The following is a 49,778-nucleotide window of genomic DNA, read 5'->3' as shown; positions in this document are numbered from 1 at the left end:
CCAGACCATGATTGTTCCTTGGACGTATAGACGGCCGTAAGGTGGTGGCGGCGTGGTAACGTGGTCACGGAATCAGGATAGTGTTAATCTAAATTATTCTACCAATAATCAGCAGAGCGTAACGAAGAGTTTTGATAAAACTGTCTACTCAATAAATAGCTACCCGGCGGACCGGGTTTGTCAATACTATTTCGGACAAAAAAATGGCACGGGAGCGGGTCCGGTATTTATTGGCGCGACCAAGGATGGGTTGGGAAATTGGGCATCTGGCGAATGCAAATTTTCATACGCTTCAAATGTGACATTCAATTATTTTCAATATTCGACTGGCGGAGCTGCGGGGCCCTATACGGTCTACTACGTGGCGCCGGCGGCTCAAGGGTGTGGGACGCAACCCAATTGCTATCTCGATACGGATACTAGTGGTGTGGCGGCCCCTCAGGGAGTTGCAGTTGGTAAAAATATTGCGAATTGGTTTGCCTATTATCACACGCGCATCCTGATGGCCAAGAGCGGTCTGATGACCGCATTTTCGAAGCTTGATTCAAAGTTTCGCGTGGGTTTTGGTTCGATTGATGGTGGTCAGCAAGAAGTGTGTGGAAGCGGTCAGTCTGCTTATTATTGTGGTAATAATAATTATCTCAACCTTCCATCGAATAGATATTCCTATACTGATGCTTATAATGGTGGCGGGCTGAATTACATTGCTAAAGTGGCGCCCTTCGGCGATGGTTCAAGTGGAGCCGATCAGAAAAGTGCTTTCTGGACGTGGGTCAGTGCTGTAACTCCCAGCGGTGGTACCCCCTTGCGTCAGGCTTTGGATGCAGTAGGTACCTATTACAAACAGAGTCAGCCTTGGCAAACCATGTCCAGCGACCCGGTGGCGGATCCCACGACGAATACACCCGAGTTGGCTTGCCGTCAGTCGTACACCATTTTGACCACGGACGGTTTCTGGAACGGAAGCTATTCCTCTTCGACCACTTCTAAAGCCAGCGATACCAGTGGCCCGACCAATAGCGGCTCCAACGACCAGTCTTACACCTATAGCGCAGTGCCCCCCTATTCGGGTGGTGATACGTCGGACGGCAGCCCTTCGCTTGCCGACGTGGCAATGTATTACTGGAAGAACGACCTGCGCAGCACGTCCAACGAGGTTCCGCCCAGCACCGAAGATCCGGCCTCCTGGCAACACATGACGACCTTCACGATGGGCCTGGGCTTCACGCCGAATGACAGCAGCGGCAATGCGATCGACATGACCGGCGTGTTCAAGTGGGCACAAGGCGGCGCCAAACCCAGTGGTTTCGCTGGATGGCCGCAGCCCGCTTCGAACAGCATCAACAACATTGCGGATCTCGCCCATGCAGGGGTCAACGGCCACGGTGGTTTCTATTCCGCAACCAGCCCGGACTCCTTTACAAGCGGCCTGCAGGATGCGTTGAAGCGCGCCACCGAGCGCGTGGGTACCGGCGCCAGCCTGGCGGCGAACTCCACCCAGTTGAAAACCGGCACCATGGCCTATCAGGCCAACTATTACACGGCCAAGTGGAAGGGCGACCTCAAGGCTTCGACGGTGGATCCCAATACGGGCGTCATTACCCCCACGGCCAAGTGGACGGCGTCCAGCATGTTGCCCGCAGCGAGTGGGCGCAACATCCAGACTTACGATCCCGACGCCACGGGAAGCCCAACGCTGGTGGCATTCAAGAACGGTACCGACTCCAGTGGCGCGGCCGCTCCGCCGGCTCTGTCGAGCGATGAGTTGACAGCGCTTGGGAGTACGGCTACCGATCAGATGAATATCGTGAACTATTTGCGCGGCGACGGCTCGCTGGAACAGAGCCACTCCAGCGGCATCTACCGTACTCGCGATACGCCATTGGGCGACATCGTGGATTCGCAGCCGGTTTATTCCGGAGCGCCCGATCCCAATGAATTCGCGAACCAGTCGTTTACCGGGACCGATACTTTCAACGCTTTCGCCGTTGGTTCAGTCGACGCCACCACCGGCGTTGCCACGGCGAGCAAGGCCTCGACGCGTACGCCGTTGGTCTATGTGGCGGCCAACGACGGCATGCTGCATGCTTTCGACGCCAGCACGGGCGCGGAGACTTTCGCGTACCTGCCGGCGGCGGTGATTCTGGCTGGAGTGAAGAACCTTTCCGATCCTAACTACGGCACCACCACTGAACAACCGCACCAGTATTACAACGATGGCGAACTGACCGTTGCGGATGCCTATCTTCCGTCACTCACGCAGATCAACGGCTCATCGTGGCATACCATTCTGGTGGGCACCACTGGCCGGGGCACGGCCAAATCGGTCTATGCACTGGATGTAACCGATCCCGCCAATATCGCCTTGCTGTGGGAACGTTACGCCACGGATGGCAAGACGGGCAGCGGCTACATTGGCCAGATGGTGGGCAAGCCGGTGATTGCGCAGACGACGGATGGCAGCTGGTCGGTGCTGATCGGCAATGGTTACAACAGTGCTGAGGGCGTGTCGGCCCTGCTGCAGTTCGACCTCGCCACGGGCAGCCTGTCCGTGCACACGACCGGCGACACCTCGACTGGGAACGGGTTGGCTGCTCCGGTCGCCTGGATGGACGATGCCAGTGCCGGCGTCAGTACGGAGGCTTATGCAGGCGACTTGCACGGGAATGTCTGGTCATTTCCGCTCAACTATCTTTCCGGCAAGGGCAAGAATGCCTCCATCACGGCTTGTGGAAACCTCGACACGAATTGTGCGGGCACCAAGATATTCACGGCTACTGATGGCACCAACACCCAGCCTATTACGGGGGGCATGCTGGCAGGCAAGGATCCCGCGACCGGTAACGTATGGTTGTTCTTCGGTACGGGGCAATACCTGAGCAGCACCGATCTCGCCAATATGCAAGTACAGACCTGGTATGGCGTGGTTGCACAAGCGGGGACGAACGCATCCAGCTTGCCTGCGTTGCCTGCGACCCGCAGTGACCTTGTGCAGCGCTCGATCATTGCGGAGCAGGCAGGCGACGCCACCACCAATCCGCCGACCCTGCCGGCGCGAGCGGTGTCCGCGGCTGGGACCAATGCCGATGGCACGCCGGATCTCTCCGGCAAGCGCGGCTGGTATCTCGACCTGGAATCGCCGACTGGAGCGAGCGGAGCCATGGTTGCCCAAGGTGAGCGGATGGTCACTCCCAACCAGTTCCAGGGTAATTTGCTGTTGGGGACTACACGTATCCCCGAGGTGACAGACGTTTGCAATCCTTCCGGCCGCGGTTGGGTCATGGCGATCAATCCGTTCACCGGCGGCAATCCACCGAGCAACTTCTTCGACGTGAATGGCGACGGTAGTATCAACAGCAGCGATACGATCACGTTGCCGGGGTCGGGGCCGGGCGGTTCAGGCGGGAAAGTGGTTGCGGCGGCAGGTGTGGGCTTCAATTCGCTGCCGAACAATCCAATCTTTGTCGGCGGTTCGATGCTGGTGAGCTTCGACAACGGCACTACTGCGAGCCTGAAAACGTCGGGTTCGACCGGGGCCATGACACGTGTGTCGTGGCAGGAACTGATCAGTCAGTAAGGGGCGGACGATGTGTTATCCAGCATGCAAGCGAGATGCAATATCTGTCGTCCCCGGTGACGGCCCGTTTCCTGTCCATCGTGGCAGCGGCTTCAGCCTGATCGAGCTGATGATCGTGGTGGCGATCATCGCGATCCTGGCGGCGATTGCCTATCCATCGTACACGTCGCATATCACCAAGACGCATCGGGTGGCGGCGGAAGCCTGCTTGTCGGAGGTGGCCAACTACATGGAGCGCTACTACACCACCACCCTCAGCTACAAGGGGGCCACGATGCCCGCGCTGGATTGCCGCAGCGCGCAGCAAACCGGAGCGAATTACAGCTATGCCTTCTCGCCGGCTGCGCCGTCGAGTTCGGCGTACACCGCTCAGGCGACGCCCATCAATGCACAGCTGACGCGCGACACCAAGTGCGGCACGCTGTCGCTGGACCAGTCGGGGACGCGTAGTGCATCGACCGGTGACGTCACCTGTTGGTGAATTGTGGGGCGGACTTGAACATGGCCATCGCCCTTGCAGGGTCTGGCTTTGTGGTAGGAGCGCACTTGTGCGCGATGCCTTCCCTTAGTGCGTCGAAGACATCGCCCAGAAGAGCATCGCCCACTAGTGGGCTCCTACAGGGTGTCTGCAGGCTTCCGAAGGTTCTGCAGCCGCTCGGCCAGGCCTGAATGCCGCTGCGTGCGCTGGCTTGTGGCCAGGTCGATGCTGGCTTGCGGGGCGATCAGGCTGAAATGCCGGCGTGCACGGGTGATGCCGGTGTAGAGCAGTTCGCGGGTGAGCACGCCGGTGGCCTTGTCGGGTAGCAGCAGGGCGGTGTGTTCGAATTCCGAGCCTTGCGACTTGTGTACGGTCATGGCGTAGACGGTGTCGGTTTCTTCCAGCCTCGAGGGCAGGATGAAGCGCACGGTGTTGTCGCCAGGCGTGGCGCCATTGCTTGGGAAAGCCACGTATAGGCGCATGACGCCATCGCGGTCGGGGCGGCGCAGCGCAATGCCGACGTCGCCGTTCATCAGGCCCAGCATGTAGTCGTTGCGCAGCACCATCACCGGACGGCCTTCGTACCAGCCACGGTCCGTGTCGATCAGGCCGTTGGCATGCAGTGCTTCGGCGATACGCTGGTTGAGTGCATGAGTGCCGAAGGGGCCGTTGCGCAGGGCACACAGCAACTGGAAGTGGCTGTGTGCCTCCAGCACACGGCTTGCCCACTTGGCGAAGGCATCGTCGCCGGCCTCGGCATCCGGGCGTTCGCGATGCAGCAGTTCAAGGTAATGGCGATAGCCGTGTGGTGTGCCGTCGGACCCATCGTCAATGGGCAATGTTCCGGGCTTCGGTGGCATGTCGGATGGTGTGTCATTCCGGTGTTCGCCGGCATGCCGCTGGTCCGGCACCACCAGCTCTGAGTCATGGGCGGGTTGGCGTTGGCCTTCGACGATCAGCGTGACGAGGTGGGCGTATTCGGCGGTCCAGCTCACGTCGCGGTGGGGCGCTGCCAGCACGGTCTGCACGGCTTCGGTATCGCCGGCATTCACCGCACGCGCCAGCTCGCCGATGCCGCTGGTGTCGGCGAAGCGGTGGCTGTGGCGCAGCATGGCGATGTGCTGGTCCAGCGGTTGCGCGTCATCGCGGGTAAAGGCATCGATATCGCCGCAACCGGCCTGGCGCAGCCAGTTGGCGGTGGCGGCGCTGTAGTGGCCGGCTTCGGCGTGACGACACAAGTCACCGAGTACGGCGCCGGCTTCCACCGAGGAAAGCTGGTCCTTGTCGCCCAGCAGCACCAGGCGGGCCGGCGGTGGCAGCGCCTCCAGCACGGCGGCAATCATTTCCAGGTCGATCATCGAGGCTTCGTCCACCACCAGGACGTCCAGCGCCAGCGGATGGCCCGCGTGGTGGCGAAAGCGGCGGGTGTCGGGGCGTGCGCCCAGCAGCCGATGCAACGTGGTGACTTCGGACGGGATGCTGGCACGCACGGCTTCGTCCACGTCGAGCCGGGCTCGTTGCGCGCTGATCGAGGCATTCAGTCGTGCAGCGGCCTTGCCGGTGGGCGCGGCCAGGCCAATGCGCAGTGCGTGGCCCTGCTCACGCAGCGCCAGTGTCTGCAGCAAGCCCAGCAGGCGCACCACGGTGGTGGTCTTGCCGGTGCCGGGGCCGCCGGTGATCACACCGAACGCGCCGCGCGCGGACAGCGCGCAGGCGATGCGCGGCCAGTCGGGGTTGGTGTCGGTGCCATCCATCGCCGCACCATCAGGAAACAGGCGTGCCAGTTCGGCGGCCAGGTGCGGCGAGGCGGGCAGCTGCTGGGCCACGCGCTGCGCAATGCCGTGGGCCACCGCGCGCTCGTGGTTCCAGTAGCGACGCAGGTACAGCCGCGTGCCATCGTGGACCAGCGGCGCATCGGCGGGCATGCCGTCGGCGCCGGCCAGCAGGGGCGAGGCCGGCAGGCCACCGTGCAGGTCGCGGGCCAATGCGCGCCAGTGGGCGGGCCAGTCTTGCGTGTCGGCTTGTGCGTCAAGTTGGTCCAGGTCCAGGCACAGATGGCCATCGGCCAGCTGACGGCTGAGCACAGCGGCCAGCCATGCCAGTTCGGTGGGCAGGCTGGGGTCGCACTCGACCAGAAAGCGGGCGAATGCCACATCCAGCGGGCGCAGACGCTGGGCGGCAAGCGCCTCGTCGAGCAGGGCGTAGAGGGATGGCGTGTTTTCAGTCGCGGTCATCGGCCAGCTCTCCATCGGCAAACATCGCGTCCATCGCTTCGACCAGGGCGCGCGGCAGGCGCGCGGCGTGCACGCCGTGGCCGGTACCATCCACACCACGCAAGTACAGGTAGAGCACGCCACCCATGTGGTGCTCGTAGTCGTAGCCGGGCAGGCGCGCCCTCAGCTGGCGGTGCAGCGCCAGGGTGTAGATGGCGTATTGCAGCTCGTAGCGGCTGTGCAGCACCGAGTCACGCATGGCCTGCGCGGTGTAGGCCCTTGCGTCTGCGCCCAGGTAATTGGATTTGTAGTCGGCCACGTACCAGCGCCCTTCGTGCTCGAACACCAGGTCGATAAAGCCCTTGAGCATGCCGTTGACCAGGTTCGCCGCCAGTGGTGGGCGCGGTGCGCCGTCCAGGGTATGCGCGCTGACCAGGCGGTCCAGCGCCTGCGCCTGCACGTGGTTGGCCTCGAACCAGAACTCCAGCTCGGCGCGGTAGCGCTGCGGATCGGTGAGCGCCGTCAGCGACATCGTGCCGCCCCCGGGCAGCGCCAGCGGCGTGCGCAGCAGGACGGGCAGCCATTCGGTGAGCGGCCTTATCCAGCCCTGCCAGCCGCGTGCCTGGCAGCGGCGTGCAATGGTGTCGCACAGTGCCGGCGAGGGGACGGCAGCGTGGGCAAAGCCTTCCTCGGCGCAGTGCTCCAGCAGCTCGTGCAGGAAGGTGCCCGGTGCGGCGCCACGGTGAAAGTCGTGGATGCCGCCGGTCCGAGCGGTATTCGGCATATCGCCATCTTCCCGTGCTGTCTCAGCGAGCGTGGACTGCGCGGGGGTCTCTGGCGCGGGCGGCGGTGCAGCGTCGTCATGCCGGGCCAAGGCGCTGTAGCTGGCGATCCACCACGGCGCGCGTGGCGGCAACCTGCAGATGCGGGCGGGGCGCGGTTTGCGGGTGTCGTGCGTGGGGCGATAGCGCTGCGCATCGGCCTGATCGTCCAGTGTTTGCACCGTGATGGCGGCGCAACCCGCGGCCAGTGTTTCCAGCGCGGCGTGCAGGTCGGCCGGGGCGATCACCGCGCCGTCGCCCAGCACGTAACCGAAGGCGGACTTGTGCAGGCCGGGATCCTTCTTTCCGCCATCCTTGAGGCAGGCCACGCCCAGCCAGCACAGGTGGCGGGCGCGGGTGAGTGCCACGTAGAGCAGGCGCAGGTCTTCCTGCAGGCGTTCGTCCTCGGCGCGACGCCATGCGGCGGCATCGGGGCGCAGGTCGAAGCGCGCCATGCCCTCGGCGTCGTGCCACAGCAGCGGGCGATCCGTGCGGGTTTCGCGGTAGCCGCAGACGAAGGGCAGCAGCACCACCGGGTACTCCAGCCCCTTGGACTTGTGGATGGTGACCAGCTTGACCAGGTCGGCCTCGCTTTCCAGCCGCACGATCTGTTCCTCGGCGGTCTCGCCGGTGGCGGGGCTGTCGATCTGCGCGGCCAGGTGGCGGATCAGCGCGTGTTCTCCATCCAGCGCGGTGGCGGCCTGCTGCAGCAGCTCGGCCAGTTGCAGGATATTGGTGAGCGCACGCTCGCCATCGCCGCGCGCCAGCAGCCGCGCCGGTACCTCGAAGCGGTGCAGCAGTTCGTGCAGCATCGCCAGCACGCCGTGGCGTTGCCACAGCGCGTGCAACTGGCGGAAGTGCTCGCCGCAGACCTCCCAGTAGGCCTCGTCGGTGTTCAGACGATCCAGCTCGGCCAGGCTGCGGCCCATCGCCGGCGTGGCCAGCGCGGTGCGCATGGCGCGGTCGTTGCCCGGCCTGGCGCAGGCGGTGAGCCAGGCCAGCAGCTCGCCGGCCTCGGCGCTTTCGTACACCGATTGTTTGTCCGACAGGTACACGTGGGCGATGCCGCGTGCGTGCAGGGCGGCGCGCATCGCGGCGGCGTCGGTCCTGTCGCGCACCAGGATGGCGATATCGCCGGGGGCCAACGCGGTGAATACGCAATGGTCGTTGCTGAAGCCGCAACGACCGTCGCGTGCGGCATTGAGCCAGTCCACCAGCTGCGCGGCGGCGTGGGCGGCCAGGGTTTCGCGGTAGTCGCCCGCGCCGATGGTTTCGGTGGACGTCCGGACGGCCATGGTCATGGCCGGCAGCGTGGCGCCGTCCAGCTGCAAATGGTCCGTGCGCCCCTTCGCCTCCACTTCGAGGAAGGGCAACGCGTCACCGAAACCGAACGCGCCCTTGGCATGCCGGTCCGCGAAGGCGAACACATGGTTGACGGCCCTCACCAGCGCACCGGTGGAGCGGTGGTTGGTGCCCAGCGTCCAGTGCGGTGTGGCGGCGTCGTCGCGCGCCGCGAGGTAGGTGTGGATGTCGGCGCCGCGAAAGCCATAGATCGCCTGCTTGGGATCGCCGATCAAGAGCAGCGCGGTGCCCGGCACGCCGTGGTAAAGGCGGCGGAAGATGCGCCACTGCAGCGGATCGGTGTCCTGGAACTCGTCGACCAGGGCTACCGGATACTGGCTGGCCACCAATTGCGCCAACGCCTCGCCGGTGGGGCCGCGCAAGGCGCCATCCAGCCGCGCCAGCATGTCGTCGTAGCCCAGCAGGGCCTGGCGGCGACGGGCTTCGTCGGCGCGCTGCGCCACCCATGGCGCGGCATGGGCCAGCAGCAGCGGCGGCAGCGTGTCAGTCTCGGCGCGTCGCGCCTGCAGTTGTTCCAGTGCGGCGAAGGCCGGATGGGTGGGGGTGGGCTTGTCCTTGGCCGTGCATTCGACCAGTCGCGCCTGGGTGAAGCGCGCCAGCGTGTCGTCGTCCAGCACCTCGCCGCAGGTCCAGGCGCGCATGCTGGCCAGATGGTCGGGCAGGTTGGCGGCGCGCACCTTGTTGCCGTTGAGCTGTTTGGTCTGCGACGCGGTGAGCAGCAGGCTCTCGATGGCATCGATCGCATCGCGCCAGCTGTCGCGCGCAGTGGCTTCGGCGTCGTGCAGGGCGTTGGCGGGCGCGGCCAGCAGCTCGCGCGGCGCGCGCGGTGCCGGTAGTGGTTGGCCGTCCAGTTGCAGCGCTCCGGCATGGGGCAGCAGGTCTTTCAGCGCTTTTTGCAGCGCCTCGGGACTGGCCCACCACTGTGCGTACAGCGCGGCGGCGTCGGGGTCCAGAGTGAAGACGTGGCCGCGCCAGTAGTCGCGTACGGCTTCGGCCAGCAGTGCGGCCTCGTCGGCCACGGTGTCGCTGATGGCGCCCTCGCCACTGGCAAAGGCGTGTTGGGTCAGCATGCGCTGGCACCAGCCGTGAATGGTGAATACCGCGGCTTCGTCCATCCACTGCGCGGCCAGCTCCAGTTGGCGCGCCGCGCGGGCGCGCGCGTCGGCATCGGGGTAGTCGGCGATCAGCGTGGCGAGGAAATCGTCGGGCGCATGCTGGCCGCGGAAGGTCGCGGCGGCATCGGCCAGGCGCGTGCGGATGCGCTCGCGCAGCTCGGCAGTAGCGGCGCGGGTGAAAGTCATCACCAGGATCTGCGCGGGCAGCAGCGGCGTGCCGCCACCGTGACCCAGCACCAGGCGCAGGTACAGCGCGGCGATGGTCCAGGTCTTGCCGGTGCCGGCGCTGGCCTCGATCAGCTGGATGCCGGCCAGTGGCAGGCGCAGGGGATTCAGGGCGTGGGCGGCGTTCATGCGGCATCGTCCATGACGCGCGCGGCGTCCAGCAGCGGGCGGTACAGGTGCAGCCAATGCTCGAAGCCGGCGGCGTGCAGGGCGGCAAAGTCGCTCCAGCTGCGGGCCAGCGCGGGCTCGCTGTCCACCTCGCCACGGGAATGCTCGCCATCACCGCGCGGTGCGTAGCATTGGCGGGCGGCGGCAAAGGCAGCAGCAGCCAGCGCGTCGTCGGACTTTTGTTTTTCCGGCGCGGCCTTCGCGTTGGCGGCCTCGACCTGCAGCCATGCGCAGGCGGTCTTGCGCGCGATGGGCAGCGGCGTGCACATGCCGGTGGCGAAGGCGGCCAGCAGCGCGTGCAGATGCTGTCGTGCTTCGGCGGTTGCCAGCGGGGGCAACTGCACGATGGCGTCGGGCGCCACCACGTGGGTGGTGATGGCCAGCGCGCTGGCGTTGGCCAGAAGGTGCGCCACCCAGGGTGCCACCAGCTTGTCGTGGCGCAGCTTCTTCTTGTCCATGAGCTTGCTGGCGGTGGCCAGCAGGCGCACGCGCTCGCCATCCTCGCTCTGACGCAGGTCGTCCACGCTGTCTTCCACGCTCAGGCCGTGCGCGGTGGCATGCAGGGCGTGGCGCGTTCCAGTCAGCGGATAGTGCAGGTCCAGCGCCTGCCAGCGCGTGGCGACGCGCGCGGCGGCGGCCGTCATCGGCGCCAGGGTCAGCGCGCCGAAGCTGCCCGGTGGCAGCGCACCCTGTTGCACCAACCGCGTGGCCATCGAGGCCTGCGCGTCGGCGCCACCCTGAATGGCGGCGCGCAGCAGGGTGTCGGTGAGCAGGTGGTTTTCCAGTGCGTCGAGCGCGAAGGGCTCGTGTTCGAGTTCGGCGTCGTCCGCGTCGGCAAACTGCACACCCAGGCGCTCGGCGTAGAAGCTGCGCGCAGGCGAACGCAAGAAGCGTTGCAGCACGGCCAGGTCCAGCGGCGTTTCGCGCGAGCATGGTGGCAGCGGCGCGTCGGGTACCTGCGCGTGACCAGCGCGCGCCTGTTGCCATTCGCGTGCGTAGGTGAACACGCGCGCGTCGGCTTGGGCGTCGAAGTAGCAGGGGCTGAAGGCTTGCAGCGGGTAGTGGGTGGTGAGGAGCGGAAGGGGATCAAAAAGGGGGTCAGAGTCAAAAAGGGGGTCAGAGTCACTTTTCCGATCCCTCGCCGCCAGTCCGTACCCCGACGAAAAGTGACTCTGACCCCCTTTTTGACCCCCTTTTTGTTCTGCCCATCCCGCGGCGAGGTAGTCGCGCAATTGCCCTACCAGCACCGAGGGCGGCAGTTCGCTGTTGTCACGGGCGCTCTTGCCCACCCAGCTCACATACAGCCGGTCGCGGGCGGCAAGCAGCGCTTCCAGGAACAGATAGCGGTCGTCCTCGCGGCGCGAGCGGTCGCCGGGACGCTGCTGGCCGGGCGTGGCCATCAGGTCGAAATCCGGCGCGCTGCTCTTGCGCGGGTAGGCGCCGTCGTCCATGCCCAGCAGGCACACCACGCGGAACGGGATGGCGCGCATCGGCATCAACGTGGCGAAGCTCACCGCGCCGCCCATGAAGCGCTGCGACAGGCGGCTTTCGTCCACGGCGGCGAGCCAGTGTTCGCGCACCACGGCAAGCGGCACGACATCGGCGAAGCCGGCTTCCGTGCAGGCCAGCTCCCAGGCTTCCAGCGCGCCGTGCAGGCGCTGCAGCAGCGCGGCATCGCCGTCGTCGCGGCCTTCGTCGAAGAAGGTCGCCAACAGCGCGCGCAAGCGCTGGCCCCATGCGCTTGGCGTGGCGGACGTGGCCAGTTGCCGGCCGTGCTGATCGAGGGCATCCATCAGCAGCGCCAGTGGCCCGACCAGCGCGGCATCCAGGCCGCCGACTTCGTCGAACGGCGCGATGCCATGCAGCGACTGGCCATCGCCCACGGCGTAGCCAAGCAGCATGCGGCGCAGGCCGAAGCGCCAGCTGTTCTGTTCCTCTGGCGGCAACCCCAGGTTGGCCTTTTGCGCGCCATCCAGGCCCCAGCGGATGCCGGCGCCCTCGATCCAGCGGCGCAGCGTGGGCAAGCCGGATTCGTCAAGGCCGAAGCGGCGGCGCAGCGCGGGCGTGTCCAAGAGGTCCAGGATGTCGCCGCTGGCGTAGCGCGATTCGGGCAGGCGCAGCAACTGCTCCAGCGCCACCAGCAGGGGCGTGGTGCCGCGGCCGGGGCGATCGGCGATGCTGCACGGCAGGAAGCGTGGATCGTCCATGGGCAGGCGGCCGAACACCGCCTGGATGTGCGGTGCGTAGGCCTGGATGTCGGGCACCATCACCATCACCTCGCGCGGCGCCAGCGGTTGGCCGTCGCGTTCGGCCTGCTCGAACATCGCCAGCAGGTTGTCGTGCAGCACTTCCACCTCGCGCTGGCGGTTGTGCGCCACGTGGAAGCCTAGCGAATCGTCGTCGGGAATCAGCGCCTTGCGTTGGTGGGGGGCGGCGGGCAGCGGCTCGAGTTCGAGAATGGCCTGTTGCACCTGGTGCAGCAGACTGTCCGCGCCGGGGTCGGCAAACAGGTCGATGTCGCGACCCAGTGCGGCGAAGCGCGGGCGGTAGCTGTCCGGCGCGTCGAAGCTGTCGAGCAGGCGGATGTAGTCGCGGCCCTGCTTGCCCCAGGCCGCCAGCAGCGGGTTGGCGTGCTGATGCAGGTCCTCGAAGCGCGGCTCGGGTGGCAGACCGGGCTTGCCGGCGTGGCGGCGCTGCTGCGCGCGCAGCAGCTCGCGATCCTCGATGATGTCGGCCCAGTAGTGCCGGCAGGGGTTGGCCACCAGCAGCAGCACCTGGCACACGCGCGCCAGCGCGGTCAGCGCCTCCAGCGTCTGCTGCGGCAGGCTGGAGATGCCGAACACCACCAGCCGGCATGGCAAACCCGCGGGGCGCTGGTCGAGGCTGGCGGGGAGCTCAAGGAAGGCGCGGTGCACGCTGGCGCGGTGGGTCTGCCGCGCATCGGCGCCCACGTCGTCCAGCAAGGCGCGCCACAGGCGTGGTTGCCAGCACTGGTCGGTCGGCAGATGTGAGCTTGAGCCGCGCAGCTCGTCGCACAACACGTCACGGCCGTGTTCCCAGTCGTCCAGCCAGTCGGCGCGATAGACCTGGTACTGGTCGAACAGATCGGCGATCTGGCCGGCCAGCTGGAACAGCTTTGTCGGCGTGGTCTGGGCGTCATCGCCGAGGAAATGGCGCAACGGTGCGAAACCGTCGTCGTGCAGATGCGCCGGCAGCAGACGCATCAGTCGCCATGTCAGGCGTGACTTGTCGAACGGCGACGCGGTCGGCACGGCGTCGGGTCCCAGCACGGCGCGATAGGCCTGCCACAGGAAGCGGCCGGGCAGTTGCATGTCCACCGCCGCGCTGATGCCCATGCCGCCCGCTGCCGGCGCGCGCGCCAGCGCCATCTTCAGCCACTGCGCGATGCCGTTGCTCTGCACCAGCATCAACTCGTCTTCCAGCGGTGCCAGCGGCGCCTTGGCCAGCCACGCCAGCAGCAGGTCGCGCAGGTCTTCCAGGCGGTTGCCATGGACGACCATCAGGCCGGGCTGGATCGCCGGGGCGGGCGAGGTATCGCGGTTTGCTGTCACGGCGGGCTCGGTTGCACTCTGGACCGGGATTGTCCACGAGTTAAGCGGTGGATGTCGCCTCTAGCGTGGCATCGACGAGTCTCGCGGCCTGCGACGTCGGGTGGCTGGCGGGTGTCTGCGTGGACGAGCGGCGTCGCGCCTGCTCGGCTGGCGGCTCTTTACGGGCCGGGACAGGCCGCCGCCGCAACGAAAAAGGCCACCCTTGCGAGGTGGCCTTTTTCGACGATCTTGAGTGGTGGGCGGTACAAGGATCGAACTTGTGACACCTGCCGTGTGAAGGCAGAAAATAGCACATTTACGGACGTGCCCGGACGCACTAAACCGTTGAAATAGCTTGTTTCTAGTCCTTGCGCGTCCGGTTCGGTGTGCTATAGTTTTTCCGTACAACGTCCGTACGGAGAAAATCATGGCCCGTTTCGAGATCGACAAGGTTCGCGTCCGCAATCGTCTAGCCGTCCGGCGTGAGCCGTATTGGGGCGCTCCGATCGCGCGCGGCCTGTTTGTCGGCTTTCGCCGGCTGGAGGATGGCGGTACCTGGATTGCCCGCCAGCGAGATGACGACGGGAAGCAGCGTTATCAGTCCATCGGTCACGCGGACTCGATCCCCTATGACGACGCGGTGAAAGCGGCGCATGCCTGGGCAAAGAAGGTCGATGCCGGTGTGGACACGTCCGAAGTGCAGACCGTCAAGGAGGCGTGCGAGTCCTACGTCAAGGATCGTCGCCGCGAAGTAGGCGATGCCAACGCCGACGATGCCGAAGGCCGGTTCTTGCGCACCGTGTACGGGCATAGCATCGCCAAGGTGAAGCTGGCCAAGCTGCGCACGGAGCAGATCAAGGAATGGCGCGCGGATCTGGACATGGCCGACGCCAGCAAGAACCGCACGCTATCCGCCCTGAAGGCCGCTCTGAACTTCGCTGTCGCATCGCGCTACGTGGAGGCGGGCAGGGCGATTGAATGGGAGCGCGTGACGCCGTACGAGGTCAATACGCGCCGTGACCTGTATTTGAACCGCAAGCAGCGTTCTGCCTTGGTGGAAAAGCTGCCGGAAGGTGCGCGGGCTTTCGTGCGCGGCCTGTGCCTGTTGCCGCTGCGCCCCGGCGCTCTGGCAGCCGCTACAGTCGCCGACCTGGATGCTGGGCGGGCCAGCCTACGGATCACCACCGACAAGGCCGGACAGGGCCGCGTTGTAGCTCTGTCACCGGAGGCAAAGAAGCTGCTGCAGGGGCAGGCCAAGGACAAGCTGCCCGCCGCCCCGCTGATCGCCTATGACGACGGCTCGCCCTGGCATAAGGAGCGCTGGAAGCAGCCGATCAAGAAGGCCGCGAAGGCCGCCAAGCTGCCCGCTGGCGTTTGTGCCTACACGCTGCGCCATAGCGTCATCACCGACATGCTGGTGGGCGGCATGGACTCGCTGACCGTGGCGAGGATGGCCGGCACGTCCTTGGCGATGATCGAGAAGCACTACGGCCACCTGCTGCATGAACACGCGGCCAAGGCGATGGCAGGACTGGCGTTATGAACCTATGTACGCCATTGACGCACGTACGCCAGTGGCGTAGGATGCACCCATGATCTTTGTTGAGACGCCGATCTTCACCGCCCAGATCAAGGAGCTGCTGAGTGATGACGATTACGGGACGTTCCAGCGCTATCTAGCCGAGAATCCGGAGGCTGGCGACGTCATCAAGGAAACCGGCGGACTGCGCAAGATCCGCGTGGCGATGAAAGGCCGTGGCAAGAGTGGTGGCGCGCGAGTGATCTATTACTACTTCGTTTCTGCCTCGCGTATCGCCATGGTTTTCGCTTACCCGAAGAACGTACAAGAAAATCTGACGCCTGCGCAAAAGGCAGCATTAAAGAAAGTCATAGAGCAGTGGAGATAACCGTGGACGCCAACATGTTCGACAACCTGATGGAAAGCGTGACCCAGATGGACGAGATTGTCCGGGGTGAGCGCCAGCCGTCGCGCGAGTTCCATATCGATGCGATGGCCGTCAAGGAGATTCGCCGCGCGACCGGGCTGTCACAGGCCAAGTTCGCCGGCATCGTCGACGTGCAGGTCGGTACCCTTCGCAACTGGGAGCAGGGAAGGCGCGAACCTACCGGGCCGGCCAAGGCTCTGTTGCGTGCGATCAGCAGGGACCCCAAGCACGTCCTGGAAGCACTGGCCGACTGATCAAAGTGCAACGTTGCACCTTGAAACGATCAACCCCGCCTAGTGCGGGGTTTTTTGTGGGCGGATTCAACGAAAGCAACCCCAACGGCCTTCGCAATTGCGTGCTTGGCGTCTTCGAACGCGCTGACCGCGCGCTTTAAGTCATCCATGGCGCCGAGGAACGCAAACATCGCCACATCCTCTTTGCTTGGATCAATTTCGCGCCCCTGATCGTCAGTTACTACTAGTTTCCGGGCGTTCAATCCGTCCTGAAGTCTAGCGACGATTTCCGCATTCATGGAACGGTTGTTGGCCTTAGCGGCACCTGCGATTTGCTCGCGCATGCCGTCCGGCAAACGGAGCATGAACTTGTCTTGTTGGTCGCTGGGGAATTTGGTTGCCATGGGGCCATTCTACGGAAAGCATGTCGACTTGACATCATGTGTCGAGTCGCTATATTGTGCGTATATAGCGACTCGCTACTGTCCGTGTGCGGCTGGGTGGACATCTCCACACCACGGGTAGTCGCTTGGAAACTACCGTCCACCATTGCCCTAAACCCACGCGCGTGAAAACCAAAACGAGGCCCGACCATGACCAAACCCAGCTCCACCGATCCGCTAGACCCCACCTTCCGCCCGCTTGTCAGCGAGTGCGCCAAGTACGGCATCTGCCGTTCCGTCGCCTACGAGCTGATGAACGACGACCTGATTGATACCTTCAAGATCGGCGGCAAGCGCTACGTCAAGACCGAATCGCTGCGCACGCTTCCTGATCGACTGCAGGGGAGTAAGACCGCATGAACATCGAACAGGCCGAACAGGCCACCCGCGCCATCTGCGCCAACGTCGAGTCCGCATTGGCGGCACTCCGGCACCCCATCACCGTCAACGGCTACGGGGTGCTTGTTGACCCGCGTGACGAGCTGACGGCACTGCAGCGCGCCCATGAAGAACTCGGAGAAGCGCTGCACGTCTACGCGGCCACGTCCTGGCCGAACCCTTCCGATACGGAGGCAAACGCATGAGCATTCGAGCCTCCATCTGCGCATCTTTCGAAGACACGAGCTTCGACCCGGCCAACAACCTGGTGTTCTACAAGGACGGTAATTGGTGGAGCCCGGAACCCGTCACGGGTCCCGATCTCGCCCAGACGCTGTACGGCAAGCAGCTCGCCGTGGACTTTCTGCAATGGTCGGTCAGCACCGACAACACCGAGAAGCTGGTGGACATCATCAACGCCATGCCTGCCGAGAAGGGCGGCGTAGAGCGTGGCTTCATCGAGTTCATTGCCAGCCGGGCACCGGCAGGAGCGATGGCATGAAGAACGAAGCCAACGGCCTCACCATCAGCGCCACCTTCGGCCATGTCCCCTGCATCGAAAATTACCTGTTCGAGGTCCGCGCGGGCGTTGCAGTCGATCAAGCAACATCAACGGCGGCGTGCCTGGCCGAAGCTATCCAACGGATTGCATGCAATTCCGTTGATGGCGGCATGGATGGCGAGGTCGCTTATCTGGTGGCATTCGCCGCTGATGCGATATCGGCGCTAGCTAGTAGTGCCGATGGCGCGTATCGGAGCAAGGAGGAACAACCATGACTACGCCCCCCGAACAGACCTTCCACGACGCCAGCCTGACGATCGTCGAGTTCGCCCGACGCTGGCGCGAGGGCAGGGCAAGCCAGACCGAGCTGGAAGACGCTGATGTCCTGCTGCTAGGGCTTCGGCGACTGCTGGCCGATCACAAGCACGAAAAAGCCCACGTTTGCGGCGTGGGCTGATTCGATTTCTTACCCGAGCTAACAGGTGCGCTCAGTGTAGCAGCTGATCGCCGAGGATCAAGTGTGAGCAAGGCATTTACTGCCAAAGAGAGCCGTGTATTTACGGCATTGCGGGCGTGTCTGTTCGATGAGCGGACGTCAAAGAACGACTGCGCGGTTTATGCCTGCCTGCTGGGGCATGTTCGCGGTCACACCAGCCGGCCAAGCAGGGTTCGCATTGCCCAGGAAACGGGGATAAACGCGATCAACGTTAGCCGGCACACCCGGAAGCTGTCTGACCTTGGGTACATCAAGATCAAGCAGACGAAGGGTCTGCAAACCAACGTTTACGAGCTTTTTCCGGTCCCTGACATGGGTATCACCGCTGCAAGGGTTCTCCCCGGACCCGAAACCCCTCTGACATGGGTGTCACCAGTGATACCCAATAAAGAGCTAAGGGCCAGAGCAAGAGCGTCACCGGAGCAGGGTTTTCCGAATGTAGGGTGGTCGCCCCCCTCAAAAGGGGCGAACCATCCCGGTACAGAAACCGAGAAGCGCAAGGTCGCCGCGAACGACGAGGGCGAGAGCAGATCAAAAGCGGTCAGCGGCTTTAAATCTTCTAAGAGCCAAAGCCTCCCGTGCAGGGACGACGTTGCGGATGCGCCTGCATGGGACACCGACGATGACTGGATACAAAAGCTGAAACGCGATTTCGGTTACCTCAGAGAGGGGAGCTAAAGATGCCCGGAATAAACGTCGCCTGGACGCCTGCCGAGGTCGCCACGCTCAAGCGCGAGGCGCCTAAGGAGCACCTGCGGGGCTACAAGGAAACCCCCGCCGGCACGCGAGCGCAAAGCGATCCAGCGGCGGCCCTGTTTGCTGAGGGCGGCTGGGGAGTGATCCACTTTCCGCGCCGGATGTTCCTGGCGAAGTACGAACCCGAGGCACGACTTGCAGCGGCGATCGTGCGCAGCGTGGAGCGACTGGAGCCGGCGACGACGCCACTACGCAAGGCGGTCTATCGGATACTGGCCCGGCTCGCTGATGACAGCGTGCAATGCGAGGCAAGCGCGCTGGTGCTGGGCATGCTGCTGGCATCGGCCAAACTGCACGGGGAGAGGATCCAGACGCACCCGCGCGATCTGGCAAAAGAGGTCGGCGTGCGCTACACGATCCTGCTGAAAATCACCCGCATTGCCAAGGAAGAACTGAGCCAGATTTAGCGGGAACCTATTCTAGTGTTGAGGGCTGAGGATTTTTTTGCCCGCACGATTGCGGCCCGTCCGCACAACACACTAGGAGGCTTTATGTTGAACGAACCCGACCGATTCATGCGCCGGCCCGAAGTGCTGGAGCTGGTAGGCGTGAGCGATTCCACGCTGTATTCGATGATCCGCGCCCACAAGTTCCCGCCCGCCATAGGCATCGGCGACCGTTGCGTGGCCTGGAGCCGCCGCGCCGTCCTGGAGTGGATGGAACGCAAGGTTCGCCAAAGCAACCGCAGGGTGGCTGCATGAAATCCATCACCCATTGCGACGGCTGCAACAACCGACTTGACCCCGACCGAACGCTAGTCATGGGTATCGGCCATCCTGAAGTAATGCACTACATCTGCTTTCCGTGCGCGCTGAAACTCAACGACGGCGACGACGCACTGAATGCCCATATTTCTGCCGCCGCACGCAGGCGCGCTAACAACGGAGTGATTGCCGCATGAAAGATCAACGCATGACCACCATAAAACTGTCCGGCGAAATGGGCAGGCGGTTCGGCAAGGTGCACCATGTCTTCCTGGACACAAACTCACCGTCTGAAGCTGTCCGCTATCTGCGTAGCTAGTTCCCTGATGCTAATTCTTACTTGCTGAACGCCACGGATCGCGGCATCGGCTTCGCGGTCTGGCGCGGTGATGAAAACATCACCAAAGACCAACTGAATGAGCCGGTCGGCGATGACGTCATTCGCATTGCTCCCATCATCATGGGAAGTAAGAACGCCGGATTCCTCAACATCGTTTTGGGCGTCATCTTGATCGCCGTAAGTTTCATGGATGGGGGGCTTACTGCGCCCGAGGCGGCTGGTGTTCTTTCTGCTGGTATTGGGCTCGCTGCTGGAGGTGTCGTCGCTCTACTGACCCCAGTCCCCAAGGGCACCAAAAACAAGTCCGTAGCCAACGAACCCAGCTACGCATTCAACGGCGCCGTGAATACCCAAGCCTAGGGCAACCCTGTCCCGCTTCTCTACGGCCGCATGATCGTCGGCAGCGCGGTCATCTCTGCTGGCCTGCAAGCCGAGGACTATGCGCCTCTTACGGGTGGCATCGGCACCGGCTCGCCGAACCTCATCAAATACCCCAACGATCCGAACCGACCGAACCCGGAAGCCATATGACCTAGAAGCTAAGTGGCGACCACGTAGATAACAGCGCCCTGCAGCTTTGCCGGTCACGTCAACACCGAGGATCTAGGTAATCACTTTCCTCGCCAATAAAAGTCATGTAAATCAGTCACTTGCGCAATACGATACCGTATGTGATTGGTGACACCTGCCCTTACAAGGCAATGACGTATGTCTTGAAACCGTTGATATATAAGGCTTTGTGCTGAAACCGTATTGCCGTACGGACGCCAGTACGGAAAGTGACACCCCACAATTTCACCGCGACACCAATACGCACCACCACAACCACGAGGAAACGAACCATGATCCATCCCAACGTCCGCGCCCAGCGCTACCCAACCCCTGACCCGAGCGGTTCGGCCTATGTCGACGGTGCCTTCGGGCGTCACCTGCCAGCGGCCACTAATCCCGACTGGCGACCCACGGGCCACGAGGCAACCCGCCTGTTCGCCCACCTGGCCAGCCTGAAGGCGACTTGGTAGGACGTCTACCGCAACAACACCCGCGTCCTGCAAAACGAGCTGCTGACCAAGCCCGCGCGGCTCATGGCGTCGGCGCAATTTGCCAGCAAGCGCACGGCTGAAGCCATCACGGCGGCTGACGCGTGTCTGGATCAGATACAGGCCGACCTGCCACGCATGCACGCGAGGATGCTGGAGCGGATGGCCCCGGCAACGCCTGCCGACACGGCGCTAGACAGTGAACTGCGCGCCTACTTGCGTAGTGTTGACGGTGCTACCCGTGATGCCGTCTTAGCCAGCGATCCACGCGCCCTGAGAGCCGCCGCGTTCGCACCGCCTGGACTGTCTGGACTGACCCCAGCGGCTCACGCACGCGCCCGTGACGCCTACCTGCGGGCACACTGCCCAACCGAGCTGCAGGCCGAGCGCGACGTGGAGGCCGGCCTTGCGCTGGTGAAGAAGGCACGCCAAGCATTGACTGAGCACGTCCGCGACTTCATCGACCTTGAAGCCGGCGAGCAGGCCGCGAAGTTCGCCGAGTAACTCGTGGGTTTGACGCCTGTCCTTGCCCCAAGCTTTGGCAGGCGTCCTTTTTTGGGGAACACCATGTATCGAGACAACCGAGGCCGCGCCTGTCACACGTGCCAGCACGAGCGCCGGCCAGAGATCGAGCTACGGCTGGCATCGGGTACACCGCTGCGCATCATCGCGGCAAAGTACGGTCTGAAGCCGGACACGCTGCGCCGGCATCGCATGAATCACATGGCACCGGAGCTGATCCAGCAACTACAGGCGACCGGTCGGCGCACCAGTGCCACGGATCTGGCCGAGCTAAAACGCACCGAGTCCGAAGGGCTGCTGGGTAACCTGGTGCACGAACGCGCACGCCAGCAACGCATCGCGGATAAGGCCGAGTCGATCGACGACTTCGCCAACGCCACGCGGGCATCGGTGGCTGCACTCAAGTCATCGGAGCTGATCGCCAAGCTGCTGGGCGACATTCAGACAGGCAACGTCACGCAAAACATTCTCATTGCACCGGAGTTTCACGCCTTCCGCAACGCCGTGATTCAAGCATTACGGCCCTATCACGACGCCAAGCTGGCCGTGCTGACTTCACTGCAGCGGCTGGAACAACAAACGGAGGTCATCGACGGTGAATGTACTAACACCACTCGCCCGTGACTTCGCGCGCGCCCTGGACCCGACAATGGTCATGCGCAATGCCGGCATGGAGCCGGACGACTGGCAACGCGATCTGCTGCTGAGCGATGCTGACCGTCACTTGATCCTGTGCAGCCGCTAGGCAGGCAAGTCCACCACCGTAGGCGGATTGGCCGTCAACACGGCGTTGTATGACCCCGGACTGGTGCTTCTGGTGGCGCCCGCGCAACGGCAAAGCGTCGAGCTGTTCCGCAAGGTGCGAGACATCTACATCGCGCAGCCGGATGCACCGAAGATCGTTACCGAGTCCGCACTGCGAATGGAGCTTGAGAACGGTTCGCGCATCATCGCATTGCCCGGCACCGAAGCGACCATTCGCGGCTACTCCGCACCGAAGCTGATCGTGGTCGATGAGGCAAGCCGCGTCGAGGATGAGCTGTTCACCGGCATACGTCCGATGCTGGCGACCAATCAGGGCCGCATGATCTGCCTAACGACGCCCTACGGTAAACGAGGATTCTTTTACGAGGCCTGGGCGCACGGCGAAGGCTGGAAGCACACGATTATCACCGCTGACCAGTGCCCGCGCATTGACCCGGATTGGCTGGCGAACGAACGCAAGATGATCGGCGAATGGCAATACAGGCAAGAGTTTCAATGTGAGTTTGTCGATACCGATGAATCCTTTTTCAGCAGCGAGCTGATCGAAGCTGCCATGCAATCCACTGGAGGAGCACTCTGGACATGAAAGACGACAACATTACCCGCACGCTTGCCTATTACATGGGCGTCGACCTAGGTTAGGCGTTTGACCCGACGGCCATATGTGTGGTCGAGCGAGAAACCTGCAGCGTGACCGACCCCAACGATCCACGCGAAGGGAATCGACGCGCGATGCACCTGCCGTCAAAACTTCCCGCGCCGGTCTATCGCATCCGCCACCTTGAACGGCTGCCGCTGGGCATGACGTACCCGGCGCAAGTGGCGCACGTCGTTGGCTTGCTGTGTCGTGATCCGCTGGCGAGGTTTGAGGCGTCAACCTACATCGACGGCACTGGCGTGGGGCGTGCCGTGGTCGACCTGTTCAAGCAAACGCGCATGAAGCGCATGCACGCGGTCACGATCACCGCAGGCACTTCCATCACGCGCACGATGGACGGCTGGCACTGCAGCAAGCTGGAGCTTATTTCCCGGATACAGGCGCTGTTGCACTCAGGCGCGTTGTTGATTGAGCCTGAGCTTGCCGACGCGGCAACGCTGGCGCGCGAGCTGCAGGACTTCCGCGTGAGCTTCAGCACGGCGGGTAACCCGATCTTCGGGGCACGGTCGGGCGCGCATGACGACCTGGTGCTGGCAGCGGCGCTGGCGATCTTCGGGGCGACCCGTTCGGAGATGATTACGGAGATCGGGCTGGGGTGCGGTATGCGGCTACCGGGTTGACTGGCGATCCACGACGCTGACGTTCCACATTCGGTTTCCGTACCAGCGTCCGTACAACGAAAAAGGCCACCCGTTAAAGTGGCCTAAGTCGTTGATTCAATTGGTGGGCGGTACAAGGATCGAACTTGTGACACCTGCCGTGTGAAGGCAGTGCTCTACCGCTGAGCTAACCGCCCGCCGAGAGCGCGCAAATATACGGGGTGACGGGACCGAGGTCAACTGGTGGATGCCGGCGAAAGGGGCGGAAATGGCGGGCGTTGCTAGAATGGCGGCCCCACGAGGCCGACCGATCCAAGGAATTTCACATGTCGCATGTCCTGCAGGCGTTGCAGCACTTCCAGTTGACGCCGTGGAAGATAGTGGGCTTCGCCGGTACGCTGATGTTTACCAGTCGCTGGTTCGTGCAGCTGTACTACACGCGCAAGTACAAGCGGGTGGTGATGCCGCTGGCGTTCTGGGTGCTGTCGGTGTGCGGCAGCATGCTGTTGCTGGCCTATTTCATCGCCGGCAAGAACGATTCGGTGGGCATTCTCTCGAATTTCTTCCCGGTGTTCGTCTCGGTCTACAACCTGATCGTGCACCTGCGGCATCGGAAGAACGCGATCACGGGTGACGCCACGGTGTGACAGTATCTGTCGTGCCCCATTGGCAGGAGCGCACCCTGTGCGGGATGGCTCTTCGCCAGGTGACGGAAAGCATCGCGCACAGGGGGGCGCTCCTACGGGGTCATTCCGGTTCGTAGTCGAGATTGGAGGCCAGCCAGCGCTCGGCTTCCTGCAGTGTCCAGCCCTTGCGGCGGGCATAGTCCTCGACCTGTTCCTTGCCGAGGCGGCCGACCACGAAGTACTGGCTGTCCGGGTGCGAGTAGTACCAGCCGGAGACGGCAGCAGCCGGGTACATCGAGAAGCCTTCGGTGAGCTCGATGCCGGCGTTCTTGGTGGCGTCCAGCAACTGGAACAGCGTGGCTTTCTCGGTGTGTTCGGGGCACGCGGGGTAGCCGGGAGCAGGGCGGATGCCGCGGTATTTCTCGGCGATCAGGTCATCATTGTCGAGCGCCTCATCCGGCACGAAGCCCCAGAATTCCTTGCGTACGCGTTCGTGCATGTGCTCGGCGAAGGCCTCGGCGAGACGGTCGGCCAGGGCCTTGAGGATGATCGAGGAGTAGTCGTCGTAATCGGCCAGGAAGCGGTTGAGGTGCTCCTCGATGCCAAGGCCAGCAGTGACGGCGAAGCCGCCGATCCAGTCGGGCTTGTCGAACTCCTTCGGCGCGATGAAATCGGCCAGGCACAGGTCGGGGCGTTCGGGCGGCTTGTCGGCCTGCTGGCGCAGGCTGTGCAAGGTGGCCAGGACTTTTCCCTCTCCCCGTGGGATAGGGTGCCCCGAAGGGGTGGGTGAGGGGCCGGTCGGAGCAGAATTCCTCGCTTCGGTCGTACCCTCATCCGCCCTTTGGGCACCTTCTCCCAAGGGGAGAAGGGAGTGGTGCTCGTAGATCTCCACGTCGTCGCCGATGTTGGCCGCGGGCCACAGGCCGATCACGGCGCGGGCGGTCAACCACTTTTCGGCGATGATCCTGTCCAGCATCGCCTGGGCATCGCGGAACAGTTCGCTGGCCTGGGGGCCGACCACGTCGTCGGTGAGGATGGCGGGGTAGTGACCGGCCAGTTCCCATGCCTGGAAGAACGGGGTCCAGTCGATGTACTGGCGGATCACCGAGAGGTCGTAGTCGTCGAATACCGTGACGCCAGGCTGTTTTGGCTGCGGCGGCTCGTAGCTGGCCCAGTCGCAGCGGTAGCGCTGGGCGCGGGCTTTTTCCAGCGACACCAGTTTCTTGCCGGGGCCGCGGTTGCGATGGCGTTCGCGCACGTCGACGTAGTCGGCGCGCACCTTGGCCAGGAAGTCGTCGACCAGCTCCTTGCTGACCAGCGACTGCGCCACGCCGACCGCGCGCGAGGCATCCTTCACCCACACGGTACCGGCCTTGTAGTGCGGCTCGATCTTCAGTGCGGTGTGCGCGCGCGAGGTGGTGGCGCCGCCGATCAGCAGCGGGATGTGGAAGTCGCGTCGCTGCATTTCCTTGGCGACGTTGGCCATTTCTTCCAGCGACGGGGTGATCAGGCCGGACAGGCCGATCATGTCGGCGTTCTCGGCAATCGCGGTGTCGAGGATCTTTTGCGCCGGCACCATCACGCCCAGGTCGGTCACGTCGAAGTTGTTGCAGCGGAGCACCACGCCGACGATGTTCTTGCCGATGTCGTGCACGTCGCCCTTGACTGTGGCCATCACGATCTTGCCGTTGCTCTTGCCGGTGTCGCCGGTGCGCAGCTTTTCCGCCTCGATGTAGGGCAGCAGGTAGGCTACGGCCTTCTTCATCACGCGCGCGGATTTGACCACCTGCGGCAGGAACATCTTGCCGGCGCCGAACAGGTCGCCGACCACGTTCATGCCGTCCATCAGCGGTCCCTCGATCACGTCGAGCGGACGCGTCGAGAGCTGGCGGGCCTCTTCGGTATCCTCGACCACGTATTGGTCGATGCCGTGCACCAGGGCGTGGCTGAGGCGTGCGCGCACATCTTTCTCGCGCCAGGCCAGCGTCTCGACGACGACTTCGCCTTTCTTCTTCTTGTAGTTGTCGGCGATGTCGAGCAGGCGCTCGGTGGCGTCGTCGCGGCGGTTGAGCACCACGTCCTCGACGCGTTCGCGCAGTTCGGCGTCGAGTTCGTCGTAGATCGCCAGCGCGCCGGCGTTGACGATGCCCATGTCCATGCCGGCCTGGATAGCGTGGTACAGGAACACCGAGTGGATTGCCTCGCGCACGGTATCGTTGCCGCGGAACGAGAACGACACGTTGGAGACGCCGCCGGAAATGTGACAGTGCGGAAAGCGCCGCTTCAACTCGCGGGTGGCCTCGATGAAATCCACCGCGTAGTTGTTGTGCTCCTCGATGCCGGTGGCGATGGCGAAGATGTTGGGGTCGAAGATGATGTCTTCGGGCAGGAAGTCCAGCTCGCCGGTGAGCAGTTCGTAGGCGCGCGCGCAGATGGATACCTTGCGCTCGCAGGTATCGGCCTGGCCTTGTTCGTCGAAGGCCATCACCACGGCGGCGGCGCCGTATTGCTGCACCTTGCGCGCGTGGTCCAGGAACTCCGCCTCGCCTTCCTTCATCGAGATGGAGTTGACGATACCCTTGCCCTGCAGGCAGCGCAGGCCGGCTTCGATCACCGTCCATTTCGACGAATCGACCATCACCGGCACGCGGGCGATATCGGGCTCCGCGGCGATCAGGTTGAGGAAGCGCACCATCGCCGCTTCGGAGTCGATCAGGCCTTCGTCCATGTTCACGTCGATGATCTGCGCACCGTTCTCCACCTGCTGGCGTGCCACCTCGACGGCTTCCTCGTAGCGATCCTCCTTGATCAGCTTCTTGAACTTGGCCGAACCGGTGACATTGGTGCGCTCGCCCACGTTGATGAACAGCAGGTCGGGCGTGAGGACCAGCGGCTCGAGACCGGACAGGCGGGTGTGACGGGTACTCATGAGGACATGCTTCTTGCGTTGGCCTCCTCTCCCCCGTGGGGAGAGGATTGAGGTGAGGGGCGGGTGCTCGCGTGAGAGGTGATTTGCACGCGCTTCGTTGTCGGGCCGAGCCACGGTTGGCCTCTCACCTCAACCCTCTCCCCGGCGGGGAGAGGGAGCAAGGCGCGGCGGGCGTGTCTCATGCGGCTTCCTGAGCTTCGGTGGGCAACGCTCGCGGCGCCACGCCACGCACCGCTTCCGCAATCGCCTTGATATGTGCCGGCGTGGTGCCGCAGCAGCCACCAACCAGGTTGAGCAGGCCTTCGCGGGCGAAGCTGCCGATAACGGCGGCCATCTGTTCCGGGGTCTCGTCGTATTCGCCGAAGGCATTCGGCAGGCCGGCGTTGGGGTGCGTGCTGATGTGGCACTCGGCAACCCCGGATATGGTCTGGATGTGCGGGCGCAGGTCTTCGGCACCGAGCGCGCAGTTGAAGCCGACCGACAACGGCCGCGCGTGGCGCACCGAGTAATAGAACGCTTCGGCGGTCTGGCCGGAAAGGGTGCGGCCGGAGCGGTCGGTGATGGTGCCGGAAATCATCAACGGCAACCGCGCGCCGCGCGCACGGAACAGTTCGGACAGCGCGAACAGCGCAGCCTTGGCGTTCAAGGTATCGAAGATGGTTTCCACCATCAGCACGTCGGCGCCGCCGTCGATCAGCCCGCTGGCGGATTCGGTGTAGTTCTCGGCCAGTTCCTCGAAGGTGACGTTGCGGAAGCCGGGGTCGTTGACATCCGGCGACAGCGAGGCGGTGCGGCTGGTGGGGCCGAGCACACCGATCACGAAGCGCGGTTGCTCCGGCGTCTTCGCGCTGAACAGATCGGCGGCGGCACGGGCCAGCCGCGCACCTTCGCGATTCAACTCGTACGCGATGTGCTGCAGGTGATAGTCGGCCTGGCTGATGCGGGTGGCGTTGAAGGTGTTGGTTTCGACCAGATCGGCGCCGGCCTCGAAGTAGGCTTCGTGCACGCCGCGGATGATCTCCGGCTGGGTCAGGGTGAGCAGGTCGTTGTCGCCCTTGAGATCGCAGCCGCCGTGGTGGTCATGGGCGTGGCCGTCATGGGCATGCGCACTGTCGTGACCGTGCTCGAAACGTTCGCCGCGGAAGCCGGATTCGTCCAGCTGATGGCCTTGCAGCATGGTGCCCATGCCGCCGTCGAGGATCAGGATGCGCTCGCGCAGCGCCGCTTCGAGCAGGGCGACGCGGTCCGGGTGAAGCCAGGGGAGGGCGCTCATCGAGGGATCCTTATTTCTTCTGTGCCAGCAGGCTGATGACTTCGAAATGCGGCGCCTTGCGCTCGCGGCTGAGCCGCGCGCAGCTGAGCACATCCAGGCCGGCGGCATTGGCGAAACCTTCCAGTTCGGCCTGGGCGAAACCGAGGTTGCGGTGGTCGAACGGTTCGACGACGGCGCGGTGGTCGTGCTTGCCCAGGGTCACCGCCAGCAGCCGGCCGCCGCGGCGCAGCAGGCGCGCGGCTTCGGCCACGGCGACGGCGGGCTGCTCGGCGTAGGTCAGCGCATGCAGCATCAGCACCAGGTCGAATCGTTGCGCGCCGAGGTCGAGGGCATGCATGTCGCCGTGGATGACCTTGACGTTGCCAAACGGCTTGAGTCGCTTGGCTGCCGCTTCGGCCACGCGCTCGCTGGAATCCACGCAGACGATGGAGCGCGCATGCGGCGCCAGCAGTTCGGCGGTGATGCCGTCGCCGGAGGCGATGTCGAGCACGTCGCCAGTTTCCAGCAGCTGCAACAGGGAACGGGCCAGCGTTTCCCAGGTGCGGCCGGGCGAGTAGTGGCGCTCCATGTCGCCGGCAACGGTGTCGGCCCAACCCTCTTCGCGGGCGCGGTTGGCCAGCACGCTGGGCAGGCGGGCGGCATCTTCGCGCAGCAAGGCATCGTCGATGCTTTCGCGCAGCGAGTGCAGCAGGGTGTGATGGTGGTTGTCGCCGTCGTTGTTGGCGCGGTAGTAGGCGGAGACGCCGGCGCGGCGATCGCGCACGAGTTCGGCTTCCTTGAGCTTGGCCAGATGGGTGGATACGCGCGGCTGGGCCAGGTGCAATACCGAGGCTAGCTCGGCCACGGTCAGCTCCTCGCGTTCGAGCAGGGCCAGCAGGCGCACGCGCGTGGGGTCGGCCAGCAGGCGCAGCACGCTGGAGGCGGTGGCCAGATCCATGTGTTATCCATCTATCGCGATAAAGAGATTTACAAGGCTAGGCGCCATCCCGCGCTGCGTCAAGAGCCGGGAGTGAGTGAAGAGGAGTGAGGAGCGAGAGAGAGCCTTGAGCTACATACCCTTCACTCACTTCTCGCCCTCTGCTGCATGCGCACAAGGGTTCGAGCGGGGCTGCCGTTAGAATGGGCGGCTTTCCCTTCCCCATTTGACGTTGCCGGAGTCTCCCATGGATTTCAGCTTTACCGAAGACCAGTTGTCGATCCAGTCGATTGCCCGTGACTTCGCCCAGAAGCGCATCGCGCCGGTGGCGGCCGAGCTGGATGCCAAGGGCGAGTTCCCGCTGGACAACATCCGCGAGATGGGCCAGCTCGGCTTGATGGGCATCGAGGTGCCGCACGAGTACGGCGGCGCGGGCATGGACCCGGTGGCCTACGTGCTGGCGATGATCGAGATCGCCGCGGCCGACGCGGCCACGGCCACTGTGATGAGCGTGAACAATTCGCTGTTCTGCAACGGCATCCTCAAACACGGCAGCGAGGAGCAGAAGCAGAAATACGTGCGTGCGATCGCGCAGGGCGAGGCGATTGGCGCCTACGCGCTGACCGAGCCGCAGTCCGGCTCCGACGCCTCGGCCATGCATACCCGTGCCACGAAGAATGCCGATGGCGACTACGTCATCAACGGCAAGAAAAGCTGGATTACTTCCGGTCCGGTGTGCCGCTACATCGTGTTGTTCGCGATCTCGACGCCGGGCATCGGCGCCAAGGGTGTATCGGCTTTCATCATCGACACGCAAAAGCCGGGCTTCCACGCCGGCAAGACCGAGCCGAAGCTGGGCATCCGCGCCTCGGCCACCTGCGAGATCGAGTTCAACGACTACGTGTGCTCGAAGGACGATCTGCTGGGCGCCGAGGGCAAGGGCTTCTCGATCGCGATGGGTGTGCTCGATGCCGGTCGCATCGGGATTGCCTCGCAGGCTGTCGGCATCGCTCGTGCCGCCTACGAGGCGACGCTGGAATGGTCGCGCGAGCGCAAGGCTTTCGGTGCACCGATCGGCACGTTCCAGATGACCCAGTCCAAGATCGCCGACATGAAGTGCAAGCTCGATGCCGCGACCTTGCTGACCTTGCGCGCGGCCTGGACCAAGGGCGAGGCGGAAAAGAACGGTGGCCGCTTCGGCACCGAGGCCGCCGTGGCCAAGCTCACCGCGTCCGAAGCGGCGATGTGGATCAGCCACCAGGCCGTGCAGATCCATGGCGGCATGGGCTATTCCAGGGAACTGCCGCTGGAACGCTACTTCCGTGACGCCAAGATCACCGAGATCTACGAAGGCACCAGCGAAATCCAGCGCATCGTGATTGCACGCAACGAGACGGGGTTGCGCTGAAGAGCGAGGAGTGAGTGGAGGGGAGTGAGGAGTGAGAGAAAGCTCGCACTTTCTCGCTTGTGCTGCAGCATGACACGGTTGCAAAAGGCCCCAGTGTGAACCGGGGCCTTTTGCTTGGCTCTGTAGGAGTGGCTTCAGCCGCGATGCTTTGGCGTGGCGTCCAGCATCTTGGAGAGCATTGCGGCTGAAGCCGCTCGTGCCGGTTTGCATGCAAGCATGCGGATACAAAAAGGCCCCGGCTTGCGCCGGGGCCTTTTTGTTGGTGTCTTGCGGTGGAGGGAAGTGAGGCGAGCTTTTCTCTCACTCCTCACTCCTCTCCACTCACTCCTGCCTTCAATGCTCGCGTCGCGGGTCGGAGTCGAACGACTGCATGCCCGTGCCGGAAGCCGTCTGCGGGGTGTCATCGCCGTCGAGCTTGTCGCCCAGCAGGCGGCGGACCACGATGTAGAACACCGGGATCAGCAGCACGCCGAGGAAGGTGGCGAACAGCATGCCGCCGATCACGCCGGTACCGATGGCGTGGCGAGCGTTGGCGCCCGCGCCGGTGGAGATGAACAACGGGAACACACCGAGGATGAACGCCAGCGAGGTCATCAGGATCGGGCGCAGTCGCAACCGGGCCGCGTCGACGGTGGCTTCGCGCAAGGTACGCCCGGACTTCTGTTCGGCCACCGCGAATTCGACGATCAGGATCGCGTTCTTCGCAGCCAGGCCGATCACCGTGATCAGGCCAATCTTGAAGTAGATGTCATCGGGCAGGCCGCGCAGCAGGGTGAACACCACCACGCCGAGCAGGCCCAGTGGCACCACCAGCAGCACCGCTACCGGGATCGACCAGCTCTCGTACAGTGCAGCCAGTGCCAGGAACACGATGAAGATCGACAGCACCATCAGCAGCGTGGCGGCATTGCCGGACAGGATTTCCTGATACGACTGACCGGTCCAGTCATAGCCGTAGCCACGCGGCAGGTCGTTGTTGACGATCTTCTCCATCTCGCTCATGGCCTCGCCCGAGGCATGCCCTGGCGCTGGCGAGCCGACGATTTCCACGGCCGGATAGCCGTTGTAACGCGTCAGCGATGGCGAGGACACTTCCCACTGCGAATGCACCACGTTGGCCAGCGGAATCATCGCCGGCGTACCGTCGGCGTTGGTCTGCGTGCTGCTGGGCGTGAAGATGTGCTGCAACGCGTCCGGTCCCATGCGGTAGGGCGCGTCGGCCTGCATGATGACGCGCTTGACACGCCCGCCGTAGGTGAAGTCGTTCACGTACACCGGTGCCAGCATCAGACTGATCGCGTTGTAGATGTCACCCACCGACAGGCCCATCGACTGCGCCTGCAGGCGATCCACGTCCAGGTGCAACTGGGGTGAATCCTCCAGTGCGTTGGGGCGTACGCCGGTCAGTACCGGGTCCTTGCTGGCCTTGCCCAGCAGAATGTTGCGGGCTTGGGTCAGGGCGTCACGGCCAGCGCCGCCGCGATCCTGCAGGTACATGTCGAAGCCGCCGAACTGGCCCAGACCCTGCACGGTGGGAATGTTCACCACGAAGATGCGGGCATCGCTGATGCTGTGCAGCTGCATGTTGGCGCGCTGGATGAATTGCATCGCGGTGACGTCACGCTTGGCCCAGTCCTTCAGCTTGATGAAGGCCATGCCCGCGTTTTCGCCGGAACCGATGAAGCTGAAGCCGGTCACCTGCAGCACACCTTCCACGGCGGGATCCTTCTTCAGGATCGCGCGCATCTGCGCCATCACCTCGCTGGTGCGCTGCTTGGTGGCACCTGGCGGCAGCTGGATCACCGACAGGGCGTAGCCCTGGTCTTCCTCGGGCAGGAAGCTGCCGGGCAGGCGCGTGTACAGGAAGCCGCCCAGCACCGCGATGATCACGAACACCAGCATCCAGCGTGGCGCGTGTTTCACCGCGCTGCCGATATGGCCGGTGTAGGTGTGCGTGGTCCAGTCGAAGAACTCGTTGAACTTGCGGAAAACGACGTTCTTCTTCTTGTGGTGCTCCGGCTGCAGGAAGCTGGCGCACAGTGCCGGGGTGAACGACAGCGCAAGGAACGCCGAGAAACCCATCGACATCGCGATGGTCAGCGCGAACTGCTTGTAGATGATGCCCGAGGCACCCGGCTGCAGCGACGACGGAATGAATACCGCCGCCAGCACCACGGTGATCGCCACCACCGCGCCGGTGATCTGGCCCATCGCCTTGCGCGTGGCGTCCTTCGGCGAGAGGTTTTCCTCGGTCATGATGCGTTCGACGTTCTCGATCACCACGATCGCGTCGTCCACCACGATGCCGATGGCCAGCACCATGCCGAACAGGGTCAGCTGGTTGATGGTGAAGCCGAGCACCAGCATGCCGAGGAAGGTGCCCAGCAACGCGACCGGGATCACCAGGGTCGGAATGATGGTGGCGCGGATGTTCTGCAGGAACAGCAGCATCACCAGGAACACCAGGATGATCGCCTCGACCAGCGTGTGCACCACCTCGTTGATGGAGATGGTGACGAAGGCAGTGCTGTCGTACGGGCTGAACCAGGTGACGCCTTGCGGGAAGCTGGGTGCCAGCTCGGCCATCTTGGCGCGCACGGCGGTGGCCACGTTGAGCGCATTGGCACCGGGCAGCAACTGGATCGCGAAGGCGCCGATCGGCTTGCCGTCCCACTGGGTGTCGAAGCCGTAATTGTTCGGACCGAACTCGACCCGTGCGACGTCGCCCAGGGTTACCGCGGTGCCGTCGCTGTTCTCGCGCAGGATGATGCTCTTGAACTGCTCGGGCGTGGTGAAGCGGCCCTCGGTGGAGACCGTGGCGGTAAAGCCCTGGCCCGGGATGGCCGGGTCCGAACCGAGCGAGCCGGCGGCGAACTGCACGTTCTGCGCCTTCACCGCGGCAAGCACCTGCGTGGCCGACAGGCCATAGCCCTGCAGCTTGTCCGGGTTCAGCCAGATGCGCATGGCGTATTCGGAACCGAACTGCTGGGTGCTGCCGACGCCCGGAACGCGGGCAATCTAGTCCAGCACCCGCGAACCGACGATGTCGTTCAGGCGGTCACGGTCGATGCTCGGATTGTCCGACTTCAGCGCGATCACCATCAGGAAGCCGGCGTTGGCCTTGGCCACCACCACGCCCTGTTGGGTCACCTCGGACGGTAGGCGCGGGGTGGCCAGCGCCACCTTGTTCTGCACCTGCACCTGGGCGATGTCGGGGTCGGTGCCGCTTTCGAAGGTCAGCGTGATCTGCGCGCGGCCGGTGGCGCTGGACGACGAGCTGAAGTACAGCAGGTGGTCGATGCCGGTGAGCTGCTGCTCGATGACCTGGGTCACCGTCTTTTCGGTGGTGTCGGCACTGGCACCCGGATAGGTGGCCGTGACCGTCACCGACGGTGGCGCGATATCGGGATACGACTCCACGCCCAGATTGAGGATGGAGAGGATGCCGCCCAGCGAAATGAGGATGGCCACCACCCAGGCGAAAATCGGGCGGTCGATGAAAAAACTCGGCATGTCGTATGCGCTCCGTTACTTGCCGTGCGCCGCGCCGGCCGGAGCCTTGGCGGTGGCGGCAGGGGCTGCACCGCTGGGGGCGGCGCCGGCGGGCGCGCCCTTCGATGCTGCCTTGGGGGCTTGCCATGGCGTGGTCTTGACGGCGATGCCTTCATGCACGTTCTGGATCCCGGACACGATGATTTTCTCGCCGGCGGCAAGGCCGCTGTTGACGATCCAGTCGCTGCCACTCATGGATACGGCGTTGATGTCGTGGCGCACGACCTTGTCCTGATCACCGACCGCCAGCACGTAGGCGCCCACCGTGTCGCGCAGCACCGCGGCCTGCGGAATCACGAACACATTGTGGTGCTCGCCCAGCTTGGCCTTCAGCGTGACGTACATACCCGGCAACAGGCGATGCTGCGGATTGGGTACCAGGGCGCGCAGGTTCACCGCGCCGGTGGACGGGTTCACCGCGGTGTCGGAGAAATCGAGCGTGGCGGGCTCGCTGTACGGCGTGCCGTCGGGCAGGGTGATCTGCGCGCTGGCCTTGTCGGTCTGGCTCAGGCTAACGTTGCCCTTGCTCTGCGCCTGATGCATCTGGTCCAGCTCGGACACGCTCAGGCTGAAGTTGACGTACAGCGGGTCGAGCTGGTCGACCGTGGTAAGCAGGGTGGCCGTGCCGTTGCCGACGAGGGCACCCTCGGTCACCTGTTGCTGGCCGGCGCGGCCATCAATGGGCGAGGTGACGTTGGCATAGCCGAGATTGATGCGTGCAGTTTCCACGTCGGCGCGTGCGGCCTGCACGGAAGCGGCGGCCGTACGCTCGGTGGCCAGCGCATTGTCCAGGTCGGCCTTGGAGATGTAGCCCTTGGGCGCCAGCTCACGCGAACGCTGTGCGTTGACGTGGGCGTTGGTGTAGGTGGCCTGGGCCTGGGCCAGCGATGCCTGTGCGGCACGCAGGGTGGCCTTCAGCGGGGCCGGGTCGATCTGGAACAGCAACTGACCCTTCTTCACCTCGCTGCCTTCGGTATACACGCGCTTGAGCAGCACGCCGGCAACGCGGGCGCGCACATCGGCGCTGCGATAGGAGGACAGGCGACCGACCAGGTCCTTGGTCAGCGGTGCGTTCTGGGGCTGCACAGTGATCACGCCGACTTGCGGCGGCGGCATCTGCGGCGCTCCCTGCTGCTTGCCCTTGCTGCAGGCTGCCAACGCCAGCAGGCCGAGGCAGAGCGCGGGTGTGCGCAATGACGAAGACTTCATGTGAGCTCCAATTGAGGCTTCTTTAACGGGTGGGGGTACGTCTGCGCACGCTGTGTCCGACGCATGACGTTCGCCATCTTCGTCGCGCGGGAATCGCGCGTCACGTGTCGTTCGTCGTGCTTCGTCGAATACAGTCTGAACCACGCTCGTCAGGCGTGGTGATGCAGCAGACTATACCGACCAGTTTACAATTTGTCGCGCGCATGAATCCAGTCCCATGTGCGTTGCGCAAAGCCTCACGGCGCGGGTAGCGGCATGCGATACGAAACTGCAGGTGAACGACGGGCGCCACGATGCGTGCGGGTGGGGGGGGCGTCGCCTCGTGGTGACAGCGCAAGTCAAGTCGCGTGGGTGCAACGTCGACGTGTCCGGATGTCGTCGCGATGGATCTTCGGGAACGCGTTTGCCATGCGCCCACGCATGGCTCGTCTTATGGATAAGCGGAATGTCGAGGCGTATCCTTTAACGGATTTTTGCTCTCACCCATTCCGTTTCCACTGACAGTTGAGTGCCATGAATGCGATCCGTGCGGCTAGCGACGTTCCCCTGCCATCCGAAGTTTTCCAGGAACTGAAAAAAAGCGGTTTCCCGACCCAGCGCCTTGATGAGGCGCAATTTTTTATCAGCGCCTTTTTCGCGCGGGTGTCCGCCAATGATTGCGCGCTGCACGCGCCGGCGACCTGGGCCACGTTGATCGCCGGCCTGCTCGATTTCGTGCAGCAGCGCGAGCCGGGTCGGGCCTCCGTGCGGGTGGTATCCGCCGATGTCGGTGGCCGTCACCTGTTGCAGGTGGTGACCGACGACATGCCGTTCCTGGTCGACACGGTAAGCATGGTGGTTTCGGCCAGCACGTCGATCCACGTGGTGATCCATCCCGTACTCAAGGCAGTGCGTGATGCTGCGGGGCGCCTGCAGCGCTTTGACGATGCGGCCGGCCATGCCGAGTCGGTGATGTACTTCGAGATCGACCCGTTGGCCGACCAGGCTGCGCAGGAACAACTGCGCGCCGGCGTGGAAGCGGCGCTGGACGATGTGCGGCTGGCCGTGGACGACTGGGCCGCGATGCGCAGCAAGATGCTGGCGATCGCCGGGGAACTGCCGCAGCGCAAGCCGGCGCTGGACCCGGAAGAAGCGCACGAGGCGTCGGAATTCCTGCGTTGGCTGGCCGACGACAACTTCACTTTCCTCGGTTACCGCGAATATGAAGTGACCGAAGCGGAAGGCGACCGCGTGCTGCGCGCGCGCGATGCGTCGGGCATGGGCATCCTGCGCGGTCGCGAGCGCTCGGTGGCACCGCGTTCGCTGCGCACCCTGGCGGCGAGCGAGCTGCCGCATTCCGGCGCCACCGACGCGATCATCCTGACCAAGACCAACGCGCGCTCGCATGTGCATCGCGCCGGTCACATGGATTACATCGGCGTGCTGCAGTTCGACGCCGCTGGCAAGCCGGTCTCGGAGCAACGCTTCCTCGGCCTGTTCTCCTCCAATGCCTACATGGCGCGCCCGCAGGACGTGCCGCTGGTGCGTCACAAGGTGGAAGCGGTGCTGTCGCGTTCCGGCCTGAAGCGCGATGCCTATTCGGGCAAGTCGCTGCGCCACATCGTGGAGACGTTGCCGCACGACGAACTGTTCCAGGGCAGCGAGGATGAATTGCTGGCCGTTTCCACCGGCATCCTCGAACTGCGCCAGCGTGCGCAGACCCGCTTGTTCGTGCGTCGCGACCGTTATGGTCGCTTCTTCACCTGCCTGGTGTTCGTGCCGCGCGAGCGCTTCAGCACCACGGTGCGCGAGCGCATCGAGGCGATGCTGCGCGAAACCTTCCATGGCGAAAGCCTGGATTCCAACGTGCTGATGGGCGAATCCGCGCTGGCACGGCTGCATGTCACCGTGCGTCCGCACCCGGGCGACCAGCCGGTGTTCGATGTGCACGAGCTGGAAAACCGCTTGCTGCAGATCGTGCGCAACTGGCACGACAGCTTGCGCGAAAACCTCGTGCGTGATCTCGGCGAGGCGCAGGGCGTGGCCTTGCTCAACCGTTTCGGCAAGGTGTTGCCGGCCGGCTACATCGAGGAAGTGTCGCCCGAAGCGGCCGCTTCCGATGTGCGTGCCATGGCTACGCTGAAGGCCGACGATGCACTGCACGTGCAGTTGTACCAGGACGCGCGCGACCAGAGCCTGCGCTTCAAGGTGATCCACTTCGGCGCGCCGATTCCGCTGTCCGAAGCCTTGCCGATGCTGGAGAACATGGGCGTGCGCATGCTGGCCGAGCATGTCTACACGCTGGAGAGTGATGAGCGTCCGCTGACCATCCATGATTTCGAGCTGAAGCCGAAAGCGCCGATGGCGTTCGAGCTGGCGCATGTGGCCGAGCGCTTCGAGCGCGGTTTCGAGGCCTTGTGGCGTGGCCAGGCCGAGAGCGACGGTTTCAACAACCTGGTGCTGTCGGCGCAGGCCGACTGGCGCCAGGTGGCGGTGCTGCGCGGTTACTGCAAGTACCTGCAGCAGGTGGGCATCGCGTTCTCGCAGACCTACATGGAAGAAACGCTCAACCGCTATCCGGCCATCGCCGGCGTGCTGATCGAGCTGTTCAACGCCAAGTTCGACCCGCAGCGCGAGCAGCTCGACGCCGCGACCCGCGAGCAGGCTGGCGAAGCGCTGCGTCGCGAGATGAAGGCGCTGATCCCGGAAGCCACGCAGAAGGCGAAGCCCGAGCTGATCGACGGCATGGTCGCCGTGTTGGCCAAGCCGCGCGCGCAGCAGGTCGAGGTGCTGTGGGATGCCCTGAAGTCGTTGCTGGACAACGTGGCCAGCCTCGACGACGAGCGCATCATCAAGAGCTACATGGACGTGATCCATGCCACGCTGCGTACCAGCTACTTCCAGCTGTGGAATGGCGCCGCGCGTCACTACATCAGCTTCAAGTTCGATTCGCACCAGGTCCCGGACGCGCCCAAGCCGGTGCCGTTCCGCGAGATCTGGGTGTACTCGCCGCGGGTTGAGGGTATCCACCTGCGCTTCGGCGCCGTGGCGCGCGGTGGCCTGCGCTGGTCCGACCGCCGCGAGGATTTCCGAACCGAGGTGCTGGGCCTGGTCAAGGCGCAGATGGTGAAGAACACCGTGATCGTGCCGGTGGGCTCCAAGGGTGGCTTCTTCGTCAAGAAGCCGCCGGTGGGCGGCGACCGCGACGCGCAGCAGGCCGAGGGCATCGCCTGCTACAAGCTGTTCATCAACGGCCTGCTGGATATCACCGACAACCTGGTCGAAGGCAAGCTGGTGCCGCCGCACGACGTGGTGCGCCACGACGAGGATGACCCGTATCTGGTGGTGGCCGCCGACAAGGGCACAGCCACGTTCTCCGATATCGCCAACGCCATCTCCACCGAGCACGGCTACTGGCTGGATGACGCGTTCGCTTCCGGCGGTTCGCACGGTTACGACCACAAGGGCATGGGCATCACCGCCAAGGGTGCGTGGGAGTCGGTCAAGCGCCACTTCCGTGCACTGGGCCGCGACAGCCAGAGCGAGGACTTCACCTGCGTGGGCATCGGCGACATGTCCGGCGACGTGTTCGGCAACGGCATGCTGCTGTCCGAGCACATCCGCCTGCTGGCCGCGTTCGACTATCGCCACATCTTCCTCGACCCGAACCCCGATGCGGCGAAGTCCTTCGTCGAGCGCCAGCGCATGTTCAAGGTGCCGCGCTCGAGCTGGGAGGATTACGACAAGTCGCTGATCTCCGCCGGTGGCGGCATCTATCCGCGCAGCGTGAAATCGATTCCGATTTCACCGGAAGTGCGTACGGTGCTGGGTCTGAAGGCCGATGTCGAACACCTGTCGCCGAACGAATTGCTCAGCGCCATTCTCAAGGCGCCGGTCGACCTGCTGTGGAACGGCGGCATCGGTACTTACGTGAAATCGTCGGTCGAAACGCAGGCTGACGTGGGCGATCGCGCCAACAACGCCATCCGCATCAACGGCGGGGAGCTGCGTTGCAAGATCGTGGGCGAAGGCGGCAACCTGGGCTTCACCCAGAAGGGGCGCATCGAAGCGGCACACCAGGGCGTGCTGCTCAACACCGACTTCATCGACAACTCCGCCGGCGTGGACACCTCCGACCACGAGGTGAACATCAAGATCCTGCTCAACGATGCCGTGCAGCGCGGCGAGTTGAGCTTCGACGGTCGCAATACCCAGCTGGCGTCGATGACCGACGAGGTCGGCCAGCTGGTGCTGTGGGACAACTATCGCCAGAACCAGGCGATCACCCTGATGGAGCACCAGTCGGCGCACCGCATCGGTTCGCTGGCCCACTTCATCCGCACGCTGGAAGCCGAGGGCACGCTGGATCGCCAGGTCGAGAACCTGCCCGGCGAAGCCGAACTGACCGAGCGCAAGGCGCGCGGGCAGGGCATGACCCGGCCGGAGCTGTCGGTACTGCTGTCCTACGACAAGATCCGCCTGTTCCAGCAGCTGCTCGCCTCGGACGTGCCGGAAGACCCGTACCTCTCCAAGGAGCTGGTGCGCTACTTCCCCGCGCCGCTGCACGAGAAGTACGCCGCGCACATGCAGCGCCATCGCCTGAAGCGCGAGATCATCGCCACCGCGGTGACCAACTCGACGATCAACCGCATGGGCGCCACCTTCATGATGCGCATGCAGGAAGACACCGGGCAGGGTCCGGCGGCGATCGCCAAGGCGTATACCGCCGCGCGCGAGATCCTCGAGGCACGCGAGCTGTGGGCGCAGATCGAGGCGCAGGACAGCAAGGTAGCCGAGAGCACGCAGATCGACGCGATCATGCAGATCTGGTCGTTGTTGCGCCACCTGACGCGCTGGTTGCTCAACCGTCCCGGCGGCACGCTGGACATCGCCGCCAACGTGGAGCGCTACAACACCGGCGTGTCCGCGTTGCGCATGGCATTGCCGGGTGCGCTCACGCTCACCGGCAAGGGCGATTTCGAGTCCAGCCAGGAAAAGTGGGAAGGCCTGGGCCTGCCGGCCGAGCTGGCCCTGCGCCTGGCCCGCATCACCGAACTGCGTGCCGCGCTGGACATGGTCGAAGTGGCGCAGCAGAGCGGTCAGCCAGTGGAGAAGGTGGCCGGCGTGTTCTACGAGCTGGGCGAGGCGCTCGATCTCGAGTGGCTGCGCGACCAGATCGAGGCGCTGCCGGTGGAAGGCCACTGGCACGCCCAGGCGCGCGGTTCGCTGCTGGACGAGCTGAACCACCAGCATCGTGCGCTGGCGTCGCAGGTGTTGGCCCTGGCTGGTGAAAGCAAGGGTGTTTCGCCGGTACAGGCCTGGCTGCAACGCGACGACGCCACGCTGCAGTACACCCGCAGCATGCTGGCGGAAATCCTCACCCAGAACGCGGACTACCCGATCGCCTCGGTCGCGGTCCGCCGTCTGGCGCAGCTGGCCCAGGTGCCGGTGGGCTGAGGAACCTTCCATCGTCGTGCAGTAAAGAACGCCCGGTGCCCGCAAGGTCATCGGGCGTTTCTTTTGGCCCCGCTCCCACGTGACATTACTTGTAGAAGCCCGCACGCGGGCGATGCTTTTGGCATGGCATCCGCGAGGTGAAAAGCATCGCCCGCGAGCGGGCTCCTGCAGGCAAGTGTTGGGAGGACCCGGGCTCGTGAATATCGCCCGTGAAGGGGCTCCTACGGTAAGCTGGTTGGACCGTCGCCACATGCCGATTCCCATGCGCTTCGCCTTTGTTGCCAGTGACACCAGCGTCGCCCAGCAGGCGCGCCGCAAGCTCGTCGAACGTTACGGCGACGTGCCTGCCATCGACGCGGAGGTGATCGTGGCGCTGGGCGGCGACGGTTTCATGCTGCGCACCCTGCATGCGCATCGTGCGCTCGAGATTCCGGTATACGGCATGAAGCTCGGCCGCGTCGGTTTCCTGATGAACAAGCACCGGCTCGATGGCCTGCCCGAGCGCATCGATCGCGCACACACCGCGGTGCTGTATCCGCTGGACATGCGTGCCACGGACGCCAAGGGCAACGTGCACCAGGCGCTGGCTTTCAATGAAGTCTCGCTGCTGCGGCAGAGCAACCAGGCCGCGCACCTGGAGGTGAAGCTCAACGAGACGGTGAAGTTGCCCAACCTGACCTGCGATGGCGTGATGGTGGCCACGCCGGCGGGTTCGACGGCCTACAACCTGTCCGCGCACGGGCCGATCCTGCCGCTGGACGCCAACGTGCTGGCGCTCACCCCGATCAGCCCGTTCCGGCCGCGCCGCTGGCGTGGCGCGATCTTGCCGCATCGCACCCGGGTCAGCCTGCGCGTGCTTGATCCGGGCAAGCGCCCGGTCAGTGCCACCGCCGACTTCCTGGAGGTGCGCGACGTGCGCACGGTGGACGTGGTGCAAGCCGAAGGGCAGGGCGTGCGCCTGTTGTTCGACCCGGAGCACAATCTGGAACAGCGCATACTCGACGAACAATTCGCTTCCGAATGAAAAGGCAGAAGTGAGGATCGTGAAGTGAGCAGTGAGAGACAGCGGGCTACGCTTTTCTCTCACTTCTCACTCCTCTCCACTCACTCCTCGCTCCTTGCGCTAGATTGATGCCATGAATCCACCGACCGCCCATGATCCTGCCGCCGCGACCGACAAACGCCTCGTCGTGGCGATTTCCTCGCGCGCCTTGTTCGACCTGGGCGACAGCCACGCGCTGTTCGAGCGCGATGGACTGGATGCGTATCGTGCGTTCCAGATCGAGCACGAAAACGACATCCTCAAGCCGGGCGTGGCTTTTCCGCTGGTGCAGAAGCTGCTCGGCCTCAATCGGCTGGCTGGCGATGTGCCGCCGGTCGAGGTGATCCTGCTGTCGCGCAATTCCGGTGACACCGGCCTGCGCATTTTCAATGCGATCCAGCATTACGGATTGGAGATCAGTCGCGCCGCTTTCACCAGCGGCGCACCGACCTCCGATTACATCGCGCCGTTCAAGGCCGATCTGTTCCTGTCCGCCAACGCCGAGGACGTAGGCCGCGCACTGGCCGCCGGCGTGGCGGCGGCGACGATTCTGCCCAGCACTGCGCCACCGCGGGCCAGCGAGCAGCTGCGCATTGCCTTCGATGGCGATGCGGTGATCTTCGGCGACGAAGGCGAGCGCGTGTCGCGCGAGGAAGGTCTGGAAGCCTTTCATCGCAGCGAGACCGAGCATGCCACCGAGCCGCTCTCGGTCGGCCCGTTCCGCGGTTTCCTCACCGCCATGCATCACCTGCAGGCGGCGTTCCCGGCCGAGAACTCACCGATCCGCACTGCGCTGGTCACCGCGCGCTCCGCGCCCGCGCACAAGCGCGTCATCCTCACCTTGCGCAAATGGGGCGTGCGCATCGACGAGGCGCTGTTCCTCGGCGGCCGCGACAAGGGCCCGTTCCTCGATGCCTTCGGTGCCGACATCTTCTTCGACGATTCGCCGGCCAACGTGGAATCTGCGCGCCGGCACGTGGCGACGGGGCACGTGCCGCACGGGGTAAGCAACCGCTGAGGCACCCGTTCGAGGTGACGCCTGTCACTGGCTTGCGCCGGGTTGGCGCCCTATCGTGGCGGCAACTTCAGGGAGGCAAGGGACATGACCGACGACGATGCCGACAAACTGCCACGCAGTGGCCACGAACGACTGATTCCCGCGCTGGCCGTGATCGCGGTGGGCGTGTTCTTCCTTCTTGGCAACCTGGGCATCGACTGGCCCTTCTTCGACTGGAATCGCTGGTGGGCCTGGTTCATCCTGCTGGCTGCCGCCTGGCCGCTGGGTGACGCTTGGGCGCGCTACCGCCGGTTGGGTCACGCCGACGCCCTGGTCTGGCAGGAGCTGCTCAGCGCATCCGCCATCGTGCTGGTGGCGCTGATGTTCATCGTGCCGCTGTCGTGGGCGCGTTGGTGGCCGCTGTTCGTTATCTACGGTGGCGTGTGCATGCTGGTGCGTGGCCCGCGTCGGCAGCGTTCACGCAGCCGCTGGTGATCCATGGCGGCGCCGGCTGCGATGCCGTGGCAAACGTCACGCCTTAGAGGACCCGCGTGCGCCGCCACCAGCTGGTCTTCTTTTCCTCGCGCACCAGCGTGAACAGGCCGGCGCCCAGGATCATTACGATGCCGACCAGCATCGGCCAGTCGAGCTTGTCGCCGAACAGCCAGTAGCCGAACACGATGGCCCACAGCATCTGGCTGTACTGGGTGGGGGCGACGCGATTGGCGGGGGCGATCAGGGTGGCGTACATCAGCAGCACGCCGGCCAGCGCGGCGAGCAGGCCGTAGCCGGCGAGCAGAAAGGATTGGTGCAGGTCAGGCCAGATGAAGTGCGGCAGCATCAGCAGGCCGCCGACCACCAGCGGGCCGATCACGCCGGCGCCGTACAGGCATACGCGCTTTTCTTCCGTTCCAGCCATGCGCAGGGCGACCACCGAGATGGCCGCGCACAGGCCGCACAGGATGGAGGCCAGGTCGCCCAGCCCCAACACGCGAAAGCCGGGACGCAATACCACCAGCACGCCGGCGAAACCGATCAGCACGGCAGTCCAGCGTCGCCAGCCCACGTGTTCTTTCAGCAGAAACACCGAGAGGATGGTCACGAAGATCGGCATCAGGAAGATCATCGAGAACACCTCGGCCATCGGCAGCAGGGTGAACGCGGTGACCGAGCAGATATTGCCGAGCGCGCCAGCCAGCGCGCGGATCCACCAGAGCTTCGGGCGACGGGCGGAAAACACGTCGCTCCAGCGATCCCCCTTGCCCATGATGAAGGGCAGCGCAGCCAGCCCCAGCAAGCCGCCGAAGAACACGGCTTCGTAAGGCGGCAGCGTACCGTGCAGCGACTTCACGAAGGCATCGCTCATCGCGTAGGCCGCGAAGCAGGCGAAGCCCAGCAGTATGCCTTTGACCATGGGTGTTCGATGGAAGTGGGGACGAGCTTGCGTGCCGCGACCGCATGCACGCATGGCAAGATCGCCATGTTCGCACGATTCGTGTTGCGTCGCATCATTCGATGATGCCCATTGGGAAAGGGGGCGTGGAACGGAACCACCTCTGTCATGCCGCATACCGCCATGACCTGATGGGAACGGGCCAGCTACAATCGGAAGATTCCCTTTCACCACGGAGTCTTTGCATGGCTGCCCCGCGCCTGAACCCGCTTGATCTGTACGACGTCCGTTCGCTGCTCACCGACGAGGAGCGCATGGTGCAGGACACCGTGGGCCGTTTCGTCGACGAGAAGGTGTTGCCGATCATCGGCGACTGCTTCGATCAGGCGCGCTTCCCGACCGAGCTGATCCCCGAGATCGCCAGTCTCGGCCTGCTCGGCGCCACCATCCCGGAGAAGTACGGTTGCGCCGGCATGAGCGGGGTCAGCTACGGCCTGATCTGCCAGGAGCTGGAACGCGGCGACTCGGGCCTGCGCAGCTTCGCCTCGGTGCAGAGCTCGCTGGTGATGTACCCGATCTACGCCTACGGCAGCGAGGAACAGAAACAGGCCTACCTGCCGAAGATGGCGGCGGGCGAGATCATCGGCTGCTTTGGCCTGACCGAACCGCACGGTGGTTCCGATCCGGCCAACATGAAGACGAATGCCAAGAAGGACGGCGGCGACTGGGTCATCAATGGCGCCAAGATGTGGATCACCAACGGCAACCTCGCCCACGTCGCCATTGTCTGGGCACAGACCGAGGACGGCATTCAGGGCTTCATCGTGCCGACCGATACCAAGGGCTTCACCGCGCAGCAGATCCACAAGAAGATGAGCCTGCGCGCCTCGGTCACCTCCGCGCTGTTCTTCGACAACGTGCGCGTGCCCGATGCGAATCGCCTGCCCAACGTGAAGGGCCTGAAGGGGCCGCTGGGCTGCCTGACCCAGGCCCGTTACGGCATCACCTGGGGTCCGATCGGCGCCGCCCAGGCCTGCCTCAAGGAAGTGCTGGACTACACCGCCGAACGCATCCTGTTCGACCGCCCGCTGGCCGCCAACCAGGCGGTCCAGCTCAAACTGGCCGACATGGCGCGCCGCATCACCACCGCGCAGCTGCTGTCGCTGCAGCTCGGCCGCCTGAAGGACGCCGGCACCATGGCGCCCACCCAGGTGTCGCTGGCCAAGTGGAACAACTGCCGCATGGCCATCGACATCGCGCGCCAGTGCCGCGACATCCTCGGGGGCGCCGGCATCACCACCGAGCACGGCGCGATCCGCCACGCGTTGAACCTGGAATCGGTGATCACCTACGAAGGCACGGAAACCGTGCACGAGCTGGTCGTGGGCCGCGAGCTGACTGGTATCAACGCGTTCTGATTCGTCTCCCTCTCTCCGTTGGGGAGAGAGCCGGGGTGAGGGGCCAATCTTGCGAAGACCCGACATCGAAGCGTGCTTCGGTCATGGAGATATCGCAAGCCTTCCTCGTCTCGACCCTCTCTCCTGCGCGGAGTGGGGACGACGGTCGGTGAACAAAGGCTTTCGGACATGCCGGTCAGCGACACGCCATCGCCACTGCGCGGAACACTCGTTGCGGGTGTTCCGCACTGGCACCGCCCTGGCGCTGTCCCGCATGCCGCGGCCGGCAGGATTGCTCTTGCGCTGGCGGCGCCAGGTTCCCCGGATCGATAATCCCTTTTTGTCGTGCCCTGGCACGCCCAGCTACGGAAGATCTTGCACCATGTCCACCACGCCTATCGCCGCACGTCACAAGGGTTTCAATCGCGCCGAAATCGTCGATCAGAACTTCAGCGAGTTCGTGCAGCAATGGCAGGGTGAGACACATGCGGCGCCGCGTGACGACGAACCGGTGTTGCCGGGCAGTGCGCTTGATGCCAAGGGTTTTCGCGAGCTGTTCGAGTCGCAGCTGGTCTCGCGCCATCTCGATCTGATGGCGCGCGTGCTGCGCGTGCAGAACAAGGTGTTCTACACCATCGGTTCGTCCGGTCACGAAGGCAATGCGATGGTGGCGCGACTGACCCGGCATACCGATCCGGCTTTCCTGCATTACCGTTCCGGCGGTTTCATGGCCGAGCGCTTCCGCAAGTTGCCGGGGATGGACCCGGTGATGGATTCGGCGTTGTCGTTCGCCGCCAGCAAGGACGATCCCGCCTCCGGTGGTCGCCACAAGGTGTGGGGCAGCAAGCCGTTGTGGGTGTTGCCGCAGACCTCGACGATCGCCTCGCACCTGCCCAAGGCGCTGGGCACGGCGGTGGCCATCGACCACGCACGGCGTATCGGCCACGTGCTGCCGGTGCCGGACGATTCCATTGCGATCTGTTCGTTCGGCGATGCGTCGAGCAACCACGCCACCGCGCAGACCGCGTTCAACGCGGCTGGCTGGACCGCCTACCAGAAGCTGCCTGCGCCGGTGTTGTTCGTGTGCGAGGACAACGGCATCGGCATCTCGGTGAAGACGCCGAACGACTGGGTGGCGAGCAATTTCCGTCAGCGCTCGAACCTCGATTATTTCTTCGCCGATGGCCTCGACCTGGCTGAAGGCTATGCGCAGGTGCAGCGCGCGGTGGAACATTGCCGCCACACGCGCCGCCCGACTTTCCTGCATCTGAAGACCACCCGCATCATGGGCCACGCCGGTACCGATTTCGAGATCGAGTGGCGCTCGATCGAGGAACTGGTAGCGCTGGAGGCGACCGATCCGCTGCTGCGTTCGGCCGCGATTGCGCTGGAATCGGGCGTGTACGACAAGGACGAATTGCTGGCCATGTACGAAGCCATGCGCAAGCGCTGCTTCGCCGCGGCCGAGGAAGCCGACCGTCGTCCGCGGCTGGAACGGCTGGATGACGTGATGGCGCCATTGGCGCCGTACACGCCAGCCAAAGTGAAGGCCGAGGCCGAGCGTGGCGATTACGCCGAGGCGCGGCTGAAGGCGTTCGGCGGCGAGGCGAAGCTGCCGGAGAACCAGCCGCCGCGGCACCTGGCGATCCAGATCGGCCAGGCGCTGCACGACATCATGGCGAAGTACCCCGAGTCGCTGCTGTTCGGCGAGGACGTGGCGCAGAAGGGCGGCGTGTACACGGTTACCAAAGGCCTGCACAAGGCGTTCAAGAACAGTCGCGTGTTCAATACGCTGCTCGACGAGACGACCATTCTCGGCCTGGCCCAGGGCTACGCCAACATGGGCATGCTGCCGATTCCCGAGATCCAGTACCTGGCGTATTTCCACAATGCGGGCGACCAGATCCGCGGCGAGGCCGCATCGCTGCAGTTCTTCTCCAACAACCAGTACCGCAACCCGCTGGTGATGCGCGTGGCATCGCTGGGTTACCAGCGCGGCTTCGGCGGCCACTTCCACAACGACAACTCGATTGCCGCGCTGCGCGACATTCCCGGTCTGGTCGTCGGTTGCCCGTCGCGTGGCGACGATGCCGCCACCATGCTGCGCACGCTGACCGCGCTGGCCAAGGTGGATGGCCGCGTCTGCGCTTTCCTCGAACCCATCGCGCTGTACATGGCCAAGGATCTGTACGAAGCCGGCGACGGCGCGTGGCAATTCGCCTATCCCGCGCCGGGCGAGGCGATGACCCTGGGCGAAGGGCGCGTCTACGACGCGGATGCGGACGACCTGGTGGTGTTCACTTTCGGCAACGGCGTACCGATGGCGTTGCGCGCCGCGCGCACCATCGAAAAAGAACAGGGCTGGAAGGTGCGCGTGGTCGACCTGCGCTGGCTGGCGCCGCTCAACGACGACTTCATCGCCGCGCAGGCGAAAAGTGCCAAACGCATCATCGTGCTGGACGAAGGGCGCAAGAGCGCCGGCGTGGGCGAGGGCGTAATCACCGCCATCGTCGAGGCCGGCTTCGGCAGCACGCCGCTGCAGCGCGTGGTGGGCGCCGACACGTTCACGCCACTGGCCGGTGCGGCCTTCCTGGTGTTGCCGGGTGACGCAGACGTGGTGGCCGCGGCGCGCAAACTGGCCTGAGCGCAGATGGGGCTGTAGATCCAGCCCCGCCATGATCCTGCTCGTCATTCCGGCCTGCGCCGGAATGGCGAGTGTTGGAATAGACGAGGTGGATGCACGCCCCCCGCTCAGGCCAAGCTTATTCCACGACCTTCAACGGTTGCCGCGAGCGCACGGCCTTGGGGCGGGTGCCGCTTACCTGGACCCGGTTGCGGCCGTCCAGCTTGGCCATATACATGGCCTGGTCGGCGCGTTCGATCCAGCTGTCCATGGTTTCGTCCGGATGGTGCATGGCCAGGCCAATGCTGACGCTGAGGCGGCCGCCTTCGTTGTCCAGCGGGATCTCCAGCCGGTGCACGCGGCGGCACAGGCGGATGGCCACCTGCGTGGCTGGTTCTTGTGGTGTGCCGTGCAGCAGTGCCACGAATTCCTCGCCGCCGTAGCGACCGAGCCGATCCAGCGGACGCAGCTCGTGGCGCAGGGCGTCGGCCACGGCGACCAGTGCGCGATCACCCGCCGCGTGGCCCTGGTGATCGTTGAGGATCTTGAAATGGTCGAGGTCGAGGAACAGCAGTGTCATCGGCTGTCCGACATGGGCGCGCAAGGTTTCCTCGACGGCCTCGCGCCAGGCGCGCCGATTGAGCACATTGGTCAGCGCATCATGGTCGGCCAGCACCTGCACCGAGGCATGCGCGCGGCGCATGCTGAGAGCGTGGTCGGCCAGGCCGAACGACAGCACCAGCGCTTCCAGTGCGCCGGCGGCAAGGCTGGCGTTGCCCAGCCAGCGGGCGCCGGCCAGGGTGCCGCTGATTTCGGCACTCCACAGCGCTGTCAACGCCAGCAAGGGCATCCAGCCGAACAGGAAAAACCATGCGTGGCGCGAACCGCGGATCGCGGCGACCAGCGAGGCCACGCCTAGCAGCACCGAGCCGAGGATCAGCAGCGGGTCGATCAGCAACTGGCCGATGTTCTGCAGTGGCTGGAAGCCGCAGGTGCGCATCACGGTCACCAGCAGCGTGCCCACCGCCAGCGCCATCGCCGGCGCGCGAAGCAGCGGGGCAAAGCGGCGCAACTCGCAAAAGCGCACCGCGAACAGTGCGGCAAAGGCCATCGACAAACCGATCGCGACCGAGGTGGCCACGGGCGAGAGGCCGGCCAGCCATGCCATCTCCAATGGATGGAACAGGAAACCGCTGCGTGTGCCCTGGATGAACGCGTAGCAGAGCAGGAAACCGGCATACCAGGCGAACGTGGCATCGCGCAGCATTGGCGCAATGCACAGCGCCATCAGCGCCATGGCCAGCATCACCGCAAAGCAGGCACTGGCGAAAACCAGCCAGCGCGCGTCCAGGCGCAGGAATTCGCTGGCGCTGAGCAGGGCAAAGCTGGCAGGCGCCACCGCACCAGCCCCGGGTTCGAAGCGCAGCAGGACAAGGCCCGCGCCGTGCGGGTCATCGCCGAGCGACCAGGCCAGGCGTCCATGGGCGTGGCTGGGGGCGGTGAAGTCATCCAGCGCCAGCGTTACGGCGGTGCCGTAGGCATCGTAGAGCGCCACCTTGCCGGGTGGCGGCGGGTTGACCGTCAGCACGTGGCCGGCAAGGGCTCCGGGCGGCTGGGCCTGCAGGACCACCCACGCGCCCAATCCCTGCACCGGGAAATGCTGCAACTGGCCCGGATCGAAGCTGCGCAGGTCACCGTGGCGGTAGTCCTGCAGTACGCGTTGGGGCGTGTCGCCAGCCTGCACTTCGCGCCAGGCACCGTTGAGCGGCGTGGCGGCATGAACGGCAGGGCCCAGCAAAAGCAACGCCATGCCCAGCGCGGGCAGCCAACGCCACGCCGGACCGGATGGCCAGTGCCATTTCCCCATAGTCCACCCCCCGAGTACTGATCCTTGGTCGCCTGGGTGCGTGAAACGTCGCCGGGTCCGTTCATGGCGGAGCACCCTTCACACAGGCTACGCCGATATTGCGGCAGAGTGGATACTTCGAGTCCCGGTCGCGTGGCCGCATGCCGCCGGTGGCGATTTTCCGGCCCGTCAGGAGGCAGCATGGACACGATCAAAGTAGCGGTATTCATCGGCAGCCT

Annotated in this window: 39 protein-coding genes, 1 tRNA gene and 2 pseudogenes (1 of these 42 only partly in view); 30 read left to right on the top strand and 12 right to left on the bottom strand. The window is 64.5% G+C overall.

Annotated elements, in window-relative coordinates:
- The first annotated feature begins 298 nt into the window (after nucleotides 1-298).
- Entirely contained in the window at nucleotides 299-3,577 is a 3,279-nt protein-coding gene (locus AB7849_RS11610; protein ID WP_369501089.1) for a pilus assembly protein, read from the top strand.
- 10 nt (nucleotides 3,578-3,587) lie between these two features.
- A complete protein-coding gene (locus AB7849_RS11605; protein ID WP_369501088.1) occupies nucleotides 3,588-4,058 on the top strand; it encodes a type IV pilin protein in 471 nt (156 codons plus the stop codon).
- A 134-nt stretch (nucleotides 4,059-4,192) separates the two neighbouring features.
- Here the strand turns inward: AB7849_RS11605 and recD are convergent, their stop codons facing one another.
- The 3 genes from recD to recC are packed head-to-tail and all read right to left on the bottom strand — an operon-like array spanning nucleotide 4,193 to nucleotide 13,531.
- A complete protein-coding gene (gene recD, locus AB7849_RS11600; RefSeq protein ID WP_157618116.1) occupies nucleotides 4,193-6,289 on the bottom strand; it encodes an exodeoxyribonuclease V subunit alpha in 2,097 nt (698 codons plus the stop codon).
- The gene (recB, locus tag AB7849_RS11595) at nucleotides 6,276-9,920 is read right to left on the bottom strand and encodes an exodeoxyribonuclease V subunit beta (RefSeq protein ID WP_369501087.1); all 3,645 of its coding nucleotides are present in this window, start codon (nucleotides 9,918-9,920) and stop codon (nucleotides 6,276-6,278) included. Before recB ends, recD begins: the two co-directional genes overlap by 14 nt.
- Nucleotides 9,917-13,531 carry an exodeoxyribonuclease V subunit gamma gene (gene recC, locus AB7849_RS11590; RefSeq protein ID WP_369501086.1) on the bottom strand — a complete coding sequence of 1,205 codons (3,615 nt, stop codon included), beginning with the start codon at nucleotides 13,529-13,531 and terminating at the stop codon, nucleotides 9,917-9,919. Before recC ends, recB begins: the two co-directional genes overlap by 4 nt.
- 406 nt (nucleotides 13,532-13,937) lie before the next feature.
- Between recC and AB7849_RS11585 the strand changes: the two genes are divergently transcribed.
- The 3 genes from AB7849_RS11585 to AB7849_RS11575 are packed head-to-tail and all read left to right on the top strand — an operon-like array spanning nucleotide 13,938 to nucleotide 15,710.
- On the top strand, nucleotides 13,938-15,053 hold the full coding sequence (locus tag AB7849_RS11585; protein ID WP_008209565.1) for a tyrosine-type recombinase/integrase: 1,116 nt from the start codon (nucleotides 13,938-13,940) through the stop codon (nucleotides 15,051-15,053).
- 49 nt (nucleotides 15,054-15,102) lie between these two features.
- Entirely contained in the window at nucleotides 15,103-15,417 is a 315-nt protein-coding gene (locus AB7849_RS11580; protein WP_008209564.1) for a type II toxin-antitoxin system RelE/ParE family toxin, read from the top strand.
- A 14-nt stretch (nucleotides 15,418-15,431) separates the two neighbouring features.
- Nucleotides 15,432-15,710 (top strand): helix-turn-helix domain-containing protein, encoded by a 279-nt coding sequence (locus AB7849_RS11575; protein WP_037098936.1) that lies wholly within the window; start codon nucleotides 15,432-15,434, stop codon nucleotides 15,708-15,710.
- A gap of 29 nt (nucleotides 15,711-15,739) precedes the next feature.
- On the opposite strand, the gene AB7849_RS11570 is transcribed toward AB7849_RS11575, so the two are convergent.
- Nucleotides 15,740-16,093: an Arc family DNA-binding protein gene (locus tag AB7849_RS11570; RefSeq protein WP_008209560.1), complete on the bottom strand. Its 354-nt coding sequence runs from the start codon at nucleotides 16,091-16,093 to the stop codon at nucleotides 15,740-15,742.
- 189 nt (nucleotides 16,094-16,282) lie between these two features.
- Between AB7849_RS11570 and AB7849_RS11565 the strand changes: the two genes are divergently transcribed.
- The 16 genes and pseudogenes from AB7849_RS11565 (at nucleotide 16,283) to AB7849_RS11490 (ending at nucleotide 22,913) form a co-directional block, all read left to right on the top strand.
- Nucleotides 16,283-16,492 (top strand): hypothetical protein, encoded by a 210-nt coding sequence (locus tag AB7849_RS11565; protein WP_008209558.1) that lies wholly within the window; start codon nucleotides 16,283-16,285, stop codon nucleotides 16,490-16,492.
- On the top strand, nucleotides 16,489-16,716 hold the full coding sequence (locus AB7849_RS11560; RefSeq protein WP_008209556.1) for a hypothetical protein: 228 nt from the start codon (nucleotides 16,489-16,491) through the stop codon (nucleotides 16,714-16,716). The genes AB7849_RS11565 and AB7849_RS11560 overlap by 4 nt, the downstream gene beginning before the upstream one ends.
- Complete coding sequence (locus tag AB7849_RS11555) at nucleotides 16,713-17,012, top strand: hypothetical protein (RefSeq protein ID WP_008209554.1); 300 nt, start codon at nucleotides 16,713-16,715, stop codon at nucleotides 17,010-17,012. Before AB7849_RS11560 ends, AB7849_RS11555 begins: the two co-directional genes overlap by 4 nt.
- On the top strand, nucleotides 17,009-17,287 hold the full coding sequence (locus tag AB7849_RS11550; RefSeq protein ID WP_008209552.1) for a hypothetical protein: 279 nt from the start codon (nucleotides 17,009-17,011) through the stop codon (nucleotides 17,285-17,287). The genes AB7849_RS11555 and AB7849_RS11550 overlap by 4 nt, the downstream gene beginning before the upstream one ends.
- On the top strand, nucleotides 17,284-17,469 hold the full coding sequence (locus AB7849_RS11545) for a hypothetical protein (protein WP_008209551.1): 186 nt from the start codon (nucleotides 17,284-17,286) through the stop codon (nucleotides 17,467-17,469). Before AB7849_RS11550 ends, AB7849_RS11545 begins: the two co-directional genes overlap by 4 nt.
- A 63-nt stretch (nucleotides 17,470-17,532) precedes the next feature.
- Nucleotides 17,533-18,186, top strand: a complete 654-nt coding sequence (locus AB7849_RS11540; protein WP_157618041.1) for a hypothetical protein — start codon at nucleotides 17,533-17,535, stop codon at nucleotides 18,184-18,186.
- Nucleotides 18,187-18,188: 2 nt separating this feature from the next.
- Nucleotides 18,189-18,671 (top strand): hypothetical protein, encoded by a 483-nt coding sequence (locus AB7849_RS11535; RefSeq protein WP_008209549.1) that lies wholly within the window; start codon nucleotides 18,189-18,191, stop codon nucleotides 18,669-18,671.
- Nucleotides 18,672-18,755: 84 nt separating this feature from the next.
- Entirely contained in the window at nucleotides 18,756-18,965 is a 210-nt protein-coding gene (locus AB7849_RS11530) for a helix-turn-helix transcriptional regulator (RefSeq protein WP_008209547.1), read from the top strand.
- Entirely contained in the window at nucleotides 18,962-19,165 is a 204-nt protein-coding gene (locus AB7849_RS11525; protein WP_157618039.1) for a hypothetical protein, read from the top strand. The genes AB7849_RS11530 and AB7849_RS11525 overlap by 4 nt, the downstream gene beginning before the upstream one ends.
- A gap of 143 nt (nucleotides 19,166-19,308) precedes the next feature.
- Nucleotides 19,309-19,668: a tail assembly protein gene (locus tag AB7849_RS11520; RefSeq protein ID WP_008209546.1), complete on the top strand. Its 360-nt coding sequence runs from the start codon at nucleotides 19,309-19,311 to the stop codon at nucleotides 19,666-19,668.
- Between the two features lie 30 nt (nucleotides 19,669-19,698).
- A complete protein-coding gene (locus AB7849_RS11515; protein WP_157618038.1) occupies nucleotides 19,699-19,839 on the top strand; it encodes a hypothetical protein in 141 nt (46 codons plus the stop codon).
- A gap of 311 nt (nucleotides 19,840-20,150) precedes the next feature.
- Nucleotides 20,151-20,330: a hypothetical protein gene (locus AB7849_RS11510; RefSeq protein WP_157618037.1), complete on the top strand. Its 180-nt coding sequence runs from the start codon at nucleotides 20,151-20,153 to the stop codon at nucleotides 20,328-20,330.
- Nucleotides 20,331-20,393: 63 nt separating this feature from the next.
- A complete protein-coding gene (locus tag AB7849_RS11505) occupies nucleotides 20,394-20,852 on the top strand; it encodes a hypothetical protein (RefSeq protein ID WP_369501085.1) in 459 nt (152 codons plus the stop codon).
- Nucleotides 20,853-20,915: 63 nt separating this feature from the next.
- Entirely contained in the window at nucleotides 20,916-21,494 is a 579-nt protein-coding gene (locus AB7849_RS11500; RefSeq protein WP_008209542.1) for a hypothetical protein, read from the top strand.
- 136 nt (nucleotides 21,495-21,630) lie between these two features.
- Nucleotides 21,631-22,221, top strand: a pseudogene (locus AB7849_RS11495) (hypothetical protein); the annotation flags it as partial.
- A 104-nt stretch (nucleotides 22,222-22,325) separates the two neighbouring features.
- On the top strand, nucleotides 22,326-22,913 hold the full coding sequence (locus AB7849_RS11490; protein WP_192810811.1) for a hypothetical protein: 588 nt from the start codon (nucleotides 22,326-22,328) through the stop codon (nucleotides 22,911-22,913).
- A 101-nt stretch (nucleotides 22,914-23,014) separates the two neighbouring features.
- Here AB7849_RS11490 and AB7849_RS11485 read toward each other — a convergent pair.
- Nucleotides 23,015-23,089: transfer RNA gene (locus tag AB7849_RS11485), tRNA-Val, on the bottom strand.
- 129 nt (nucleotides 23,090-23,218) lie between these two features.
- Between AB7849_RS11485 and AB7849_RS11480 the strand changes: the two genes are divergently transcribed.
- Nucleotides 23,219-23,539 carry a lipid-A-disaccharide synthase N-terminal domain-containing protein gene (locus tag AB7849_RS11480; RefSeq protein WP_008209535.1) on the top strand — a complete coding sequence of 107 codons (321 nt, stop codon included), beginning with the start codon at nucleotides 23,219-23,221 and terminating at the stop codon, nucleotides 23,537-23,539.
- A gap of 100 nt (nucleotides 23,540-23,639) precedes the next feature.
- Here AB7849_RS11480 and metH read toward each other — a convergent pair whose 3' ends face one another.
- From metH to AB7849_RS11465, 3 genes are all read right to left on the bottom strand, one after another.
- Complete coding sequence (gene metH / locus AB7849_RS11475) at nucleotides 23,640-26,447, bottom strand: methionine synthase (RefSeq protein ID WP_369501084.1); 2,808 nt, start codon at nucleotides 26,445-26,447, stop codon at nucleotides 23,640-23,642.
- Nucleotides 26,448-26,625: 178 nt separating this feature from the next.
- Complete coding sequence (locus tag AB7849_RS11470) at nucleotides 26,626-27,720, bottom strand: homocysteine S-methyltransferase family protein (protein WP_008209528.1); 1,095 nt, start codon at nucleotides 27,718-27,720, stop codon at nucleotides 26,626-26,628.
- A 10-nt stretch (nucleotides 27,721-27,730) separates the two neighbouring features.
- Entirely contained in the window at nucleotides 27,731-28,657 is a 927-nt protein-coding gene (locus tag AB7849_RS11465) for a metalloregulator ArsR/SmtB family transcription factor (protein WP_147627055.1), read from the bottom strand.
- A gap of 226 nt (nucleotides 28,658-28,883) precedes the next feature.
- On the opposite strand from AB7849_RS11465, the gene AB7849_RS11460 reads away from it, so the two are divergent.
- Nucleotides 28,884-30,044 (top strand): acyl-CoA dehydrogenase family protein, encoded by a 1,161-nt coding sequence (locus AB7849_RS11460; protein WP_008215735.1) that lies wholly within the window; start codon nucleotides 28,884-28,886, stop codon nucleotides 30,042-30,044.
- Nucleotides 30,045-30,377: 333 nt separating this feature from the next.
- On the opposite strand, the pseudogene AB7849_RS11455 reads toward AB7849_RS11460, so the two are convergent.
- Nucleotides 30,378-33,557, bottom strand: a pseudogene (locus tag AB7849_RS11455) (multidrug efflux RND transporter permease subunit).
- Nucleotides 33,558-33,572: 15 nt separating this feature from the next.
- Nucleotides 33,573-34,805 (bottom strand): efflux RND transporter periplasmic adaptor subunit, encoded by a 1,233-nt coding sequence (locus AB7849_RS11450; RefSeq protein WP_369501083.1) that lies wholly within the window; start codon nucleotides 34,803-34,805, stop codon nucleotides 33,573-33,575.
- 513 nt (nucleotides 34,806-35,318) lie between these two features.
- On the opposite strand from AB7849_RS11450, the gene AB7849_RS11445 reads away from it, so the two are divergent.
- The 4 genes from AB7849_RS11445 to AB7849_RS11430 all read left to right on the top strand — a co-directional run bounded on the left by AB7849_RS11445 (nucleotide 35,319) and on the right by AB7849_RS11430 (nucleotide 42,775).
- Nucleotides 35,319-40,241, top strand: coding sequence for an NAD-glutamate dehydrogenase (locus AB7849_RS11445; protein WP_369501082.1), 4,923 nt, complete (start codon nucleotides 35,319-35,321; stop codon nucleotides 40,239-40,241).
- Between the two features lie 262 nt (nucleotides 40,242-40,503).
- Nucleotides 40,504-41,265: an NAD kinase gene (locus AB7849_RS11440; RefSeq protein ID WP_008214684.1), complete on the top strand. Its 762-nt coding sequence runs from the start codon at nucleotides 40,504-40,506 to the stop codon at nucleotides 41,263-41,265.
- Between the two features lie 112 nt (nucleotides 41,266-41,377).
- Entirely contained in the window at nucleotides 41,378-42,301 is a 924-nt protein-coding gene (locus AB7849_RS11435) for a 5'-nucleotidase (RefSeq protein WP_008214682.1), read from the top strand.
- 84 nt (nucleotides 42,302-42,385) lie between these two features.
- Nucleotides 42,386-42,775, top strand: a complete 390-nt coding sequence (locus AB7849_RS11430; RefSeq protein WP_008214680.1) for a LiaF transmembrane domain-containing protein — start codon at nucleotides 42,386-42,388, stop codon at nucleotides 42,773-42,775.
- A gap of 43 nt (nucleotides 42,776-42,818) precedes the next feature.
- Here AB7849_RS11430 and AB7849_RS11425 read toward each other — a convergent pair whose 3' ends face one another.
- A complete protein-coding gene (locus AB7849_RS11425; RefSeq protein WP_008214678.1) occupies nucleotides 42,819-43,694 on the bottom strand; it encodes a DMT family transporter in 876 nt (291 codons plus the stop codon).
- 224 nt (nucleotides 43,695-43,918) lie between these two features.
- On the opposite strand from AB7849_RS11425, the gene AB7849_RS11420 reads away from it, so the two are divergent.
- On the top strand, nucleotides 43,919-45,091 hold the full coding sequence (locus AB7849_RS11420) for an acyl-CoA dehydrogenase family protein (RefSeq protein ID WP_008214676.1): 1,173 nt from the start codon (nucleotides 43,919-43,921) through the stop codon (nucleotides 45,089-45,091).
- Between the two features lie 361 nt (nucleotides 45,092-45,452).
- Nucleotides 45,453-47,714 (top strand): thiamine pyrophosphate-dependent enzyme, encoded by a 2,262-nt coding sequence (locus AB7849_RS11415; RefSeq protein WP_008214674.1) that lies wholly within the window; start codon nucleotides 45,453-45,455, stop codon nucleotides 47,712-47,714.
- A 118-nt stretch (nucleotides 47,715-47,832) separates the two neighbouring features.
- On the opposite strand, the gene AB7849_RS11410 is transcribed toward AB7849_RS11415, so the two are convergent.
- Nucleotides 47,833-49,560, bottom strand: a complete 1,728-nt coding sequence (locus AB7849_RS11410; RefSeq protein ID WP_008214673.1) for a sensor domain-containing diguanylate cyclase — start codon at nucleotides 49,558-49,560, stop codon at nucleotides 47,833-47,835.
- Between the two features lie 180 nt (nucleotides 49,561-49,740).
- Between AB7849_RS11410 and AB7849_RS11405 the strand changes: the two genes are divergently transcribed.
- Nucleotides 49,741-49,778, top strand: partial view of an NADPH-dependent FMN reductase gene (locus AB7849_RS11405; protein ID WP_008214671.1) — the 5' end (the start) only. 523 nt of this gene lie beyond the right edge of the window; 38 of the gene's 561 nt are visible here — the first part of the coding sequence; its start codon is at nucleotides 49,741-49,743; the stop codon falls past the right edge of the window.

It is taken from the genome of Rhodanobacter sp. FW021-MT20, from assembly GCF_041107475.1.
Taxonomy (GTDB): Bacteria; Pseudomonadota; Gammaproteobacteria; order Xanthomonadales; family Rhodanobacteraceae; genus Rhodanobacter_A; species Rhodanobacter_A glycinis.
This window is presented reverse-complemented; position numbering and strand designations above follow the sequence as displayed.

Coding starts and splice junctions, on each gene's coding strand:
- AB7849_RS11605 (WP_369501088.1), top strand. CDS start 3,588: ATGTGTTATCCAGCATGCAAGCGAGATGCAATATCTGTCGTCCCCGGT.
- recD (WP_157618116.1), bottom strand. CDS start 6,289: ATGACCGCGACTGAAAACACGCCATCCCTCTACGCCCTGCTCGACGAG.
- recB (WP_369501087.1), bottom strand. CDS start 9,920: ATGAACGCCGCCCACGCCCTGAATCCCCTGCGCCTGCCACTGGCCGGC.
- AB7849_RS11585 (WP_008209565.1), top strand. CDS start 13,938: ATGGCCCGTTTCGAGATCGACAAGGTTCGCGTCCGCAATCGTCTAGCC.
- AB7849_RS11580 (WP_008209564.1), top strand. CDS start 15,103: ATGATCTTTGTTGAGACGCCGATCTTCACCGCCCAGATCAAGGAGCTG.
- AB7849_RS11575 (WP_037098936.1), top strand. CDS start 15,432: ATGTTCGACAACCTGATGGAAAGCGTGACCCAGATGGACGAGATTGTC.
- AB7849_RS11570 (WP_008209560.1), bottom strand. CDS start 16,093: ATGGCAACCAAATTCCCCAGCGACCAACAAGACAAGTTCATGCTCCGT.
- AB7849_RS11565 (WP_008209558.1), top strand. CDS start 16,283: ATGACCAAACCCAGCTCCACCGATCCGCTAGACCCCACCTTCCGCCCG.
- AB7849_RS11560 (WP_008209556.1), top strand. CDS start 16,489: ATGAACATCGAACAGGCCGAACAGGCCACCCGCGCCATCTGCGCCAAC.
- AB7849_RS11555 (WP_008209554.1), top strand. CDS start 16,713: ATGAGCATTCGAGCCTCCATCTGCGCATCTTTCGAAGACACGAGCTTC.
- AB7849_RS11550 (WP_008209552.1), top strand. CDS start 17,009: ATGAAGAACGAAGCCAACGGCCTCACCATCAGCGCCACCTTCGGCCAT.
- AB7849_RS11545 (WP_008209551.1), top strand. CDS start 17,284: ATGACTACGCCCCCCGAACAGACCTTCCACGACGCCAGCCTGACGATC.
- AB7849_RS11535 (WP_008209549.1), top strand. CDS start 18,189: ATGCCCGGAATAAACGTCGCCTGGACGCCTGCCGAGGTCGCCACGCTC.
- AB7849_RS11530 (WP_008209547.1), top strand. CDS start 18,756: ATGTTGAACGAACCCGACCGATTCATGCGCCGGCCCGAAGTGCTGGAG.
- AB7849_RS11525 (WP_157618039.1), top strand. CDS start 18,962: ATGAAATCCATCACCCATTGCGACGGCTGCAACAACCGACTTGACCCC.
- AB7849_RS11515 (WP_157618038.1), top strand. CDS start 19,699: ATGATCGTCGGCAGCGCGGTCATCTCTGCTGGCCTGCAAGCCGAGGAC.
- AB7849_RS11510 (WP_157618037.1), top strand. CDS start 20,151: ATGATCCATCCCAACGTCCGCGCCCAGCGCTACCCAACCCCTGACCCG.
- AB7849_RS11505 (WP_369501085.1), top strand. CDS start 20,394: ATGGCGTCGGCGCAATTTGCCAGCAAGCGCACGGCTGAAGCCATCACG.
- AB7849_RS11500 (WP_008209542.1), top strand. CDS start 20,916: ATGTATCGAGACAACCGAGGCCGCGCCTGTCACACGTGCCAGCACGAG.
- AB7849_RS11480 (WP_008209535.1), top strand. CDS start 23,219: ATGTCGCATGTCCTGCAGGCGTTGCAGCACTTCCAGTTGACGCCGTGG.
- metH (WP_369501084.1), bottom strand. CDS start 26,447: ATGAGTACCCGTCACACCCGCCTGTCCGGTCTCGAGCCGCTGGTCCTC.
- AB7849_RS11470 (WP_008209528.1), bottom strand. CDS start 27,720: ATGAGCGCCCTCCCCTGGCTTCACCCGGACCGCGTCGCCCTGCTCGAA.
- AB7849_RS11465 (WP_147627055.1), bottom strand. CDS start 28,657: ATGGATCTGGCCACCGCCTCCAGCGTGCTGCGCCTGCTGGCCGACCCC.
- AB7849_RS11460 (WP_008215735.1), top strand. CDS start 28,884: ATGGATTTCAGCTTTACCGAAGACCAGTTGTCGATCCAGTCGATTGCC.
- AB7849_RS11450 (WP_369501083.1), bottom strand. CDS start 34,805: ATGAAGTCTTCGTCATTGCGCACACCCGCGCTCTGCCTCGGCCTGCTG.
- AB7849_RS11445 (WP_369501082.1), top strand. CDS start 35,319: ATGAATGCGATCCGTGCGGCTAGCGACGTTCCCCTGCCATCCGAAGTT.
- AB7849_RS11440 (WP_008214684.1), top strand. CDS start 40,504: ATGCGCTTCGCCTTTGTTGCCAGTGACACCAGCGTCGCCCAGCAGGCG.
- AB7849_RS11435 (WP_008214682.1), top strand. CDS start 41,378: ATGAATCCACCGACCGCCCATGATCCTGCCGCCGCGACCGACAAACGC.
- AB7849_RS11430 (WP_008214680.1), top strand. CDS start 42,386: ATGACCGACGACGATGCCGACAAACTGCCACGCAGTGGCCACGAACGA.
- AB7849_RS11425 (WP_008214678.1), bottom strand. CDS start 43,694: ATGGTCAAAGGCATACTGCTGGGCTTCGCCTGCTTCGCGGCCTACGCG.
- AB7849_RS11420 (WP_008214676.1), top strand. CDS start 43,919: ATGGCTGCCCCGCGCCTGAACCCGCTTGATCTGTACGACGTCCGTTCG.
- AB7849_RS11415 (WP_008214674.1), top strand. CDS start 45,453: ATGTCCACCACGCCTATCGCCGCACGTCACAAGGGTTTCAATCGCGCC.
- AB7849_RS11410 (WP_008214673.1), bottom strand. CDS start 49,560: ATGGGGAAATGGCACTGGCCATCCGGTCCGGCGTGGCGTTGGCTGCCC.